Below are 57671 nucleotides of genomic sequence, written 5' to 3'. Positions count from 1 at the left end.
TCGGCAAGGTCGTTTCATCGGCAAAGATCCGCTTCGCCTTCTTGATCTCGTTCAGGATGTAATCGGCAAGGATGTCGAGTTCGAACCCCAACTTGCCCATCCATTGGGCCATGAGCTTGCGGTCAAGTTCGACCTTGTCTCGCGCGTAGATCGCTTCCTGGCGATAGAGCGGAAGGCCATCGGCATATTTGGAAACCGCGATCTGGGCCAGAAGTGCTTCTGTTGGAATGCCGCCTTCGATGATGTGTGCGGGAGCCGCGGCCTGGATGACGCCGTCCTCGTTCCTAAAAGCGTACTTGGGACGACGCGTGACGATGACACGGAACCTGGCTGCGACGACATCGAGCCGTTCGGAGACGTCTTCGCCGATCAGGATCTTCCGCTTGCCCGCATGCACCGGCAACTCTTCCGGCTCGATCACGATTTCGACGCGCTCAAGATGCGGCGCGAAGCTCTTGCGCGGCCGTGGTGCACGCTTGCCGTCCGCATTCCCGCGGCCCTTCGTGACCCGGGCCTTTATCGCCGCAATGCCGGTCTCGATTTCCTCGAAGACAAAGGCATGCTGCTCGTCATCGACCGGGGATGCCAGCTTTTCCGAACGCCGTCCAAAGCGGGCCCGATCAAAAGCCTTCAGGATTTGCGTCAGCCGCTCGATGCGTTCGTCGGCGTCCGCGTTCCGGGCCTCGAGGTCATCAACCTGTTTTTCCAAAGCCTCGACGCGGGCTGCCTTTTCGGCCATGGCGAGAACCATAGCTTTCAGGGCCTCTACATCATCCGGGAGCTCGATCTCGGGTCGCGTCATGGGTCAGATCAGAGCATATTTTGCCGTGATCCGCCCGCGGTTTCAGGCACCTGATTCACTTCGCCGCAGTGGTTTTACCCAACAATCTCGGGAGGCTTGACGGGCGCCGATCGCACCCGCTTCCAGTCCATACCATCCACCAAAGCCAGAAGCTGGGCATGATTCAGCTGGACGCGGCTGTGGCCGATCCGCGGCCAGCAGAACTGAGCTTTCTCTAGCCGTTTGGCATAAAGGCAGACGCCCGAGCCATCCCACCATACGATCTTGATCCGGTCCGCTCGTTTCGCCCGAAAGACATAGAGCGCTCCGTTGAACGGATCACTGCCAGCGTCCCGCACCAGCGAAAGCAGGCTGTCCGGCCCCTTGCGGAAGTCGATCGGATGGCTCGCAAGGAAGACCTTCACGCCTGACGGGATCATGCCGAGCGTACCGCTCGGATAACGCGCTGCAAATGCGCTTCGCCGATCTCAGCACCGGCCCGGATTACAACGTCGCCGATTACCACCTCGACGACCGAGCTGACCCCGATCATCGATCTCTGTCCACTTTCAGCCGACGCCACATGGTCCGGCTCGCTCTCGTTCAGAAGGTCTCGCCGCCACCGGTAGAGTTGAGAGGGCGTAATGCCGATCCGTCGTGCGATCGCCGAGATATTCACTCCAGGCCGGCAAGCTTCCTCAACGGCCTCGACCTTAAATTCGTCAGACCAGAAACGTCGCAACTGGCGGGGAGAACCCTCAAGTCGATCCGTTACCGCCTCAATCATATGGATCATTCTAGGGCTAGCCGTAGGCGTAGACATAGATCCTCACAGTCAGAGAAATCATATGCCTGCCATAGCGTGATGTCCATCAGCCCTGCCAGATGGGGTCTGCTTGTCGCTTACGATCTTCACCCGCATAAGGCATTAGGATATCAATCACCCCGCGAGTTCATCAGCTCGCAATCTCAAACCTGAGCACGTCCGGTCTTTTGGGGGCAACTCCACCGCCTGCGGCGGACATCTCCCGTCAGCAATTCAACATGTCGATACTCGTTAGACATAAGCCTGTCCTCAAGCCTGTGCTTGAGCCTTTCTGCTTATGCCGACTGTCCGGTCGAAAGGGGGGGCAGTTCAACGGTAAAGCCGAACGCTTCATCCAGGCCTCGCTCAGAGAATGGGCCTGCGCCAAGCTATATCCCTCCTCGACCGCACGCAACACGCAACGGAGCCATCGAACCATGGATCGACGCCTACAACTCACCAGACACCACTCAGAGGTTTGACGCCACTCCAAAGACTGAACAACATTCTTGGAAATTAACTAAGCTGGGTTACTAAAGACTCTTCGCTGGGCCAGGAAGACTTCAGTGTATTCTCCGAGAATACCGTGCTTATGATCGTTGAAACGGTAAACGCGAACATCGAAATGCGCCCACAGTGCGATGGCCTGATGAATGTCATATCCATAGTCGACGGTGACTAGGGCGCCCTTCGCGTCCACTGGGTTGCCGTGCCACTCTTCCGGTTTCAGGTACTCTTTGATGGTGCCGTCCTCATTGAAAGCAACGCGGTGGTCGATCGCCTCCACCTGATACTTACGAACGGGCCACGTGCAGAGCATATAGCCCCCGGGCTTCAGGTGCCGCCAGATTTCGTAAATGGCCGCCTTTGGATCGGGGATGTGTTCCATCACGTCGAGGGAGATGAACAGATCGAAAGTGTTGGCCGGGAACGTGAGTTTCTGAAGATCCTCGTTTCGGAATTTCCTTGTGGTCGAGCCACGCGGCAGATCGGGGTAGAATTGCGTCTGAATGAGGTCCTTGGCTTCCCGCTTAAGCTTCACAGAAATACCGCGGTCAATTGGCGAACACTCATGAATTTTGAGGTCGCGCCAATTCGGCAGCGCTTCCTCTAGAACAAGCGCCAGAGCCCTCTCGCGTGGAACCGATCCGTTAGGGCAAGACATACATGTCAAAGTTCCGCGGAACCAATTGTTCGTGGCCTGATACGTCGTCTTCGTTTGGCAAATAGGGCAAAAACCCTCATAACTTTTGAAGAGCTTGGTCACGAACTACTCCCACTTAAACGCGTTTAAGATGCTTTCGCGAACGTCCGATAGGCGCCCCGATATCTTCCTGACAGTTGGTGGAGCCATGAACCGACGGACGGTTCTATCTGCTCGCCGGCGACGAGGAGCGGAGACCGCAGTCCGCATGAGTGCAATAAATGCGACTCTTGGTTGAGAATTTCTCTTGCTCTCGCTATTTGTTTGCTTCCGTAGTAGTGACCCAATTTAGCGAAATTGTAAAGAATCGGGTCATCATCTATGTTTCGCGCCACCAAACGAAAGACATATCGAAGTTCCTCGGTATCGTCGTGCAAGCCGCTTGCAGGTGGCAAAACACCGGCGCAAGTGCCACGCATCGAGCCTCCGATATGAACGACTAGCCTAAAGTAGGGCCATCGGTTGCTCCTTTGAGAGGAAGGCGCGCTAGAATGATTTCGGGAATGGGCCCAGCATTGGTTAAAATTGATGCGCCGCCGCCTGCATTTCGCTTTGTACGGCCTTGTGCTGTTGCTGAAACTCAGTGGCGCGCAAAAAACAACTATGTAATACAAACTCACCCGAACGAAGGGGCAGTATCAATGCGGGATGACTTAAGCGCCAGTAATTCTGATCTGCTTCAGATGACTTTGCAGGCGGCGGTGCAAGATCAGCGAACTGTCGACGAACAAAGGCGGAGCACAGCGCCTCTGTTGGATGGCATGTCGTTCCACGAGAGTATCAGGCATGATGACGATCGAGGAAGCGTGACGGAGATCTACGACCCTCGATGGGGTTGGCATCCTGATCCACTTGTTTTTTCCTACGTGTTCACAATCCGTTCCGGGATGGTGAAGGGGTGGGGGCTGCACAAGCGGCACGAGGACCGCTATTTCGTTCTGAGTGGCGAATTGGAACTCGTACTGTACGATCCGCGGCCAGAGTCGAGCACGTGCGGCAAAATCTGCAAGGTCTACCTGTCAGGTAGCCGACCTCGACTCGTAAACGTACCCAAGTTTGTTTGGCATGCGGACCGAAACATCGGAACGTCCGATGTGGTAGTGGTGAATTTTCCAACCATCCAATATGACCATTCGAACCCTGATAAGTATAGGCTTCCAATAGATACCGACTTGATCCCGTATAGCTTTGGAAACGCCAAGGGATGGTGAGCCGGCCTCTAGTCTCCATTCTGATGCCGACCCATACGCGGGTCGATGTCATCGGGATCGCGATAGAATCTGTCTTGAAGCAAACCGTTGATGATTTCGAGCTCCTTGTTATTGGGGACGGCTGCGCCCCTGGGACGGCGGATGTAGTTGCCGGTTTCAACGACGATCGAATCCGTTTCTTCGACTTACCTAAGGCGCCTTACTTCGGCTATGCGAACCGGAACATCGCTCTTCGCGAGGCACGGGGGAGGTTCATAGGCTTTGCCGCGGATGATGACATTGTATTGCGGGACCATTTTGAACTGCTGATAAAGGCTCTCGGACACGGCGCCGCAATTGCTCACAGTCAGGCCTTATGGGTTTCGACCGACGGCATAGCTGCTCCATTCCTAACGAACCTTGAAATGCCGGACGAACTCTCGCATTTTATGGAGCGCAAGAATACGATCCCGGCGAGCTGCTTTCTTTATCGAGCTGATAGCCTGCCTTCACTGGATGCTTGGCCGGAAGACCTTCCGGCTGCTGCCGATTGGCGCCTATGGCAGCGCATAGTCCGTGAAAACCCCGAGCCCGCCGTGGCCCATTGTCGGCAGCCCACGGTGTTGCACTTCTCTGCCAAATGGAAGCGCTCTCGAGAATCTGGGATGGGGCAATTGGGGAGTATGCTCTCTATCGCAGATGTTGCTGATTGGTGGCCCGCAGCACTACGGGTACCAATCCCCTCGGGGCAACCGGAGCAGCAAGCGTACGCGGACCTCCTAAACGCCAACCCAGAGGAGTGGACTGCCGCAATCCGGCAGGCGGGGCGAGATCTTACTGCTCGCTTGGCCTGGGACGACCTGCAAATTATTCGCCCAGCATTGAAGGCTGCGAACGAAAAGTCCGCGACTATGCAGAATGAGCTTGCAGCAGCGCGCACGGAAACTGCGACCTATCAAGCCCACGCGCGAGTAGCGGAAGACGGGCGGGCAACGTCGGACATGGAAATAGAAGCGTGCCGAAAGAAAATTCAGTCTTTGGACAATCGCCTCAACGAAGCGTTAAACGAATCCGGGCGTCTGGCGGCCGAAGTCGAACGGTTGGCAGGCGAACTTAAGCGGATGCGGGCATCTCTGGCTTGGCGTGTGCACGAAAAAATTGAGCGACTCCGATGGGGTCGCAACAAAGCGTCCTAATCGGCCTCCGCAGCGGGTGTCGGGGCTCACGACTGACGCAGTTTTGGTGGTGATAGATTTATCCCGTTCCGATGACGCGGGCTTGGAGCAGGTCAATCTTTGTGCTTGATACATCTGGCGTTTAACAAGTTTGAGCTTGGTGATCTTGCCTCTCCGTCAGGCCGTTCGGCCATGGTGAAGTGATTGCGGCGCTGACGGCTGCACGATCTTTGACGACGCCGTTGGCGAATGAGGCGATCAACCCCATTTTGTCTCTCTCCAACTATTATCGAGATCAGCGAGGGATTTCTTGCGGATCATCGCCTGGAAGTCGGCGATGGCTTCCCCCGCCTCAACGAGCAGCAGAACGGCGCCCTCAATCGCCACAACAGTTACGGTCTCAGATTTGGAGAGGTCGTCGCGACGGATGGACATACGACGCGCAATGGTCGTGGCCGAGGGCGCTCGGTTCAAGGCGCCGTCATCGACCTTTCTGCTTTTCGACCGCGTGTGGCCCGCTCGGTGATACTTCGGTTTGGCCAAGCTTTTTGAACACGTCGAGACGAACGTGGCCGTCGAGCAAATGAAAGACGGCCGGGTCCTCGCGATCGCGGCCCCGACGGATGGCACCTCATTTTTCTGGCCAGAAACTCTGATGAAGTGTTGCAGGTAGTGCTTGCAATGGCACACCGCGATATTCTGTCTGTCACACTCGAACTGCGCGCAGCCGAAGTGGCGTTGGCCCGAGCAAGTGCAATTCTCAAAGCATTGCGGTGATATTGATGCGATGAGGCCTTACATCTAACGTTCTGCGTGGAAGGCGCGTCACCACTGAGTGAAACGGCAGTACTGCCGACCAAATCACTCCGGGATTGCATAGGTTCGCGTTCCAAACCCCCTTGCCTTAACGGCCTTGACGTGGCTAGTCTACCAGCGTCTGTGAAGTCGAACGCTCAGACGGAAGGCTCCTTATGCTCTTGAGGCAAAAGGGGCCTTTTTCTGTTTGTATCCTTTAAGGGCCTCCTTCGCCCGCATCGAACCGGCTTACATACGCGCCTGCTGAACTCAAGCAATTGACATCCCCTCCCACGCTCCCATAGCATTCATGCCTGCCGAGGGGCGCACCTGACGGTGCTGAGATGGCGGTGAGCCAGACCCTTGAACCTGATCCGGATCATACCGGCGTAGGAACGGCAAGGGCCTCTCTGGCACCCCCGCGTCTTCGCCGTTCATCTGGATCTCCATCATTTTGGTTTCGGGAGATCGTTGGTGCCAATACGCCGTTCAGAATGTAGCGACGAAGAACTCCGGGGGGCGGGGCGTCCAACCCAAGGGCTCGATCTGTCGGATTCCTCCAGATTGCTTGGAAGACCCACCTCAGTTCGTGCGTGCTTGAGCCGGTGGCTTGAGAGCGCGTTCGCAATCTTTGGAGCTGCTTCTACATTTCAGCGGAACCAGGCATGACCGCTATCGCCGTTACCATCGCAGGCTCAGATTCCGGTGGCGGTGCCGGTATCCAGGCGGATCTGAAGACGTTTTCGGCGCTCGGCGTCTATGGTGCCAGCGTGATCACGGCCATCACCGCGCAAAACAGCCGCGGGGTCGCGGCCGTCGAGGATATCTCTCCGGCTGTTGTTACAGCTCAGATCGATGCCGTGTTTTCGGATCTCGCGGTTGGCGCTGCGAAGGTCGGAATGTTGTCCCGCCAGGAGACCATTGCTGCGATCGCGTCCGGCCTGAAGCGATACGGGCATTTAGCAGTCATCGATCCGGTGATGGTCGCCACTTCAGGTGACATTTTGTTACGTCCGGATGCGATCGCGACGCTCAAGGAGGAATTGCTGCCGCTTGGGCTTATCGTGACGCCCAACCTGCCCGAAGCGGCTCTGTTGACGGGCCGCGCGATTGCCGAGAACGAGACGGAAATGGCCCGCCAAGCGGAGATGCTCCTGAAGCTTGGTGCGCGCGCCGTGCTGATGAAAGGCGGGCATGCCAAGGGCGACGAAGCGGTTGATATCCTCTTTAACGGGGACACCCCCTTGCGCCTGTCGCGCCCGCGGGTTGAAACGAGGAACGATCATGGCACCGGCTGCACGCTGTCTGCCGCGATCGCCGCTGGTCTTGCCCGTAGGCAGACACTTGAAGACGCGGTTATCGCTGCCAAGACCTATCTGCATGACGCGCTTGTTGCCGCAGCAGCGCTCAAAATCGGGCAGGGGCGGGGACCAGTTGATCACTTCCATCGATGGTGGGGCCCAAGCGGCGATTGATTCGATTACGGAGCCGTACACGGCTCGATCGTTCCGCTTCATGTTCAAAAAGCCAGGTCATTCCACTGTTTAATATCGGTTGGAATGATAACGCTGAAAGTTCGTTGCCTGTGGGCTGCAGGGGCGTGACGGGGAGCGTGCGTGCGTTCGGTCTAGGCCACCGCGGTGTTCAGGTGAGCCGGCTGCTCCTCCTTGAGCAGTTTCCGGTAGAGCGCGACATGCTCGCGGCCGCAGTCGACATGGCTCATCGGGCGCCTGAGTGTTGCCCGAAGGTTGTCCCAGGATCGGGGTGTGCTCAGCACGTCGATCAGGCGGTCGGCAAGGTCTTGTGCGCTGCCGGCGCGGAAGTGATAGCCATCCAGTCGGTCGCGGACCTTTTCGGCCATGCCGCCGATGTCGGAGCAAATGATCGGCCGGCCATGGTGCAGGGCTTCCTGGATGACGATCGGTGAGTTTTCCCACCAGACGGAAGGCATGACCACCCAATCGACCGAGCGCATCAGCCTGGGCATGTCCTGGTTATGGTAGGCGCCGTAAAAGCGAACCCGACGGCCGGCGTCCTCGATCAGTTTCGCCACGCGGTCCTGATACTCAGTCGGCTGCCGCTCAAGGTTGCCGCCGAAGATCATTAGCGTGGAATCGTCACCCCAGATATCCTCCGGCACGCGGGACACAGCGTCGATCAGCACGTGAACGCCCTTGAAAGGCGTCATTTGCCCGAAATAGGCAAAGCGGTTGCGCCGCGCTGCCGGAGAAGGCAATTCCCGAGCCGGCGTCTTTTCACCCATGACGATGCCGTTTTCGATCACGAAGATCTTCTCGGCCGCGATGCCCCACTCGACATAGCGATTGGCAAGAAAGGCGCTCGGGGCGATGAAGGCGTCGGCAAGGTTCAGCATGCCTCGCACGAACTGCTCGCGCCGTACGAAGCGCGACACCGGAATTTCGGGAAAGCATGTGTGGCAGCTGATCGGGGAGGCGCTGTTGCAAGGCTGGCCGGAGGGCCGCTTCACCATTTGCCCGTGGTTGTGGCAGATGGAGAGGTATTCGTGGAAGGTCACAACGATGCGCGCTTTCGGCAGGGCGTCGCGCACGGCGTACAGCGCTTCCAGTCCGAAGCCGATGAAATGGTGGAAGTGGACAATGTCTGGCTTGATGTCCCCCACGAAGCGCAAGAGGTCGCGGCCGATCGCGTCGGTATCCCCATTCGACAGAAAGAAATGATCAAAGTCCTCGGCGTGGTAGAGCACCTCGTCCATCGCCAGGCGAAGGCTCATCAGCGCGGAAGCGCCATGGCGCGGCACGGGATTGCCGACTCGGGCGAGGTAGATCGACTCAACACCGGGCAAGCCGTTCAATGCCTTGTGCAAGCCATGGGAGGCGATTTCGGCGCCACCCAGCGAATGGGTCGGGTGGCCGTGGGAGACGACCAGCACGCGGAGTTTTTCGCTCATGCCGAAACCTCGTTGTAGGTAGGATTTTCCGTTTCGACAGTCTGCATCCAGCGGCTACGAAAGAGCGTCTGATCGACACGCTCCACGTATCTCGCTGTAGCCGGTGAAACAGCTCCGGACGGCTCATCGGAGCCAAGCATCTGCAGGGCGGGCAGCCAATAGGATTCGTAGCCGCGGCGGCTCAGCCTCAAGGCGAGATCGAGCCCATTGAGAGAAGCACCGAGATAGGTCGGTGATGCGCCGATCTCGTCGAGAAGCGCCTTGCGAGGCATGATGCAGCATTCAAGGGACGCGGTCGCAACCCGTGTCAGCTTCAAGCGGTTCACGGCGCCGACCGGATAGCCGGCATACCGGCTCGACTGCAGATGATCAGCGCGATCGAGAGCGGCGCTTCCGGCCCAACGGATCGAATGGTCCTCATAGGCAAGGGTTGGCGAGATGATGCTCCCGATCTTGGTTTCATAGTTCGAAATGAGCGTCTGGTACCACCCGGGATTGGCCGGCGTCAGAGATGCGGAAAGCAGGATGACGGTTTCACTGTCGATTGCCTTAGCCGCAGTCCGGGCAAGATCGCTGGCATCGCCTGAACCCTCGACGGACACCAGACGCAGCGGCAAGCGATAGAATTCCGCAAGTCGCCGGATGCCGGCGGCGCGCCGGCGAAACTGTTCCGATTGCAGGACGAGCACGATCGGTGCCTGCCGCGTATGCGGATCGAGCGCCAGAAGGCCCAATAGCGCGGAAAAATCCTCCTCGGCCTCTCCCACGGCGACAAGGATTGCTGCCCCCACAGCCTCACCGAAGCGGCCAATGTCTATGACGGTCTCGATGGTCGGAGCATCAGCGCGAGCCGCACTGATGAACGGAACGATCTGGCGATCGACGATATCGGGCAAGGCCCAACTGGTGGGATCGATCGCGTTCAGCAGCCGCAGCGCCGAATGCCTTGCCGACAGCCGTGTCGGGTGAAGCGGCATATAGGCGCGACGAGAATCGCGAAGGGTGACTTCGAGGTGAAGCGGCGCTGCCGGATCGCCCACGAGGCCATCCGCGAAAGCGATGAAACCGTGTGAACGGCGATGTCCGGATATCGCGCCCTTGAACTCCGGCCGGTCCACGAAGGCATCTTCCACGTCCAGCCGCTCGGTGCGGGTCCAGGCGCCATCAAGACGCGCTTCGGCGCGCCCCCGACGCAGCCGAACGCTCTGCACATGATCGTCCGGATCGAGCATCCAGCCCGAGATCAGAAAAGTGCCTTCATCGCCCTGGTAGAGCGCGTCGATGCCGAGCCGGACCGGAACGGGGAGACTTGAGATCGTTTCGGTGCCATCGAAACCGTTGGCCGCTTCGCGCAGGCGCAGCAGAACCTGCGGTGAACTCTGGCTTTGAAGCAGCATCGTACGGATATGACCGGGTGTTTCTAGGGGGCCGGCGATGACCTTGCGTTCATGGACCGCTGCGTAGCGCCAGGCGCCCCGGCCGCGATAGAAAACCCCCTGGATGTCGCGCGCGCGCGGTAGGCCCTCGGCGGCTAAGAGGCCGAGAAAGCCGACGGCATCTTCCGGTGCGTCGTTGCGCGGGAAGACCGCGATGCTGCATTCGGCAACCGATGTGTTTTCTGCCTTGATGATGGCCCGGCAAGGGCCGGCGGTGATGTCGTGGGCCCAGCCCTTGAGCGCGATCGCATCTTCATGGCTCTCTCCGAGCAATTCGATATAGCCGTCCCTTGCGGTTCCCGCCTTGAGCAGGGTTGTAATCGCCGGGAGTTTTCGTGGATCGAGCGGCGGCTTCAACAAAACATCGACTAGGCGGCCGAGTACGTGGACGACCTGCGGGCCGGCGAGGTCCTTGAGCCTCGCGGCGACATCGTTTGTAGAGACGGTCCGTGGTGCAACGATATAGCGTTTGCCGCTGCCATCCCTTCCGAAGCGCAGGGTCGCAGGCATGCTGCGCGCGCGATCGATAGGGACGAGCGCCGCGAAACCATGGGTGGCGGATGCCTGCGGTGCGGAAAGCCGCCAGCCGATGATGGCGGCGATCGCTTGGGTCCCGGGGTCTTCGTCGATCTCGACCGGCAGTTGATCTGCCAACGGGCCGCCGGCGCCGATTACCAATAGCAGCGCTTCGTCGATCGGGCACACCACGACCCGTCCGCTGCGCATGATCCGGGCAAGCGGTGCGGGGCTCAGTGAAAGGGAAAGCTCTGAATTGGGCATGAGACGCCCTCAGGTCCGCAGTAGAACTGTCAGGATCGCACCCGCGGTAAAGCCCGCAAGCACGAAGAGAAGCAGAAAGGCTGGCTTCAGGTCCCCGTTCGAGCGCTGCTTCAGCGCATTGAGGCTCTTTTCCATGCCCGCCACAACCCCATCGAGACGCATCAGGTGCACGTCGAGATCGGTCAATCGTTGGGTGATTTCCGCGCGCAGGCTTGCAACATCATCACTAACCGCCGCAAGGCCGGCCGTTTCGCCTTCATCGCCATCGTCGAGCTTTTGGCGGATGGCCGAGCGTTGCGAGACCTGAAGCTGGCGCTGTGCCGCCATTAACATGTCGAGCTTGTCGAGGACCTTTGCCAGTGGCGCGGCGATCAAGGCTTCGGCCGCCTGCTCGTCCGGCTTCGGAACACGGAGCGGCAGCTCGCCGCCTTTTTCCGTCGAGGCCATGACGACCAGTTCGGCGGCGCGGGCGCTTGCCATGTCAGGCAGCGCGATCTCGAAGGCGTGGTTGCCGTCGCCGATTCCGTTGCGCTTGAGGTCGGACCGGTTGCGGTCCGCGAGCGCCTCGGCAATCACCTTGCCATCCAGAAGCACGCGAATGGCGAGCCGCTTTTCGGGCGTCTCGGGATCGAATGCCCAGCCGAAGACCCGGCCCTGGTCGATCGCGTCCACGCGGCCCTTCAGGGGCTTTGCATTGTTTTGTTCCGGTGCGACATCGGGTTTGTCGGCTGCTACAGACATGGTCTTTCCTCTAGGCCGCGGCGGTTCGTGCCGGCTCTATCGTGTCGATGAGCGCGAGATAGCGGCGGGCAGTGGCGTCGATATCATCGGGTTTGCGGGCGTTCGCCGAAAGGCGTCGCCTGAGATCCGGGTTTTCCGCGATGCGGCGCATGGCGGCAGCAAGGGCTCGCGGGTCGTTGGGCGTGACGGTCAGCCCGCTCACGCCGTCCTGAACCATCTCGGCCATGCCGCCGATATTGCTGGCGATCAGCGGTTTGCGCTGCGATTGTGCTTCGCCGATGACGAGCGGCGCGTTCTCCCACCAGATGGAAGGCACGATGGTGCAGTCGACCGCGGCAATGAGGTCGGCAATGTCGTCGCGCCGGTAGGCGCCGCGCTGTTGAACGGTGGGTGCCGTCTTTTTAAAGAGGCGGGCGATCTCATCCTTGAAACCATCGCTCTGGAACGGTGCGCCGCCATGGACACGGAGTTCAAAGCGAAGGCCCTCGTCAATCAGTTGTCGCGCCGCCTCGAGCAGGACCGTGGTGCCCTTCCAGGGATTGAGGTTGCCGAAATAGCCGAAGATCGGGCGGTCGTTCTCCTGTCGATCCTTGCGCGCCGGAACGTCACGCCGCGGCAAGCCATTGGCGATGACCTCGATCTGTTCGCCGTCAAGGCCCCAGTCGATGTATCGCTGCCTTAAGAACTGGCTCGGCGATACGAAACGGTCGACTGTGCTCAGAAGGGCTTTCAGATGCTGTTCGCGCAGCACGAAGCGGTCGAGCGGAATATCCTTGAAACAGGCGTGGCACCGGTCGGGCGTCGACTTGTGGCAAAGCTCCTTGCCGGTGGTGCGCACCATCAGTCCGTCATGGTGGCAAAGTGGATAGTAGTCGTGCAGCGTCATCACGATGCGACACTCCGGCAAGGTCCGCCGCACAATGTGCGGAAACTCGGCGCCAAGTAGCAGCAGGTGATGAATGTGGACCACGTCCGGCTTGAAATCGCGCAAGAGCTCCGTGAGGTCAGGGACGACGCCATAAAGGTCGACCTGGCTCATGAAGAAGCGGTCGAAATGACCGGACCACAACAGCACTTCGTCGCCTTCCGAGCCAATTGCCTGGAAGCTCGTTCCCGGACGCACCTGCCGATGGGTCTGGTTGGTGGCGCCGAGAAACAACACCTCGTGGCCGGCGCGTTGATAGGCGCGGAAGAGGTCGTGCGCGAAAATCTCCGTGCCACCGGGGTGGAGTGCGGGGTGATTGTGCGCTGCGACCAGGATGCGCTTCTTCATCCGATTGCACCCCGGCGTTCGGCAACGAAGACATCCTGATAGTGCCCGGCATGCTGCCCGCGCCAATGGCCGAGTGATTTCAGGACGGATGAAAAGCCCGCCCGTTCGAGAGCGCGATCGAGAAATCCATCATCGAAACCAACGGCGGCAAGCGGCGGCAGGCCCGGTACGAACCAGCAGGGACCATCGCCACTGCGATTAAAACCGAGGCGTGGATCCCGCCTCCCATTTTCGTTCTTCGCGGCGACGCGATCGACCACGAATGCCGTCACGAACAGCCGGCCGCCTGGCTTCAGCATCCGGTTGATCTCGCTGAAGTAGACGAGCACCTCGTCCGGCGGCAGATGGGTGACGATCGACGTCATGATGGCAAAATCGAACGTCCGGTCCGGATAGGGAAGCTTCAGAGCCTTGCCGTTGATCTTGCCCATCGGATTGTAGAGTTCGTGGGCAATGTCGACGTGCTCGAAAGTGAAGTTCGTGTAGACCGGCGTCACGGACTTCCGGCACCACGCGACACCGCCTTCGACAGGATCGACGCCGACGTAGCGGGCGCGCTCGGTGTCGAGATATTGGGTGAGCGGAACCGCCATCCGGCCGATGCCGCTACCGATATCGAGCACGCTGCTTTCCGGCCGCAATCCACCCATGCGGATGAAGTGGCCTAAAAATTCGGCGCCGACCGCCCGGTAGTTGCCGTCTCCGACGAACACGCTGTTGCTATCGGGCTGTGGCAGGAAACGATTGTTAAGGACCGTTTGAAGCATCCCGTCGATACGGTCCTCGTTCGGCTGCGATGCCGTTTGCAGGCTGTCTGCGTGGCGAAGTGCGGATTGGTTCATGCGGCGCTCCCGGCGGCAGTCTTGTGACCGCTCGGCGCAGCCGCCGCTTCGACGCCGAGGTAGGCTGGCATCAGCGTACTGATGTCGTCGTTCCAGCGTTCGGTGTGCAGCCATGCATTGTACTGGCTCGCGACACCGCGCGTGTAATCCTGGCTGCGGCTGATCGACCGTCGCTCCAGGTGGTAAAGGCAGGCAGCCGGCTCGTAGACGATGTCGAAGCCGGCCTGCCTGATCTTGAGGCAGAGATCGCTATCCTCGTAGTCGCCGATCACGAAGTCCTCGGCATAGCCGCCGACGAGCTCCCAGACTTCCCGACGCATCACCTGACATGCGCCGGTGATGCCGGGCACGATGCGGGCCTGTTGTGCAGGCGCGTAGGCACCGGGCATGCCCTTGTAGAAATGATGGTTCAGCCAGATGTCCTGCTTGTTGCGGGCAAAATAGAGACCTGCATGCTGCAGCGATCCATCCTCGAAGAGGAGTTTAGGGCCGATCGCGCCGAGCGAACTTTCTTTGAGTACGGGCAGCGCCAGCGTCTCCAGCCACCCGGGCCCGCAGGGCACCACATCCGAGTTGAGCATGACGACGACGGAACCGCGCGCATAGCGCGCGCCGGCATTGCATGCGCGGGCATAACCACCGTTTCGGTTCATCACCACGAGCTTCATCGAAAGCCCGTGCAGCAGATGAAAGCCGCCGAGCAGGTGCTCGGTCTCATCGTGGATTTCGGGAGAATCCAGCACGTAGATGATCTCGGCATTGGCGGCGACGAAGGGGTCGGTGGCAAGGCCCGAGAGCTGGAAGCGCAGGAAATCGAGAACGCGGTAGAGTGGCACGACGATCGAGACTAAAGGCGCCTCCAGCATCGGGCCGAAGTCCTTCGTCTGATCGACCCTGATCGTCTTTCCCAGTCTTTGCTCCACGTCCTTGAGCGCGGGCGCAAGGATCGTGCGGAACGCCGCATCGATTGCGTGCTGAGGCGGAACGGCCCTGAGGATGCGGTTGCGTTGTGTCGCTGGATCGAAGGGCTGCGGCTTCGGCACGAGCGGTTTGACGGCGCCGGAAGCAAGCCGCATCTGGAAGCGGGGCTGCAGCAAGGCACCGAGCGGTTCGCGCATCGGCAGCCAGCTGACAAAGCCCGTTACATCGGTCTTCGAGCCTTCTTCCGCGCCACGAGCCCAGCCGGGAAACTCATACCAGTTGCCATCCAGCGGCAGGGCCGTACCGTCTTCCTGAAGATAGTCGATCCCTGAGAGCACACCGCTTGTGTCGCGCGTCCAACCGCCGACCAGCAGCCCATCAGGCAACGCGAGCGCGAGATCGATCTCCGCCCCCGGGTGGAGAGGAGATTTTCCAGCCTGGCGCGCCGGCAACGGCGAACGAAGCTGCAGGTCGGTCGCAAGCGCCATACCGTTTTCAGGGATGGAAGAAAGGCAACGTACGACGAACTCGCGCAGGCCCGCAGCCGCGCCGTGCTCGGGCCACCATTCCTGGACGCTCGGGTAGCGCGAGCCACGATGGGCGATCTCGCGGATAGCAATCCCGCGCTTGCCCATGATCATCAGCGAAAGCGCCCGCGGGGCGCGCGGCGTTTCGAGCACGAAGTGGCAACGGCGCCAGCCTCGCTCTGCCCGACCGGTGATGGCAAATAGCTGCGGCAGTGGCAGGACGGCATCGGCGCTCAGCGCATAGATCGCACTGATCTCGCCGAACTCGGCGCTGACGGTCGACTCTGCCAGGTATCGGCCATGGGCAAGCCGGCACGAAATCGTCGCTGCGCGCTGACCAAGGTTTAAGGCATGGATCGCGTCGTCGACCAGGCCAGTAAAAAACTCGTCTCGGGAAAGCCGGAATGCACTTCGCCAGACAGTGAGCAGGTTGTTGAGAAACTTGAAGCGTGCCTCCGCCACGAGTGCGGCGAACTGCGCGGCCATGTCCAGAAACGGAAGCCGGCCAGCGGGCTCAAGGACAACCGTCTGAAGGACGTGGTGATCTACGGCAATTTCTGCCAGTTCCCGCTCGTTTCCGGGGCGCATCGCCCAGAAGACACGCTGCCCGCCATCGGCGCGCGGAAGCGCCATGCTGACGAGTGGAACGAGGGACCGCGATGCTGAAAGCGCGTATTTGGTTTTCGCCGGCAGGTCTGCAGGTGCGTCCCATATTAGCACAGCAACATCGAGGCTGAGCCTGAATGCCGCAGCACTTGCGAATTCTTGGGCCAGGCTCCTGATACGGTCGTCTGCCGTCACGCGTTACTCCTGAAGGACGAAAAGGGAGGGCGCCCCACATGGGAGGAAGTGGGGCGCGCCGGTCAATCTCAATGGATCGTGAAGTAGTGGTTCGGGTTCGCCTGGATGTCGTCGGCGTCCGCATTGACGAGCGTCAGCGTATCGCCATGACCGAAGTCGATGATCACGTTGCCACCAACCTGGGTGACGCGCGATGCCAGATCTTCCGGAGACGAAATGTCGAGGCCGTTGATGTCCTTCGAAATCTGCAGCAGGTCTTCGCCGGGCGTGAAGTCGAGGATGACGTCGTTGCCGCCACCGCCGTCAAAGACGAACACGTCGCTGCCTTCGCCGCCGGTCATGATGTCGTCACCGTGACCGCCGTTGATGATGTCGTTGCCGGCACCACCAAACAGGATGTCGCTGCCGCGGCCACCCATCAACAGGTCATTGCCGTCGCCGCCAATGAGAATGTCGTTCCCGTTGTCACCGTAGAGCAGGTCGTCGCCATGGCCGCCGAACAGGACATCGTTCCCGTTGTCGCCATGGAGAACATCATCTCCCCAGCCGCCGAACAGCGTATCGCTACCGTTACCGCCGAACAGCATGTCATCACCTTCGTCACCGAAAATGGTGTCGTCGCCATTGCCTCCGTTCACGAAGTCATCGCCACCACGGGCGTGAATGAAGTCGTCGAAGCGTGAGCCAAAAAGGGCGTCATCATACGCGCCGCCTTCCAACGTGGCCATATGCTACTCCTCTTAGTTGTTGCTTACGCCCATCTCTGGCCTCAAACCTTGGATGAGCGCCGGGACATTGCACTGCAAAAAAACATATGGCAACAGCAAAAACAAAATAAAGACAGCTGTACTGTATTATTATCTTCTACCTGAGATGTATATTGTGTGTCGTTTTGATGATTATCCCTGGGATATAAGGGGTAAGTATCTTTGGTATTACTTGGAATTCAATTCAAATTTAGAAATAAATTGCCGGCGAAATCGAATTTCGCCGGCTTTGGTCGTTGTTTGAAGTTCGCGTTCAGTCTTCGCGGAATGCGCGGTTCAGGCTGTCCGCAATCGGTGAAACCATGTATTCGATCGCCGAGCGTGGCTTGTGGACGATCAGCACCTCGGCGGGCATGCCGGGATAGAGCCGAATGTCGGGGTTGGCGCTGAGCGATGAGGCCACAATGCGGGCGCGCGCGACATAGTAGGAGACGTTGGATTTTTCATCCACCGACTGGTCGGCCGCGACATAGGTGATCTCGCCGTCGAGGGGCAGATGCGTGCGTTGGTTGTAGGCCGTCAGCCGGATCTGCGTCTTCGAGCCGATGTCGATGCTGTCGATGTCGCGGGTGCCGACATGCATTTCGACGAGAAGCGGTTCGTCCTCAGGCACGATGTCGAGCAAGGGCTGGCCGGCCGACACGGCGCTACCTGGTGTGCGTAGCTGAATGTTCGTGACGATACCCGCCTGCGGCGAGCGGATGTCGAGGCGCGTCAGGACGTCTTTGGCGGCGACCAGTCGCTCTTCCACATCGGACAGCTCAAGTCGGGCCGTGGTGATTTCCCCGGCAATCTCCGACTGGAATTCATTCTCGATTCCCGTCAGGCCAAGTTCAGCGCCGGCTTCCGCCTTTTCCGCCTGGGCCTTGTTGCCCGCAAGCTCGCCGCGGGTGGCGGCCAGTTCGCTGAGCTTGGCGTCGATCTCGATCAGCTTGGAGCGCTGCGCGTATTCCTTTTCGACCAGAGTTGCGATCGATGTGCGCTGTTCGGTAATCAGTTCTATCTGGCGATCGGTTGCGCGGATCTGCTCCGCCAGCGATTTCGCCTTTTCGGAAAACTCCTCGATCGTCTTGCCCTGAACCTCCAGGCGACCGGTTTTGGCCTCGCGGCGCCTGTCGAAGAAGTTCGTTTCCGCCTTGATCGCGTCCTCGGCCGTCGCATCGGATGTTGCGATCAGGTCGTTTGGAAAGGCGATTGATTGCAGTCCGGTCTGCTCCGCGCGCAGGCGCGCAAGTTTTGCGATCAGGCCGATGCGGCGGCTTTGCAACGCCTGAAGATCAGAGCGGGCGCGTGTGTCCTCCAGCTTGAGCAACGGTTGGCCCGCCGCGACCCGGTCGCCCTCCTGAACCAGGAGCCGGTTCAAGATGCCACCTTCGAAATGGCTGACGGTCTTGCGCTTCGAATCAACCACGATCGTGCCACTTGCGACCGACGCGCTGCTGAGTTCCGTTGAGAACGCCCAGCCGAAAAAGCCGCCAAAGGCGACGAGAATGGTCGTGAGGCCGGCAAGGACCACGCCGCGCAAAGGGGCAGTGGCGCTGCCCTCGACTTCGGACTGAAGCGCGTGCAGCGGATGCGGCCTGTCGACGATGGCCGGCAGGTTCTCCCGGCCACCGGTCGTCACCACGGTCTGCGCTTCCCGCGCGATCGGCAGTTTTGGCTTGTTTGTCATGCAGAAGCGCCTTCCCGTCTCGGTTCGCCGGGGGTCATGGAGGCAACCACGTCGGTGCGTGGTCCAAACTGGGTGATCCGGCCGTTTTCAAGGACGAGCAGCTTGTCTGCCGCCTGCATGATGGTTGGCCGGTGGGCAATCATGATGACGATTGCGCCGTCGTTGCGGGCGCGCTCGATTGCTCGGATCAGCGCCCGTTCACCGATTGCGTCGAGGTTGGCGTTCGGCTCGTCGAGAACAATGAGGCGAGGGCGGTCATATAGGCAGCGGGCAAGTGCGATGCGCTGTCTCTGGCCGCCGGAAAGCGTGAGATGGCCATCCCCGACAGGAGTGTCGTAGCCGAGTGGCAGGCGGCCGATCATGTCGTGCACGTCGGCAAGGCGAGCGGCGTCGAGCACCTTTTGTGGTTCACCTTCCTCCATGCGCGAAATATTATCGCGGATGGTCCCCTCGAGCAGCGATACGGATTGCGGCAGGTAGCCTGTCATCTGCCCGAACGAGGAGCGCTCCCAAAGATAAACGTTGTTGCCGTCGAGAAAGACGCCGCCGGTGGTCGGTTTCAAGATCCCGACGAGCAGGCGTGCAAGCGTCGACTTTCCAGCAGCCGACGGGCCGACGATGCCGAGCACCTCGCCTGGCGAAAGGGTAAATCCGATTCCCTTGATGATCGGCACATCGAGACCGGGTGCGGCATAGACCAGCTTGTCGACGACGAGATCGCCCTGCGAACGTGGCTGGGGCATCGTCTGGCGTACGGCGAGGTCTTCCTTGAGTGCGGCCTCGATCCGGCGCCAGCTGGCGATCGCCAAAACCCATTGGCGCCAGTTTTCGATCATCGAATCAAATGGGGCAAGAAGGCGGCCAACCAGGATTGTTGTCGCCATCATCGCGCCGGGAGAGATCTCCTGCTTCATCACAAGGATGGAGCCTGTCGCCAATGCCGCCGCCTGAATCATGAAGCGCAGCGAACGCGTGATGGACGCCATCGCCTTGCTTCGGCTGCCGCTGACCTCAAGCGAATCCAGCGCATGCATCTGTGCCGCGCGCCAGCGCCGGGCTAGCGCAGGGAGCATCCCCATTGCTTCGATTGCTTCGGCATGGCGCAAGCTCGCACCAATTTTCGAAACGGCCTCGATATTGGCTTGATTGGCCTCTTTCATCAGCCGGCGAGTCAGCAAATCAGTCAGCAATCCACAACACACGAGCAGGGCAATTGAGATGGCGCCGAGAAGGCCGAACATCGGGTGCAGCGCAAAGAGCACGCCGAGAAAGATTGGCGACCAGGCGGCATCGAGTGGCGCACTGACGGCGGAGGTCGTGAGAAAGCTGCGCAGCTCCGCCAGGTCACGTAGCGACTGGGTCGCCCGGGTCAGCCCTTGATCAGCTGCAGCCTGCACCGCAGCCGTCAGCACCGGCAAATTCAGCCAACGCACGACCGCACTGCCCATCGCCTGGAACGTCAGCGCCCGGATGTATTCGAGTACGCCGTAGATGATGAGCGCGCCGACCACCAGAATCGTCAGCATGGTGAGCGTGTCCATGCTCTGGCTGTTCAGGACCCGGTCGTGAACCTGCATCATGTAAAGCGGCGTGGAGAGCTGCAAGATGCCGATGCAAGCGCTCAGCAGCGCTGCATAAATAAGTGCCAAAACGAACACGCGGCGCGCCTTCAAAATAAGCAGCCGTGGATCGTTTGCTCCATTTTGCGCCGTCTTTGGCCCAATTTGGTTCTTGCTAATCATATTGCCTCGTTTGCTGTCACGCGTGGCGATTTTCTGGATAAGTTCGGTGGGGTCTTGAGGAAGCTATTTTGTTTGTTATCACTTAAATCACAGTGTTGCCGTGATAAGTGTGACACAATAATGGTGGAATGCTCAAGATAGTCGTATTCGGGGGGAGTAAAGGGGGCGAAAAATTGCTTCAAAATTTGAAGTAATTTTTGAATATCGTAGTAATGCTTAGTTGGAGAGAGGGATGAATCAAAGGATTCTCTATCCGTTCGCAGATTTTGGCGGCGCTGTTACCATCCGGCCCGGGGATGACGCCGTTGGTAGTGCCCCTGAACACGAAAGTATTGACCAGGAAAGCGAAGCGTCCGTGGTCAGTTATTTCGAGCTGGCGCGGATGATGGAACGAGCAAGCAGGCGGTTTACCGGCCTGTTGCGCGCCGAACTGACGAAGCTTGGTGTCGATGATATTGGCCCGGCGCAAGCCATGGTCTTGCTCGCGATCGGTGATGCCGAAGTGTCGGTGGCCGAACTGTTGGATCGTGGCCACTATGTCGGCTCCAACGTTTCCTACTACCTGAAGCAGCTGGGCGACGGGGAGTATATCGACCGGGCTGCATCGCAGCGCGACCGGCGTTCGGCTCGCATCCGGCTTTCGGAAAAAGGCAGGCAGCTCTGCGAATCGCTCCGGAAAGCGGCCGGCGCCTATGAGCGGGTCCTCAGCCACGGCGAGCAGGACCGGCGCAATCTCGAAACCGCATTTCAAACGCTGCACCGGCTTGAGCTGGTTTGGGGGAATGCGACGCGCTACGGCATTTGAGCCGCGGCGCGAACGCTGTCCTTTCATCGGTAAAAGGCTAGGAACATGCACGTAGCATTTGTACACCGGCGCGGGTTCTGCCAGTTCGCCGCTCTCGCGGCGCATCTGGCGCAGACGGGAAATGAAGTGACCCTCGTGACGGAAACCGTGGATCAGCGGATTCCGTCCACGCGGGTCATTCGCCACAGGGCGGAACCGGGGCCGCAGGCCAATGCGCAAATGGCAAGGCATTTGGGCGTTCCGGACCATCATGTCCGGATTGGTCACCGGGTGGCCGAGACCTTCGAGGCGATGGCGAAGCAGGGCCAGGTGCCCGACGTCATCGTCGGGCACACCGGCTGGGGCAGCATGATGTTCGCCAAGGACGTGCTGCCTGAGGTTCCAGCACTCGGCTATTGTGAATTCTTCTATCGCGCCGAAGGGGCCGACATTGGTTTTGCCCCTGACGACCAACCCGATCTGGATACACGAAAGCGGCTGCGCCTGCGCAACATGGCGCAGCTCTTGTCGCTGGAAGCATTGGATGGCGGTATCAGTCCCACCCATTGGCAACGAAGCCTCTATCCGACCGAGCATCGCGGTCGCATTGCGGTTTGCCATGAGGGTGTCGACACGCGCGTCTTCCGTCCGGATGCGTCGGCCTCGCTCAAGCTTCCTGATGGACGGGTGTTGAGAGCCGGCGATCCGCCGATCGTCACTTTCGTCGCGCGCGATCTCGAGCCCTATAGAGGCTTTCCACAGGCGCTTGCAGCGGCTGCGAAAGTCGCTCGGGAGCATCCCAGCGCGCTCTTCGTGTTTGTCGGGGGTGATGGCGTCAGCTACGGCGCGCCTCCGCCGGGCGGCGGCGCCTGGAAGGATCACCTCCTTCAGTCCCTGGACGTGCCGGCAGACAGGTTCCTGTTCCCGGGCGTCGTGCCGCATGCCGTGTTGCGACAACTGTTCCAGATTTCCGCGGCTCATATCTACCTGACCTATCCCTTCGTGCTTTCCTGGTCGGTGTTGGAGGCGATGGCTTGCGGCGCACTTGTCATTGGGTCGGATACCGCCCCCATGCAGGAAGTGGTGAGTTCCGGTCGCAACGGCGTGCTCGTGCCCTTCTTCGATACGGATGCGCTGGCGGGGGCTCTTTCGGAAGCGCTCCGTCATCCGGAAAGGCATACCGAGATGCGCGCGGCCGCTCGACGGACGATCGAGCAGCGCTTCCGGTTGGGGGACTGCATCGCGCGACAGATGACGTTGCTCGATAAGGCAATAAGCGGCGCCTCTACCCCCAATATTTCATTGGTGGCATCTGTATAATACTTCAAAAACCGAAGTATTATTTCATGAGAAACTCAAATATCACTTATTGTGCACTGCAAATAACCTTGATATGCTTTTCTTAGAAGCTTGAATTCGCCGATTTATTTCGTTTTGGCGAATTCAACCTCAGAGGGAAGTTGTTCATTTTTTGAAGGTGGCGCGTGCAAGAGTTGATGTCTTCTGGCGTGAGGTATTCGCAGGCGAAGCGAAAGCTGGTGGTGGCATCGGATCACGATAGGGCTGATGTCGCCGGTAGTGGTATCGAGCACCTGGTTCATTTTCTTCCCAAGGGCGACCGGGCCCAGGCCACTCTCGAAAATGTATTCCCGCTGATCGGGGTTGCCTTCTCGAAAGAAGGAGAGGAGGACCTTGCAGAGCAGCTCGTGTCCTTGCGTGCGCTTGGCACCGTGCCGGATTTTCCGGTCAAGCGCTTGAGCGTCCATACTGCGACAGAAAGTGCAGCGCTCATTCAAGCGCTCGTGGATGGCGGTGTCGGCCGCCTTGCGCGGTTCTCAAGCGCAATCACCTCTGAGCTTGCGCTGCTGCGCCGGGAGCGTGAAACGCTGCTCGAAAACTACCGTGCGCTCGAAGACGCATTTCAGGCACGCAACTGGGAGCCGGTCACCGAAGTCTTTGCGCACGACCCCTATGTCGACCCAAAGGACGAAGGAGTCGGCCACCTGATCGCCAATGCCTTCGTCGAACAACTCCTGCCGGTTTCCAGCCACGGAGTGGCAGGCATCGCGCTCCATTTCAATTCCGTGCCGCGAGATGGTGGCGAACTGGTCGTCGTCCTGAGTTATGTCGAAAGCGGTGAAGGCGTGGCCGAATGGGCCGTGCCGTTTTCGCAACTGGTCCCGACCTGGAACTTCTTTGCATTGCCGCGCACCTGTGGGGGCGGCGCGAGAACCTTGCGGGTGAGAGTGTCCACGACGGGCTCGGAAACTATCGGACTTTCGCTCGGCTACCCCATTGCCAGCGAGCACTACACGGCACGCTCAGAAACCCGTCATGCCGATCTCGATCTGCGTCCACTCGCGTTCCGCATCTATACGGGCCTTCCCGGCGTCAAGCCGACACGCATGCCCAACATGATCGCGCCGACGGCACTGCTCGACGGCCACTTCATCGAGGATTACCGGCTGTCGGTGGATCTGCTCAGCCAAATCGTTGACGTCTCCGTCACGCCGGTCGTTCCAGAGTTTCAGACGGTACGCTTCCTGGAGCACGAACACGCCGTCGTCTGCCATCCGCTACCGAGCGGTGTCTCGGCCGGCGCCGTCGGCCGTGCGGTCGAGCCGGGGACCATATCGTTTTCCGCAAGCGCTATCGTCGATCACCCAAAGGGGGCGCCGGCCGCCGTCAGCTTCCTGCTTGCGCCCGCGAATTCGAACCCACGCTCGGAGGTCGCCGAACTTGCCCGCAAGGGCTCGGTGAAGCCTTCGGCCTTCTTCAGCGGCTGGCGCGAGGTCACGAACCAGCAACCGATCAACATCAACTTCCAATTGGACGAGCCGGTACGTCAGCCCATGGATCTGATGATCCTCAGCCGGGCCGTGACCGACTCGGTCGATTTTTCCTGGCTCAAGGTGTCGGGCTTCCGGATGGTGAAGCAGTCGGGGGGGGCGTCTCATGTCAAGTAGCAGCGATCCACACGACCTCATTGCGATAACCATGCCGCTCTATGGGCACGCGGCGCTGGCGCTCGAAGCAATCGAGTCCGCATTGGCCTCGACGCTTTCAGATTGCCGGATCGCCATTGTCGTCTCCGTCGACGGCGATCCGCGGCACGAAACCTTCGATCAGCTACTGTTGTTTTCTGCGGCCCATCCCGACATTCATGTGGTCTTCGGTCGCAATGCGGGGCCTGGTGGCGCACGCAACCGCGCCATCGACTACGTGCTCGAAAACCTGGCCGAAGCGAAGGCCGTCTATTTTCTCGACGCCGACAATCGCGTTCTGCCGGGCACCATCGAGACCCTTTACCGGCAGTTGCGTGAGAGCGGCGCGGGCTGGGTCTACACCAATATCGACACCTTCTCCGTGAGCTGGCGGGCGCACTACGGAAACCACTATTCCAGGTTGGTTCACTGCATTACCGACAACATCTGCGATACCGGCTCGATGATCTCGATCGACGTCTTCCGGGAGGGCATTCGTTTCAACGACGACCGGCAGAACGGTTTCGAGGACTGGGAATTCTGGCTTTCCTGCGTCGAACATGGCTTCGTCGGCACGCCTTGCCACGAGACGACGTTCGAATACCGCCTTCGGGCGGAAAGCCGGTTCAAGGAAGCAAACCGCGACCGCGCGACATCCGTAAGCTTCCTCAGGAAGCGTCACCGGGCTCTTTTCCAGCGACCGATGCTCGTCGACTTCGAACACGAGGAATGCCCGCGCTATCTCTTCGCTCGTACCGAAGACGCGGCGATCTCGTTCTTCACAGACCCGACCAAGCAACCGAAGCGGCTGCGCCTCGACGACATCATTCCAGCCTTCTGGGCAAATGCCGGCGAGCCGGACAATGTGCACTTCCCGCCGTTCGTGATGGCAGGAAGCGGGGCGACAATCGACCTGCTCTTGCGCTCGCGCATGCTGCCGAACGTGCTTTGCCATCTTGAGCGATTGAGCGAAAAGGCCAACGTCGTATTCGTCCACCTCGGCAACGACGCCACGCAGCGCAAGATCGAGCCGACGTTCCTCGATGCTGGGGCCGAGCACGTCGGACAGCCGGACCTCATCTTCATATCGACGGCGCTTTTGCGCGACGTCATTCGCAACAACGCGCTCGACTGGTTCGCCTCGATCGGCAGCCAGCAGGTCTGGCCGACGTCGGCGGTCCTCAATGTGCGGTTCCCGTTCCCAAGAGCCCTGCCGCGCCGGACACTCATCACACCGCAGCAGGTCATGATCAACTGCGTCAACGCGATCGCCACGAGCCCGCTGCGCCGAACCGCCGGTCGCCGCTGGACCTGGCGCCCGCCACGGCTGATGCCCTATTCCGATCTGCATAAAGCCTTGCGCACCGAAATCGGTGGCTCGCCTGTACTGCCTCTCGGGCACAGCGAGGCCGGAAAGAAGACGGCAGCACTACTGGTGCCGAATGCCTCCTTCGGCGGCGCGGAAAAAGTTATCTATGCCGCGTCCCGCGAACTGCGCGCCGCCGGCTATGAGACGCACCTGTTCGCGCTCGGCACCAGCCGGATGGATGTGATCGACGAATTCGATGCGAGCTTCGACTACGTTCATTTCTGGGATCAGGGTATTCCTGCCTGGGGCGGCTCCGGCTCGTTCCTCGGACAGGACTTCATTGCCGAACATCACGAGGTCGACTGGGGCGCGTTGAAGGGCCAGCTTTCGGGCTTCGATCTCGTCATCAACAACCACGTCATGGCGATGCACCCGCTGATCGCGCGCCTGCGTTCCGAAGGGACGCGCACGGCCTGCTATCTGCACGTCGTTGACAACACGCCGTTCAAGCGCCCGGCCGGCCAGCCTTTCGCCGCGATTGCGCATGAGCATTGCTACGATGCCTTCCTGACCTGCTCCGAGCAGCTCAAGTTCTATCTGCACAGCTTCGGCGTGCCGCTTGAGAAAATCTTCGCGGTTCCGAACGGTGCGAGTTTCTCCGTGCCGCCCAAGGTGCTTGCGGAAGTGCTCCAGGTGCGGCGGATCGAGCGCAAGGACGATCGGTTGAGGATCCTCTACATGGGCCGCCTCGACCAGCAGAAGGGCATTGACCGGCTCGCCGCGACGATCTCGGAACTGCGCGCGGCGCATGTGCCGTTTGACGCCCGGGCGATTGGTGGCGAGATCCTGGCCGACGCCAGCTTCTCCTGGACGGATCGGCTCAAGGAGCTTGGTGTGGACGTGCGTCCGCCTGTCTTTGCCAGCCGGGATCTGATCAAGGCGCTCGGCTGGGCCGACGTGTTGGTCATGCCGTCACGCTGGGAAGGTGCGCCGTTGATGATCGCGGAAGCGCAGCAGCTTGGCTGTGTCCCTATTGCGACGGCAGTCGGGGCAGTCGACGAGCTTATCGTTGATCGCGAAGACGGAATCCTGATCTGCGCGCCATCCGACCCTCAAGTCGTGCGGGATATGGTCAAGGCGATCGCCGAGGTTGCTCGTGACCGGAACCTGCTCGCTCCCATCATGGAAGGCTGCCTCAGGACTGCGGCGCGCCGCGCCTGGCCCAACTCTTTCGCGGAGTTCCTTGGTTGGTGCGACACCTCCGTGAGCAACTCATCTCTTTCGCGCGCCAAGGTCATTCGTGCGCGTGAAGCATCCAATACCGGCGTTGCAGCAGCAGTTTGAGCGCGCCGGGCGACTTTTCAACTAGAAGGGACATACGCATGCGTCCAAGAATCCTCCTGACGGGAATTCCTGGTCATTACACGCGCCTCGCCAATGGCGCGAATGGCCTGTCGGTTTCCTATTCGGAACGGCAAAAGCAGCCCGAATCGAAGGACGAGTTTCTTCAGGAGCTTCGCAATATCAGCAATACCGGAAACTATCTGATCGGTGAGGGGGCGCTGCGCGCCATTGCCCCCCATGCCAAGCAGATTCCGTTCTGGCACCTCTACAATTGCCACAAGAACGGCACCGGTTTCGAAGAGTTCAACAACAACTTCGATATCTGCGTCTTCACCTGCGCGAACCTCCTGCGCAAGGGACTCTCTGCGGATGCGGAGGCTGATGTCCTGAGCAAGCTCAACATGCCGATCGTGATGCTCGGCATCGGCCACCAGAACCGCAAGGATCTGGAAACCGGCCTGCCGGAGGGAACGAAGCGGCTGCTCGATGTGCTCAAGGACCGCGAACATTATTTCCTGACCCGCGGTTATGAGACGGCCGGCTATCTGAAGGACCAGGGCTTCAAGTTTGTACGACCGACCGGTTGCCCATCGGTCTACTTCGCGCCGAACAACATGCGTGCGTCGATGCGCAAGCTCCCTAACGTCAAGATCGGCCAGGCAAAGACGATCTTCTCGGGCTATCTCGGCGCCAATCACGACTGCATCGTTGATGCTCTTGCGTTGAACCCCGAAGGCGCGAAGCCGCAATATGTCATTCAGGACGAGTTCCTGCATTTCGACATGAAAGTCGAGCCGGATGCCGACGGCAGGGTCTTCGACTCCTGCTCTGGCAAAATGCTCGGCGATCTGACTTTCCCGGGCGCAGACCGACAGAAGGTGCCGTTCGATGTGCGCACCTTCTTCGATACCAACCAGTGGCGCGCCTGGGCCTCGCACATGGACTTCAACTTCGGCCGGCGGTTCCACGGTTCGATCATCGCCATGCAGGCTGGTGTGCCGAGCCTGATGGTGGCGGTCGACGATCGCATGCGCGAAATGCTGGGCTTTACCGGCCTGCCGGCCGTCGACGTCCAGGATCTCGAAAAGGCGGAGAACCGCGCGCAATTCGTTGCCGAGCATCTGGCCGGCCTGAACGCGTCCGAACTGGTTGACCGCTACTCCGACCGCGAACGCAATTTCCGAACGGTGCTGCGCGAGATCGGCATCGGCCAGTAAATCGCATGCATGCCTCGGGTACGTTCGACCCGGGGCATGCATGCGACCGGTTTCATAAATTTCGGGCGGGATGGGGAAGACTGCACATACGTCTCCTCATGCCGCTCTCGTCCTTCGTCAACAATGTCGGCCAGCCCACAAATCAGGTGTATCGATGCGTATCCTGCTCACCGGAATTCCTTCTTATCTCCAGCGTACCGTCGCGCGCGTTTCCGGTGCGACGGTCCATCACAAGCCCTACTTCGACGATATCCGAAGCAAGAAGGAACTGGTTGATCAGGTCAAAAAGATCGCCAACACCGGCAACTACCTGATCGGCGAGGGCGCAGCCTACGCCCTGCGCGGCCATGACGTGACCTATGTACCGTTCTGGCACCTGGTCAACAGCCGTGGAGCCAACGACGTCTACGAAGCCCTGAACAAGGAATTCGACATGTGCGTGTTCGCCTCGGCGAACCTGCTGCGCCCGGGCTATTCGGCCGATCTCGAGGCCGATGTCTTCGAGAAACTGAAAATGCCGGTGCTGGTGATGGGTATCGGCATCCAGAAACGTGAAGGGCTCAAGGAGAACCTGCCGGCCGGTACTTTGCGGTTCCTCGAGGTGTTGAAGCAGAAAGAGAGCTTCTTCCTGACCCGCGGCTATTTCACCGCGGAGTTCCTGAGGGCCGAGGGCATGAAGTTCGTCAAGCCGACCGGCTGCCCGTCGCTCTTCTTCGCACCGAACGAGATGCGACGCTCGCTGACGTCGCTTGCCAATGCGGATCTCGCATCGGCGCAGAAGCTTGCTCTCGGCGGTTATCTCGGCAGCGTGGCCGACACGATCGTCGATGCCCACGCGCTGCTGAAGCCCGATAGCGTCGCAAGCTACGTCATCCAGGACGAGATCGTCGCCTACAACCTTACGCTTCCCGTCGACGACAACGCCCCGGTCTACGACCGATCGAGCGGACGCATCACCGGCAAGACCGAGTACAAGCACCAGGAGAAATGGCAGCGAGAGAACGAGCTCATGGTGTTCTTCGACACCAACCAGTGGCGCGCTTGGTCGTCGTCGAGGGACCTCTGCATCGGGCGGCGCTTCCACGGTTGCGTCATCGGCATGCAGGCGGGTACGCCGTCGCTGATGATCGCCGTCGACGACCGCATGCGCGAGATGCTCGAATTCATCGGCTTTCCCTATATCGAGGCTGGCGTGTGGAACCGCGAAGGCGATAAGCGCGCCCACCTTGCCAACTTCCTGTCCAAGATCGATGTGCAGGCTGTCACCGAGCGGTATTCGGCCTGCGAGGCGAACTTCCAAAGTGCGCTCAAACAGGTTGGCATTTAATCGCCATATGACGAGAGCAGCGCCAAGGGCGCAGCTCCTTGCCGCCTGGCTTTCCCTGGTGGTGATCGCCTGTGCCCCGCCAGTGTTGGCCGAGGACGGCGCTGCGGCGCGCTATGGGGTCAATCGGCTCAATCTCGCCTGGCTCGACCGTGCCGACCAGGAGCGGGTGCTGAAGGAGATCGCTGATAGTGGCGTCACGCACGTGCGCCTTTCTCTGTCGCGGCCGGTCGACAAGAGCATCGAGGCGGTCGGCATCGCGAGCCGGTTGGGATTGCACATCCTGCTCGAAATCCAGCTTTCGAACAAAAGCTACTACGGCGATGCGGTACGGCCCAGGAGCGGCCAGGAGCGCATCTGGGATATCAATCGCCTGTCGGATCTGGATCTCGACCGATATCGCCTGGGCCTTCGCGATGCGCTCGCGCGGTTGGATGCCCTTGGTGTTCGTCTCGATGCGGTCGAGCCTGGAAACGAGATCAACCTTGCCGGTTACAATGGCGACCTTGCGGTCTATCGGAAGCCCGGCCTGCAGACGCCGCGAACCGTTGCCGATCTCAAAGATCGTGCCGCATTCGAAGAGGGCCTGGATCGCTACATCAAGGCGCTCAAGATCACCCGTGACGAAATGCGCAAAAGTGCGAGCAGCAGTAGCGCCGCCATCGTCTCCGCCGGGCTCTCCGACATGGGTGCCAAGGAGGCGGACAGGCAAGGCATGGAACGGCTCGATCCGGCTGAGGTTATAGCGCTTCTGCGCGCCCGAGGAATGGACGAGCTTGTCGATGCCTACGGCATCCACATCTATCCCGCCCGCAAAGATCCGGAAGCAATTAAGCCCATCGTCACGAGGCTCCTCGATTTTTGCAAGCCTTCGGCGAGCGGTCGGCCATGCTGGGTGACGGAGTGGGGGATTGCCAACACAGCGCGTAGCTGCCCCGTTGACGATCGGCAGCGCGAGGGAGCGATGACCGCCATGCGAACCGTCTTTTCCGAGTTCGCCAAGGCGAAACGGTTGGATGCGGCCTACTATTACGACTGGGATACGCAGCAGTCCTATCGGCTGTGGCGCTGCGGCACGCTTAGCCCTGCCGGTGCATTGGCGATCGCGCCGGAGGGCAACTGAACCTCCTGGCGCGAGGCGCTGCCCGCGGCCAGATCAGCTTCGGGCTGCATTCCTCAACGCCGCGCCGTTCTGCTTGGCGCGGGCTCCAGGCCCTTGCCGCGATAGGTGACGGGGATGCCGAGTTCCTCGTGGGTCCGCGCCAGCGTCTCGAGCCATGTCGCGAGTTCCTCCGGCACCTTCTCCTCGCCAGTCTCCATCGCCTCGATCCATGCCAGGTTGCAATGCAGGGCGCTCGCCAGATTGATCGGCGTCCAGCGAAGAACGAGAAGGCATTGGGTGAAGCGGGCGGGGGTCATCGGTCTAGCTCAAAGGTTGTATGTGGAATGGATGAAGCAGGCTTTACACGCAGAAATAAGTCAAGGTGATGACTTGTCGCGCCCGAAAGCCCTGATCTTTTCGTGAGTTAGAATTGATTGGGCAAAATGCCGCAGAACGGCTGTGGAAAGTGCAGTGCATTGACCTATTCGCGCATTCGCGCGCCCCAACGACAGCGATGAAACGACGGGATTACAAGATCGAAAACTGGTTCTTGGTCTCGGCCCGACGAGGCTGCCAGCCGCAGCGGGTGCGAATCGCGCGTCTTTCAGATTGAATGGCCGCCTATCCCAACAGCCGATTCGGGCTTTCGGGCAACCGCGCTGAGGCCATCGACCCTTGCATGCACCGCTCTACCAGTCCGCGATCAACATCGCCGCCAAGGCAGCCTTCTACCTGTCGTTGGCGATGCTTCTTCCTGCGGCGGTCGACCTGTTTTACGGGCATCCGGACTGGCGGATCTTTGCGGTGTCGGCCTTCATCACCGGGGGCATCTCGCTCCTGACGATGGCGGCGACCCAGGGTGGCCCGCCGCCCTTCAGTCGCAAGATGGGCTTCCTCGTCGTCAACCTTCTCTGGCTCGTCATCTCGCTGGTTGGAGCGGTGCCTTTCTGGCTGTCGTCGCTCAAGCTTGATTTCGCAAAGGCCCTCTTCGAATCCGTCTCCGGCATCACCACGACCGGTTCGACTGTCATCACCGGTCTCGACTTCGCCCCGCCGGGCATTCTTCTATGGCGTTCGCTATTGCATTGGCTCGGCGGCATCGGGATCGTGGCGCTCGGTCTCTTCGTCATGCCCTATTTGCGTGTCGGCGGCATGTCCTTCTTCAAGATGGAATCCTCGGATACGACCGAGAAGCCTTTCGCCAGGATCGTCACCTTCACGCGCGCGTTCATTCTCATCTACGTGGTGCTGACGGTCGCCTGTACGATCATCTACTCCTATCTCGGCATGAGCCGCTTCGACGCGCTGAACCATGCGATGTCGACGATTGCGACCGGAGGTTTCTCCACGCATGACGCCTCGCTCGGGTATTTCAAAAGCCTACCGATCCTCTGGGTCGCCACGTTCTTCATGACCTTGAGCAGCCTGCCGTTTTCGGTACTCATTCTCTTCATCGTGCGTGGTCGCCTCGACACGCTGAAGGATCCGCAGATCATCGTTTTCCTGTCCTATCTGACCGTGCTTGCGCTTGCCGCCAGCCTTTATCAGCGGGTTGCCAACGGCGTTGCCGCAAACGATGCGCTTGCGCATGGGTTCTTCACGGTCTCGTCGATCCTCTCGACGACCGGCTTTGCCAGCGATGACTACATGCTGTGGGGGGAGTTCATTGTCGCGCTCGCCTTTGCCGCCACCTTCATGGGCGGCTGTTCCGGCTCGACAGCCGGCGGCATGAAGGCCTACCGGTTCATCATCATCTTCAATTCCATTCGGGCAGGACTCTTCAAGCTGATCTACCCGAATGCGGTGCATACGGTGCGTTACGGCAAGGGCCTCGTCGATATCGATGTCCAGCGCACGGTGTTCATGTTCTTCACGGCATACATGTTCATCTGGGCGTTCGGCAGCCTGGCGATGGGCGCCATGGGCTATGATCTCGTCACAGGGGCCTCCGCCGTTGCTACGGCGCTCTCCAATGTCGGCGCTGGGCTCGGGCCGATCATCGGGCCGGCCGGCAACTTCTCGACCTTGTCAGATCCCGCCCTTTATCTGCTGTCGGTCATGATGCTGCTTGGCCGTCTCGAAATCCTGACGGTGCTGGTCATCCTGACCCCGCTCTTCTGGAAGGATTGAGCTCGGCCATCAATAGCAACTGGGGATGCTCGCTCGCAACACCCCTGATTTCGTTATGTCATCTACGATCTGATCGCTCTGTTGGCCTCTTGCCACGGCGGCAAAGGCGTGAAATTGCTGCGGCGTCTGTGAAATCGAACGCTCAGACTGGGGGCTTCTTGGGTCCTAAGACTCGCGAATAGCCTTCCTCATCAGCCTCCGAAGGAGAGAACGCTTGAAGCGCATTGGTGTCCTGTTTCTCGTTTCTGCACTGGCATCTTGTCAGTCGGCAGTTCCAGGAGAGGGGCCGCTAACCGGCGATATTCTCTCCGACGCAGGTAAATCGCCGCAGGAATTGCGCCGCGAGAGCGCTACGGTCTATGAGGTCGTAGACGTGGATAGCCGATCCGCAGCCACGATTTCCTCGTATTCAAAATCAACGCTCTCCAAGCGCCTCGGATTCGGTGGTCGTCCAGCGCGTGCGACAATCGGAATAGGCGATCGCCTCTTAATCTCTATATTCGAAGCTGGGACCGATGGACTTTTCTCCACCTCGAAATCTAAGGTATCCAACCTGGAGGTCGTGGTCCAGCCGAACGGAAAGGGTGCCATTCCATATGTCGGCGAAGTGAGGCTTGCAGGTCTCACCCTTGAGATGGCGAGGCAGGGCATTGGCGAGGCGCTGAAGGGCAAAGCTGTTGAGCCCGACGTCATCGTCACTTCGCTGGACACCGCGTCTCGGAATGTAACGGTCACGGGTGCCGTCAACATCGCGGCTGTCGTCCCGCTGAACCTGTCCGGTGAGCAACTCACTGATGTGATCACGAAGGCCGGCGGGGTGCGGGGCGAAACCTATGACACCTTTGTCACCGTCACCCGCGGGAACAAATCTGGTACCATTTTGATGAGTACTCTCATCAACAATCCAGCTGAAAATATCTGGGTTCGGCCCGGTGACGAGATAACGCTTGTCAATGACCCCAGGCAGTTCACCGTTCTCGGAGCGGTCAAAGCAAACAGCCGACAGCCCTTCGGCTCCCGCGATCTCAGCTTGATAGAGGCGGTGGGGATGAACGGCGGCGCCAAGGATTTCGCGACAGACGCCGAGGGGTTCTTCGTTTTCCGCTATGAGGAGGCCGAGATCGCGGCAAGTCTATTGGGCAGGGCGCGGTACGACGCAATGCTTCAAAAGGGGATGCGCCCGGATAGGTATGGGCGAGTGCCCCTCGTCTATCGCTTCGACATGAGCCGCCCAGATAGCCTCCTCGCTGGGCAGACGTTCCCGGTGAACAACCGCGACGTCATCTATGTCTCGCGTCATCTAACGACCGACATCGCCAAGTTCCTTGGCATCGTAGGGAAGCCGCTCCGAATAGCCAACACTGGTGTGGTTGCTGCGCATCGCGCAATGGATATGTCCAACTAGAACGATCCATTCAGCTGGGAGTATGTCCTCTCAACTTCCTGAAACGTATGCGTTTACGCCTCCCGGGCATCACCCTTTGGGCTGCCTTGCTTCAGGTTAATACACACCTATTCTCTCCGGCGGATCGTCTCTCACAGCTAGCCGGCCGCGAATGTTGCCGAGGCGATCTTGCATACCACCTGAGCTTCTGCCGTTGGACGGCAGGGGCTCTTCTTTTCAGGACTGGAAAGCAAAACCCGAGAGGGTAGCCTCGGGTTCTTGGGGATGGTCTAGCGAAGACCCTCGCAACGAAGCCGATGTGTACCAGCCTGATAACGCCGAAGGTTGCCGAGCTTCATGTTGTGATGTCTCGCACAGGCGCCATTCGCTTTATGCGGCTTGCACAGAAGGCAGCCCGATCGCGCGTGCTTTGGTTTCCGTCGCTTGTGATGCATTTCCAACTCCGATCAATGTCGGTGCGCCCTTCTGGCGCCCGAGTATGATCGGCGGGAATTCAACCTTGAATCTGCGACTTCTCATTTCTTCAATCCTTGTCCTTTGGGGCAATGAAACCTAAAAATCGTTGACATGACAAGTCTCCCTCTCCGGGGCCATGGAAATGCCCATACGCAACGCGAAATAGCCCGCCGCACCACTGATGAATGAAGTGACCGCCCTGAACTGCATCCATGGCGTGGCAGCGTCGACGTCTCCGTTGAAGTAGGTGAGGGCGATTTTGATCGCCACCGCGGCGGCGAGTACTGAGCTATCGCGGCTACAATGATCGTTATCAAGACGGCGCGGATGAACGGCATGATCTTGCGCGCGCCCACTGGAATGCGTGAAGAGATTGGATCAGAGCTCGATTAGGTTGTTGAGGTGTAAAATTCCTCGTTCACAGGGGGGGAAGCCAAGTGCACCGGATTACCGAGCCTTTCAGCCGCGGAAGAACCGCCACAATGCGCTCGGCGGTCAAGGCGATTGTCGAGCCCGATTTGGCCGGTCGGACTCTCCTCAATCCTCGCGGCTGTTTGCCGTAATCGTCTTGCATCAAGTGCTTGCACTCGGCATAGTGGAGCAATGCGGCACATACTGCGAAAAGTGGTCGACTACGTCATGTTCGGTTGGTCCGAGCCAGACGAATTGCCGCAACTGACCGCAGAGCAACAGTTCCTTCTTCGGGAGTTCCGCCTCGGGCTTATATCCGAACATGACTGGCGAGATCTACTCGACCGCGAGCCCAACTTATATGCTCACTTCAAAATAAAGGGCGTGCTGGAACATCTGGACGATGACCTTCGGTAGGCCCAATGCGAGTACCGGTCGACTGCAAGCATCGAGGTTCATATTTATGGAGCAAGCTAAAACATTGCAGCGCCGAAGTTCTTGGTAGTCTTGGCTTCCGGCTCGGTCAGGCTATGTCAACCTTTCTCCCTCAGGTTCGGCGCACGGACTTCTAACCAGTAGCGGCGGGCGCCTGATCGACCCTTTCCAGCCGTTGCCTTGTATTTTTCTGACTACGTCGCCGTTGTCTGCGTGGGCTCGGGTGGAAATATCCGGACAGGTTCGCCGCTCCTCGACAATCGCTGTGGCGTAGGATCGCGCGCAGGTCATATGGAGCGCTCATACTTGATGCATGCGCGGCAGATTCTAATGGAAAAACAATAAGCCTCTATTCAACAGCGCGTAATGGCACTTGCTTTCGGTAACCGAGTCCGTGACGCCAAATCGCTTGGATCGACGTTCTCGCACCAAGCCCCATTATTCGCGCTGCCGCCGGTTATGCCTCGTTGCAGGGACATCGTCGCCGTCACATCCTTTTGTTGGATAATTTTCCGCTGGCGCTCCTCAAGGCACCGGGCGGTCGTCAACTGGAGGAGACAACCTATCACGAGCATGGCTATCTGGATCGATAGTGGAGTGTTCGCAGTCGTGCTCAGCAGCATCTTCGCAACCCAGACGAGGAGTACTCCGAGGGAGAAAACAGGTAGGCTGTGTTTGCCGGCTGCACAGATCAGCCGAAAGGCTGGCAGATTGGCTGCAACGAGCACGAAACGGATGTTCCACGCGAGATAGAGAATTGCTACAGCATTTAGGACGCGCAGCGGGCCACTGTTCGTTTTGGAAACGAGTTGATGGTACAGCTCTCCCAGAGGAGGGCCCGTGAGGCCAAGATACACGGCAAGATTTATCGGGATGGCAGCGACTGCAAACGCGGCGGCTGCGATGAACACCAAGCGATCGTACCGCAGTACCGGTCTCGATTGTTTCAGACCGATTCCAATTACGATCCCGATGATGAATAAAAACTGCCAAGAAAACGGATCGAAATACCAATCATGATCATCCAGCGCCCAGTTCCGAAGGTTGATGTGGCCAATGCCTGAAGCCAGCCACACCAAGCAAGAAAGGCCTAGCAGCAGCATTTGAGAACGATGGTGAAGCCAGAAAACTATTGGAACTACGCCTAGCAGCACAACATACAATGGCAGGATGTCGAGATTCCCAGGCATATACGTAAGGAGCAGAGCTTCTGTCCCGTGCTGAGAAGGGGCGTGCCAAAACGATATCATATCGGTCCAAGCTGTTACACCATCGCCTAGCATTAGGGCAGCCGCGATGGCAGCAAGCACTGAAAACAACAGTATATGGACGAGGTAAAGAGTAAGGGCCCGTTTCCACGGTCGTAGCCACTGTATCGATCCATCGGTGCGATAGTAGGCTAGGGCGGCGGATACGCCTGCCAAAAGGACGAAAATGTCCGATGCATCTGCGAAACCGCGAGAATGTTGAACGAAACCGGAAAAGCTGAACTCTGAATGACCGACAAAGATCAGCAGAAGTGCGAGACCACGCAGTAGATCAATCCTGCTCTCTCGTTGCTTCTCCATTCATCTCCCCGTCCGGTTATCGCCGTCGACACTGATGCCGAAGTGATCCATACGAGAAGTTCGTTATTTTCTCGTGTTCGGTGTGGGGATCATTTTTACTGAAACTACGAGGCTGTGCGCCAACCATAGTCACTTACCTTCCCGTCGCACTTTTCGTGCACCCGACGATCAGGCCCGATTTGATAGAGGCGGCGAGTTGGCAGGCGGGTAAGTGATTCGTCCTCGACTTGCGTTCTTCTATATGACGGCAAACAGCAAAGCGCTCGCGACCAGAAGCAGCGTTCCGAGCGTCACTAGAATGATCGAAAGCAGTTCCCTGTCGTATTTCGGCATAGCGGGGTCGCAGAAACATCCTAACGGTACGGCGCACGTAGCATCAAAACCTGATGATAGCTATCGTATTTTATGGGTCTTCTGGCCTCAGGATCACCCACGACCCGGAGGCTACTCTTCAGGCAAGGCTAGGCCGCCTCAGACTTGCGGTAGGTCTCGGTGTTTTCGACGTAGTACTTCTCGAAACGATGGCGGTAATGCTCGGCTCCACCGAAGTCGCTGTACTTCGCCAGTTCGTTCATATCCGTCTTGTTGAGGATCACGCCGAGGATCTTACCGTTGATCTGTGGCTCGGAGTTGAGAAGGTCGCGCACCAGGCGCGACGGCGTGCGGCCCCACTCAGCGACATAGATGAAGCCATCGGCAAGCGGCGAGAACGCCTTGGCATCGACGACGGGAGCAAGTGCCGCAAGATCGACAATCACGTAGTCGAACGATTTGCGGGCGTTGTCGATGAGGTCAGCCATGGCCGGCGAGGCGAGCAGTTCGTGGCTGTCATACGGTTCGCTCTTTGTGCCCGCTTCCCCGCCAACCGGGAAGATCGCCAGCTTCGTCTTCTGGTCGATCTTGATCCCGGCGGGCCAGGAGGCTTCGCCGATCAGTGCCTCGACAAGGCCGGTCTTCGGCGGCGGGTTGACCATCTGGCTGAGGCCGGGCTTGCGGATGTCGGCATCGATCAGCAACGTCTTCTTGCCGCTTGCGGCGAGCAATGCTGCAAAGTTCGCTGCAATGATCGACTTTCCCTCGTCCGGCACCGCCGAAACGATGCCGATCACCCGCGAGCCGTTGCCATGAAGCATCCGGTCGCAAGCAAGCTTGGCGTTGCGAAAGGTCTCGGCAAAAGACGAGCGTGGCGCGTCGAGCACGATGCGGCTGACCCGTTCGAATGGCACGGAGGCCGGCGTCGTCGGCAAGGGCACCTTGCCCTTCATCAGTCTTGCGCGAACCCGGTCGGTCGTTGACGGTTGGCGCGGGCCGATCAGCGGAACATAACCGAAGGACCTGTGTCCAAGGATCGAGCGCACGTCGCTTTCAAGACGGAAGGTCCGCTCGCGAAACTCCTGGAACGCGGCAAACGCGCCGCCTGCCATCATGCCGAGCACCGCCGAAAGTGCCAGCACCAGGGTCTTCTTCGGGCTTGAGGCCGAAGTCGGTACGCCGGCCGTGGAAATGACACGGGCCTTGGCGATCGGGAAGGACCGCTGTTGTGAAGCCTGCTCGTAGCGATTAAGGTAAGTCTCGTAGAGCGTCTTCAGTGCCGCCGACTTCTGCTCGAGCTCGCGCAGATGTACGAGCGACAGGTTTGCATCCGAGTTGCGACCCGTGGTGCCTTCGATATTTTCCCGAAGGGATGCCTCACGCGAGCGGGCGACCTCATATTCGTTGCGGTAGCTTGCCGTCAGTTGCTGCAGTTCCTGGAAGATCTGCCGTCCGATGTCGGACTTTTCCTTGCGCAGCGATACTGCCTGAGGATGATCGACGCTGAAACTCTGTGACACTTCCTGTTCACGCTTGCTGACGGCGAGATAGCGCGTACGCAGCTCGCGAATGACGGAGTTGTCGCCCTCTTTTGCGGAAATCGTTGCGTTCTTGACCGCGTTTTCCGGCCCCTGATCGACGATCGCCTGGAACTGCTTGAACCGCGCAGACGCGCTTGCCGTATCTGCTTGAGCGATGATGAGCTGGCTGTTGAGGTCTGCCAGTTGCTGTTCGGACATGAGTTCGCCGCGCGCGAGTGTCAGGCCATTCTCGCTGCGGTACTTCTCGACCTCAAGGGAAGCTGCCTGCGAGCGTTGCCTCAGATCGGCAAGGCGCTCCTGCAGCCAGACCGAGGCGCGTTCCGTCGCATCAAAATTGGCGTTGAGTTGGTCGTTGAGATAGGCGTCGGCATAGCCACGTACGATGGCTGCTGCGAGTTGCGGATCACTGGAGCGATAGGCAAGGGACACGACTGAGCTTCTGGTGACGCGCTCGACGGACAGCCCCTGCTGGATGAGTGCGGCCGCCTTCTGCCGTCTGCCGTTGCGCGCAGCCTCTTCGGAGATATCGGACCCAAAGGAGAAGACGCCGGTCACCGATCTCAGCCAGTCCTTGGCGACGCCGAAAGGAGAGCGCGGCGGATTGAGAACCGTGTCGTTGTCGTCGAGCTTCATCTTGTCGACGACCCGCAAGGCGAGTTCACCGGACTTCAGGATCTCGACGGCGCTCGCCATCTGGGTGTCGAGCAGCTGGCTGTTTTGCGGTGTAGCCTGTTCCTCTGCGTATTTCGAGAGGTTCTCGTCGAGCAGGATCTGCGTCATCGACGTATAGAACGGTGTCGCGAACATGAGATAGACCGCTCCAAGTACCAGGAACAGCACGACGAACGCGCCAACCAGCCTGGCGCGGCGCACGATGACCGAGAAGAGCCGATCAAGGTCGATGAACTTGTCGGGTTCCTCCATTTCCCTCGGCACGACGCTATTGAAGGGGAGACTTCTTTGGTTCATTGGGTCGCTCTGTCCGTTTCCCTTTGGGTGCAAAGGCTGACGCCTCGAAAAGAGGCGCCAAACAAGCTTTATGCCGCGCGGATGCGGCCTTCATGAGACAGGACCATGTCCTTGACCGATGCATAGACCATGTCGCCGAGGTCCGAGCGCGCGAGCGCGAAGGCGACATTGGCGGCGATGAAGCCTTCCTTGGACCCGCAGTCGAAGGTGCGCCCCTCATAGGGATGGGCGTGAAACGTTTGATTTTGCGAGAGTTTCAGCATTCCGTCGGTCAACTGGATTTCGTTGCCGGCGCCACGTTGCTGGTGTGCGAGAATGTCGAAGATCTCGGGCTGAAGAATGTAGCGCCCATTCAGATAAAAATTCGACGGTGCCTCGCCGGCGCGCGGCTTTTCGACCATTTTCGTGACTTGGAAACCATAGGGAACGGTCGCACCCTTGCCGACGATGCCATATTTCGACGCATCTTCCGGAGCGCATTGTTCGACGCCGACGACGTTGCCGCCGGTCTGGTGATAGAGGTCGACGAGGCCGGCCATGCAGCCGCGCGTACCGTGACACAGCATATCCGGCAGGAGCAGCGCGAACGGCTCGTCGCCGATTACGTCGCGAGCACACCAGACGGCGTGACCGAGACCGAGTGGGGCCTGCTGTCGCGTGAAGCTGACCGAGCCGGCACGCGGCAGCATCTCCTCGAGCTCTGAAACCTGGGCATTCTTGCCGGAACGGGTCAGAGACGAGATGAGCTCCGGCGTATCGTCGAAGTGGTCCTCGATTGCCTGCTTGTTGCGGCTGGTGACGAAAACGATGTGCTCGATGCCCGCCTGGCGGGCTTCATCAACCGCATATTGCACGACCGGACGATCGACGATCGTCAGCATCTCCTTGGGTATCGCCTTGGTCGCGGGGAGGAACCGCGTTCCATTGCCGGCGACCGGGATCACAGCTTTCCTGACGGTCCTGATACGGTCCATGGCTTTATCCTTTGCGTACGTGAGGGCTATTGCCCGAGGTGGATCGTTCAGCCGCCACCGTCGGTGTGGCGGACTTCAAGCGTGCGAGCGGCGCAAGCAAACGGCGCAGGCGCACGGCGATCGGCATTCTGAGGTGCCGAAGCGCTCGGGGGTCGGAGAAGGCCACCCGGGCGGCCCCCACCAACGATCTGGATTTCAGATGATCGACGAGCCGCAGGAAGGCGTGCGCCTCGCGCAGGCTCCTGTCGCGGCGCCGCTGCATTGTCATCGCCGTGGTATCGATCGAGTGGTTTGCGAGGAAATCCCTGTCGGCCGCGATCATCGCCTCGATATGGCCAAGCTCAAGCACCCGGGAGATCGAGCCCTCGCGGATGTGATAGCAATAGCCCGCTGAAGGATCGACGATGCAACGTCCGCCGGACGCGAGCGCAGACGCCAGCAGGATGTAGTCTTCACCAATTCGGATGGTCTCCTTGAAGCGCAAAGCATGCTCGTTCAGGAAACGGCGCTCGAAGATCGGCTTCATATAGCCGAAATTGTAGGTTGAGCGGAAAAGCACGTTGGATTGAATGAAAGCCGAAAGCGTCAACATGCTGTGTTGCTCAAGCAAGGCCTCGGGAAACATGCGCTCGACACGCCCGTCGAGGTTCGCGACCTCGATGTTGTCGACGGCAATCTGGGCGCCAGCCTTTAACGCCAGCTCGATCATGCGGGAAAGCCGTCGTGGGCTGATGGTGTCGTCCGCATCGAGAACGGCGATCCAACTGCCACGTGCCGCCTCAAGCCCGGAATTGCGCGCGCCGCCAGGCCCCCGGTTCGTCGCAAGCCGCAACAGCCGCACGCGGGGATCAGCGATCTCTTCGACCACGGCACAGGTGTTATCGGCGGAGGAATCGTCAACGACGATCACTTCCACATCGACAGCTTCCTGTGCCAGCGCGCTCTCAATGGCGCGGCCAATCGTATCTGCGGCGTTGTAGGCCGCTACGACAAAACTGACCTCTGGTGCGGGGGGCGTCATCAAGCGGTCGCAGCTCCATACTGCTGGAGTTCACGAACGCCGAGAAGCCCACTGACGACGCCTGCATGCATGATGGCGCGCAGCGCGTAGCGCGACCGGGCGACCGGCGAGCCGAGAAGGAGCAGGCTGGCCGTAGCGCAATAGCCGGACTTGGCCATCGCCCGGGCGATTTCTACAATTTGCCTGCTGGCTTGGCCCGGCTCACTTAACAGGCGCCCGTGGGTCTGGCCGGAGCGGAAGCGGCGCTTGGCAAGCCAGGCAAGGCGCGCGCGCTTTTCCGGAACCGGCTCGAAGACCAATGCATCTGGGGCATAGGCGAGACGGCCGCCGGCCGCATGCATATGGCGGAAGAACTCCGTGTCCTCGCCGCCGGTCCGCCCGAGCGCCAGATTGAACCGCCTGTCGAAAAGGACCGGCCGCGTGAGGTCGAGCAGGACATTGCAGGTGTAACCGGTGCGGATTTCGCCTTCGACCCATACGGGCCGGGTCGAATGAAAGTCGCCGCGGCGCATCCAGTTCGGAGCGGACAACGCGTATTCTGCGCGAACCGGCCCCAGCACGACGTCGGCACCGGTTGCCACCGCCGTGTCGAGCAATTGCAGGAGCCAGGTTCGTGACACGGTCTCGTCGTCATCGATGAAGGCGAGATAGTGCCCGGTGCTGTTGTCGAGGCAGGCATTTCGGGCGATCGAAATGTTTGACACCGGGCAATGCACGTAAAGGATCTCGAAGGGCATGGTCGGGCGCATCTGGTTGACCAGCGGCTCGGCACTTGGTGTCGCGTCGTTGTCGGCGACAATGATGCGGATGTCGACGTCGGCGGGCACCGTGATGAGCGCCAGCGAATGCAGCGTTTCCGCAAGCTCGGGACGGCGGAAGGTGCAGACCGCAATATCGATCCTTGTTCTGGCGAGCGTTCCGGTCATGGCGCCACCTTTCTGTTTCGCGAAGTGAGCAACTCGCGCCAGAAGCCGGCCGACCAGGCAAAATGCATCACCATGGCCGAAAGGGCTGCAAGGGGGCCGTAGGGGTTCTTCTGGCCGAGCGCCATCCACATGCCGTAGCCGATGCAGGCGGCGGCCCACAGGATGACCGGCACGACGGCGAGCCAGTTGATGACGGCAAGCAAAGCGCCGATGGCGACGGGGGCCACGGCAAGTGGCAGCAACTGCCTGAGGTTCGGCCATGCCCGGTGCTTCAGGACATTGCGCGCGCGCCCCCGTCCATAGGCGAAGTACTGACGGAAGAGCGGGCCGACCTCGGCGCGTGGATAGTAGATCATGCTCGTCCGGTCGGTCATCCAGATGCGATAGCCCGCCTGACAGAAGCGGTAGTCGAACTCCGCATCTTCGTTATGGCTGAAAATCTCGTCATACCCGCCGATCGCTCGGAAAGCGGAGATCCGCATCAGAGCATGGTGGCCGTGATCGGCCCAATCGCTGGTTGCGCCCAGTCGATGCTTGGCGCCGCCATTGCCGAGCTTGGAGTTCTGGGCGTAGGCCGTTGCTTTCTGGAAGGGCGTGAAGCCGACTGTCTGCATCGCGACGACGACGGAGTCCGCTCCGGTCTCGAGCGCCTCTTCGACAAGGCGCTCGCAGTAGTCGTCGGGATAGGTCCCGTGGGCATCGATGCGGATCAGGTAGTCGAAGGACGTCCCGTATTCTGCGACGGCAAGGTTGATCGCCGAGCTCTGGATGCGCTTGGGATTGTCGAGGGCAAGGACCATGGCATCCACCTCAGCAAGGCGGGCGGCAATCTCGCGCGTGCCATCCGTGCTGCCACCGTCGACGATCAGGATGGCGCCGTTGAGGCGCGCCGCGGCAGGACGCAGTCCCTCAACGAGACCTTCGAGATGTTCGGCTTCGTTGAGACAGGGAATGACGATAAGCGTCCGTGTCGAAGCCAGCGTGTTGTTGCTCATGACAATCCGCTTTCGTTCTGGGGTGTTGGGGAAAGGGTTGGCGCGATCCGCGGCGGCGCCGCGGAGACGACAACAGAAAGTCGGCGCACAAGGCCCTCGCAGTCGCTGCGGTTGAATATCCAGGTTTCGGCCGCGCAGGTCGCAATCCGGCCAGATGCCTCGGCGTAGCGCTCGGGGTCGATCGAGCCGAGAAGGCCGACAAGCGCCTCCGGTTCGGCTTCGTCGAGCAGCATGCCGAGGCCGCGGATGGCTAGGAACCGCGACGTCTCGGTACCGCGCAGCGCAATTGGCACGCGGCCAAAGCGGCACCCCTCATAGAGCCGGTTCGGCAACAGCCATTTCGAGTTCTGGCCTTCTTCGAAGAAATCAATCGCCCAGGTGAAGTGTACGTCGGAGTAGATCGCGCCCAGTTCCTCCGGGCTGCGGTAGGGCCCATGGAACTGCATGAAGGGTTCGTTGCGCACGAAACCGTCGAAGTCGTCAAACTCCGAATGGGCCGGCCGGCCGCGCAGCACGATCTCGAAGCGTCCTTCCATTCTGCGGGAAAACGCCGAAAGCAATGCCAGCGACTTGCGGCAGCGCAGAGCGCCAAACCAGGCGATCCGCCAGGGCCTATCCTTCGGCGGTGTCGCTGCTGCCGCCACCGGTCGCGCTGTCGCATCGTTAAGTTCGAGCACCTTGTTTTCCAGCATCATGGTCGGTGCGGAGATGCCGGAAAGCGGACGGAAGTAGTGTTCGACAAAGGCAGGAGAACTGGTGATCAGCAGTCGGGCTTTGCGCCCGAGAAACGCTTCGCTTGCCCGCATCGCCTTGCCGGCCAGGTCGCGGCGCAAAAGCAGGCGATGAATGTCGAGGCACTCGTAGACGATCGGCACGTCGCCGCCAAAGACGCCGACAGCCTTCCTGGCAACGGCCAGCATGTCGAGATTGCGCGCGATAATCACGTCGGGGCGCTCGACGTTGCGCAGAGCGTGCCTCAGCGAGAAGCAGCTCTTGGCGATTGCCCCGATCCTTTGCACGAAACGCCCGTCATGGGTTGTTCCAAGCTCGATGGGCTCGATGCCTGAGATCGTAGCCAGTGGGTTGGCGTCGCGCCTGAACCCGGCAAGCTTGACCCTTGCGCCTCCGGCGAGAAGCATCAGGACACGCCGGCGAACGGCAGGGTCGGCAAGATCCTGAGCGAAATAAAGTACCTTCAGCATGAACACCCGGTTTTCTGCTCGACCGTCGGCGAGCATGGTTTGTAAGGTCGCGCTTTGTGGTCTGAACGCGTTGCCTATGGATGCGGTTCCTGGTCGCCGGCTAGTTCGTCCGGCAGGCGACCGATTCGGCAAACTGGCATTTGTCGCCCGGTGCGGTGAACGCGATCCGGTCGATCTGCATGGTTGACGGCCCCTTGTAGGAGAAGGCACCCATCCAATCCGAAAGCGTGTCGGTGCCCCAAAGGCTGAAGAAAATCTTCTGCGGGTTGGTGGGAATTTTCGCGGGATCTGTCACCTCGTGCACCAGTTCGCCGTTCACGTAGTAGCGGATACGCTCTTTCTCCCAGACGAAGGCGTAATCGTTAAAGCCCTGGTTGGCGCCGCCCGGCACGTCGACCAGTTTTTCGTTGCCGCCCTTGGCAGCGACATATTGGTTGATCTGAACCTTTGCGGAGTTCTTCCCGAGAACCTCGAAATCGATCTCGTCGTGCGGCTTCTTGTCGGCTGGACCGATATAGGTGAAGAACGCCGAGTTCAGTCCGGAGCCATCGGCCGTTTTGATGCGAGCCTCATAGGTCCCGTAGCTGAACCGCTTGCGCGTCTGGATCTCGCCGCAGGAGTAGTTTCGCTCGCCAAGTTTTCCTTCGGTGAAGGAGAGTTCGGCGACGCCATTCTCGACCTTCACCTGCTTCTTGGACCAGGTGCAGTTCTGGTGGGCACCGTTGTTCCAGCCGTCGGAGACGTACCAGATGCTCGTGTCGAGGCTGTCGAAGTTGTCGATGAAGGACTTTGCCTCTCCTGTGCCTTCGGCATTTGCAGGGCCGGCAAGGCCGACGGCGACAAGGCTCAACAGGGCGAGGCGGTGAGGTCCAGAAGATCTCATGGTCAGGTCCTTTGCTGTGGAGAAAGTTCGCCGCGTTGCTCTGCCGGCCGCGCATTGGCGCGGCTGCCGGTCAGGGTTGCGGTCAGGTTTGGAAGCCAACGGCCGGCAAGGCCGTAGGCGACGACAAGGATTGCGATCGTGATGAACGGAACCGTGTAGTAGAACGCCGGGTAATATCCAAAGCCGGTGCGGTTCCAGATCATCCAGAAGAGAACGAGCAGCGGATAGTGCGTACAGAAGATCCAGAAGCTGAGCCCGCTCCCGCGTCCAAGTCGCGACCCGAGGCTTGTGCGGACCAACCGTTCCGAAACGGCCCAGGAACCCAGGATGCCGGAGAGGGCGGTCAGGCTGCGCAGCATGTCGACCCAGACCGGAAATTCAGGACCGTACTGGAAAAGCACCACCGAAAGCAGTAGCGAAGCACCAAGGACGGCGATGGTGATCGGCCAGGAGAAGCGATCGAGACCGCGAACGTCAACGCGATGCAGGCTCATGTAGATGCCGGTGCTGAAGCCGAAGAGGATCGACTTCTTCAGGAAGATCCCGTTTGGCAAGGGCAGCACGGCATAGGCGAACAGCACGGCGAGCGTCTGCATCGGATAACGCTTGATCAGCCATGCCAGTACCGGCGACAATACGATGCAAAGCAGCAGATCTCGCAGGAAGTAGAGCGGCACATCGATCGGCAGACCTTGGAGCGCCACGGCAAGGTTCAACCATTCCCGTGCGCTTGCACCCACGACCTCCGGCAGGTAGCCGAAGCTGATACCCTTGCTTTGCGCAACGAAGACGAGCGCAAGAAAAGCTATGTTCCAAAGCAGGAAGGGCAACAGGACGGTTCTTGCCTTGGTCTTGAGGGTCTTGCCATAATCGAAGCTGTCGAGGCCACGCCGAAACAGGAGATAGCCGGAGATTGCACTGAGGCACGGGACACCGACACGAAACAGGCTGTCGCCAAGAAAGACGCGCAAGAAATCGAGGACGCCATACGTGCCGAGATACGGGCTCGTCGCCGGATCATGCGGCACATGCACGAAGACGATGCCGGAGATCAGCACGATCCGCATCAGATTGATCCGCGATGAGATGTTCGCGTTCACATCCACGATGTCCGTCACCCCTATCTGCCAGCGCCATTCAGGCGACGGTTTCAACAGAGCAGACCAGAGCCCGCATTCACTCAGTTAAAGGCTAGGCTTGAGCGCGGCTAAAAATATGGCGCCGCAACAAACGAATCGACCGTATTCTGCTGCGTCGCAGCATGAGAAGACGTTACGTTGATAGGAGTATATGCCTATCAGGGGGCGGGTGGCCGGGAAAAAGCCTATTGCGGCGGCGGTTGCGAAATATTATCAGGCGCTTATTTGTTGATGCTTGTGCTTGTGATTGATGATGTTGCACATGATAAAATTGTGCTGTTTTTCTCATTTATCACGCTTCAAAACGGCCGGGTCGGCGCCAGCCAAGCCGAAATGCGGCGAGGGTGAGGCAGTTTTCAGCCGTTGAAATCGGTTATTCCGCCGCCGCGGGCGCGGTCGGCGAGACATTGCGTCTGCGGATCATACCGTAGAGTTTCAGCAACAATGGACGCTCCATCAGAAGCATCAGCACGAGATAGATCAGTCCGCCGACCGCGGTTCCGATAACCACCTGCACGACCGCGTTCGGGACAATTGCACCATAGAAATCCAGCAAAAGCCTGACGGCAACCGCCATCGCGGATGCCGCGATCATCGGCCTGATCGAGACCAGGAGGTTGCGGAAGAAGGGCAGGCGGTCTGCCCGGAATACCACCCAGGAATAGGCGACCAGCGTTGCCAGATTGACGACGCAGAGCGCAATCATCGCCTCAACCAGCGAGCCGCCGATGGCGCCATAGGCGACGGCTGCTGTCGTCACTATAGCGCGGATCACTGCCCACCAGAAGAGAACTGTGCCCTGGCCGATGCCCTTGAGATAGGGGACGTAGGTGCTGCAGGGCGTCAACAGTCCCTTGGACAGCGCAAGCAGGCCGAGGACCGGCCAGGCGGCAGCCCACTGCCGGCCGAAAAGCACCAACATCGCCGGTTCGGCAAGCGCCCAAAGACCGAACATCATCGGCGCCAACAGCACGGTGGTGACCTGCGTGCTCAGCATCAGCGCCTGTGATCGACGCTCGCGATCCTCGCCCATATGGCTGAAAGCGGGAAAGAGCACGCCCATGACCGCCGAAAGGACGATCTGGTTGGGAATACTGGAAAAGCGGTTCGCCGCCGAATAGGCGCCGGCGTCCGAGAGGCCAAGGTAGCGGCTGATCACCACCATCGGCGACTGGAAGGTAATGAAGTTGGCGATCTCGGACCCCATCATGCCGAAACTGAACCGGCTGAGCGTCAGAACGCGACGCACGGAAAAGACCAGCCGGGGCACATAGCCCGAGACTGCATAGAGCCCGGCAAGGCGGATGAATGCGGAAACGAAAAGCTGCGCCAGCAGCGACCAGACGCCGAAGCCAAAAAGGGCTGCGCCGACGGCGACAAGCGCCCCGACGGTCTCGGATAGCATGGTCCAGACGGCGTCCTTGCTGAAATTCATCCGTCGAGCGAGGAGAGAATAGGCGACGTCTCCGCCAAGTTGCAGCGGGATCAGCACGCTCATGATCCGAAGTAGGTAACCGGCTTCGGGTGCTCCAAGCAGGCTTGCCAGCGGATCGGCGAAGACGAAAAGCCCAAGCGCCATCAGGAGCGCGACGGCAAGATTGGCCCAAAACGCCGAGTGGATGAGCTCCATATCTTCCTCGCGCTGGATGATGAGCGCGGAGGCAAGACCGGCGCCGCCGATCATCGCCAGGAACTGCACGACGGTGAGCGCAACGGCCACCGTGCCGAACTCTTCCGGCGTCAGGATGCGCGCCAGAATCGGCACCGTGACAAACTTCAGCCCGAAAGTACCTGTCTTTGAAAGGACGCTCCAGCCGACGTTCCGCGTCACAGACATGGCATTTACGGTTGAGGGCATAAAGAGCATCCTTGATGCCTTTGAAGGATTTCCGACAAAGGACCTGGGCTAAATATAAGGCCGCGACCCGGTGGGAGGAGACCACGCAAGACTCTATTAGAGAAACCGCAGGGGCGAAAAGATGGCGAAGCTGACTGTTATTATTCCGTACTATCAGAAGGAATCGGGTATTCTCCGGCGGGCACTTGCCTCCGTCTTTGCCCAGTCATTTCAGGACTTCCATGTCCTGGTGATAGACGATCGTTCTCCCTATTCGATTGAGGCGGAGTTGGGGCCGTTAAGTGATCAGGAGCGCGCACGCGTGACCGTGATTCGGCAGCCCAATCAGGGACCTGGCGGCGCTCGAAACACTGGGTTGGACCATGTTCCCGAGGATGCCGAGTTCGTGGCATTCCTCGATTCCGACGATGAATGGACCCCGGATCATCTGAAGAATGCCTATGAATGCATGAGCCGCTTCGGCGCCGACTGCTATTGGGCGTCGATCACCGGCGGGGATGCGTTCTACTATCATTTCGATGTTGCCGAGCTAACGCAAACCAACAGCGTCATCAGGCTGCAGGAGGCGCCGCTGGTCGTCGAAATTCCTGATCTGACCAACGTGATGCTCGAGAACTGGAGCTTCCTGCACCTCTCCTGCATGGTGATCGGGCGCAGCCTTTTCGAGAAGATCCGCTTCGATGCGGCGCTGAGGCTGGCGGCTGAGGACGTCCTGTTTTTCTGCGACTGCATTCTTGCCGCCGAACGGGTCGTGCTTTGTGACGAAGCGGGCGCCGAGCGCGGTGAGGGCATCAACATCTTCCACTCGATCGACAACGATTCGCCACAGTTCCTGCAGCAGCAGTTCAACACCTTTGTTGCTCTGGAAACGCTCGAGGGGCGCTTCTCGCGCAAACCCGCGGCAATCGCGTCGATCCGCTCCTATCAGCATACAGCACGCCGTCAGGCGCTGTGGAGCCAGGCCCGTCGGCTCAAGCGACGCAAATCTCCCCAATTCCGACTGCTGGCGCGTTGGGTCCTGCGTGATCCGAGGCTCCTGCGAAGCGCGCTGGAACTCGCCGTCGGCAAGTTTTCGCGATCAAATTGATCAAAACAACGCTCCTTCGAGGAGGAACACCAAGGCCGCTTAGCGCGGTATCCGGACACATGAAGCATCTTGAAAGAAGGGACTGCCCATGAAGCCCTATTACTGGGAATCTCAGCATGGCAATTTCGGCGACGACCTCAATCTTTGGCTATGGGATTTCCTGCTGCCGGGGTTCCGTGACGTTCACGAGGAAATCCTGCTGGTGGGCGTCGGCACCGTGCTCAACCGGGCGCTTTTACCCGACGGCATCCGAAAGCTCGTTATCGGCAGCGGCTTCGGCTACGGCACCCTGCCGGACATGCGCGATCCGAAGGAGTGGGACATCCGCTGCGTCCGAGGGCCGTTGACCGCCGAGAAGATCGGCGTTTCGCCGGACCTTGGCATCGTCGATCCCGCCGTGATGGTCGCGGAAATGCCGGAGTTCAAGACCTTGCCGAAGCTCCACAAGCGCAGCTTCGTGCCACATTGGGAAAGCGCCATTGCCGGCATGTGGCCGGTGACCTGTGGTACTGTCGGCCTGCATTATATCGATCCGCGCGGCGAAGCCAAAAGTGTGATCCGCGAGATTGCGCAGTCGGAACTCATCGTCGCCGAATCGATGCATGGCGCGATCCTTGCAGACGCCTTTCGCGTGCCGTGGGTGGCCGTGACGACATCGGAAAGCATCAACAGCTTCAAGTGGAACGACTGGGCAAGCACCGTCGGCGTCCACTACCGACCCCGCCACGTGCCGGTGTCGAGCCGCGCCGAAGCCATGATCAAGGGCGAACGCTTCTGGGGCATGGACTTCGAGGCGCAGACGGTGGCTGAGGCGCCGAACCTTCGACCGATCGATCATGACGTGATGGTGGCAACGACCGAGCCGAGGCAGACTTTTTTGCGCAGCGCAGCCAAGCAGGTTCTCGCCGCACCTTCCACGCTTGCGCTTTGGCAGGCGATCCGCACGACACCGCAATTGAGCCGCGACGAAAGACTTGCCGAACGGAAGGAACGTTTTCAGGAGGCCCTTGCAGCCGTGCGTCAATCATACTTCTGATGGTCCTGCCACGGCACCTCGAAAGTGCCGTGGCCGGCATGATGACTACCTCTGCCCGTCGGCCGTGGCGGGCAGCAGATAGCGCAGCCCCCCGGCGCCGCCGAGGGCCGCTTGAGCATCCGAATGCGGCTGTCTGAAGCGCTCGGTCTTGTCGGCAAGGATACCGATGGTCACAGCAGGTACCGCATCGGGTTGCTGAATGAGGTAGCCGACGGCAGCCATCGCGCCGCGTTCTCGTTTCAGGTCGAGAAAGTGTCGATGCTGATAGCGGTCCTTGATATGTCGCTCGTGCCTTCGGATCGCGACCGCGGCTTCGCTTTCCAGCGTGCTTCCCGCCAGGATCATCCGATCCGCCTCATAGAGCCGCTTGAGATCCTCGGTGCGGTGGCTGCCGCTCAACGAGTTGCTGCGCACGATGGCGGCATAGCCACAGCTCCGGATGATCTTGTAGCGCGCGCCGTTGGCGAGCGCGCGTAGATAAAGATCATAGTCTTCCCCGAGCCGAAGCGGCTCCCGGTAGCGGATCGAATGCCGCTCCAGGAAGTCGCGTCGCATCAATGGCTTCAGAAACCCCACCTCGCCACGCTTCACGCCACGCCGAGAGATATTGCCCTCAACGAACTCGATCAGGCCGATGAGGCGGGGTTGCGGTTGGAAGGGTTCGATTTTCTCTGCGATATCGGTCGCTGCCGCCTCGTCGATGAAGGCGATATTGTCGGCGATCAGGTCCCAATCGCTCTCCACAAGCAAACGGCCGAGACGACCTGGCAGGAAGAAGTCATCAGCATCCAGGATTGCAAGCACCGGCGAGCGGCTGATCGATAGGGCGTGATTGCGGGCAGCCGATGGCCCGCGATTGCTTTCCAAGCGCACGATCGTCAGGCGGCCGCTGTGGTCGTCGGCGCCGTGCGCCGCGCCTTCGGTGTCATCGCTCGAGCCGTCGTCAATGACGATCACTTCGGCGCATTCTGGTTCTGCAAGGGCCGATGCGACGGCTCGGGCAATGGTACTTTCGGCATTCTTTGCGGCGATGATGACGCAGACGTCTGTGGTCATGAGGGCCTCCAGCATCGTGTCTCACGGGCAGCGCGCGGATCTGCGGGCGCTGCGGCACTTCGGTTCCTGCGTAGCTTTGCTTTTGGGCTAGCCGTGGCCACGCGACGCCGCCAAGGGTGGCGACGACCGGACCATGCATGGCGATCTTGTCGCAAACGCGTCAACTATGAGATTTTCTGGGGCCGTCTCGCGGGCCGCGGATCGGAAAGGGAGGGCCTGTTCAGCGATTGAAGTGGCCAGGACGATCGAGGCGTTGCGGCGCCGCACTGCCGGCTGTCTTGTCGTCGCCGGCCAATCGCGCCATCTCGGCGGCCTGTCTTTCCTTTTCGCGCGCCTTCTTCCACACCAGGTAAAGCACGGCGATGAAATAACCGACCTGCATCAGTACGGCGCATAGGATGGTCTGGATTAGCGTCGACGCCAGCGAGCCGTTTAGGAAATAGGTAACGATCGCAAATACGGCGAGGGCGCCGAGCATGCTCACAAGAACGCGCGGTGCGTACATGGCGCTACCTCGCACTCGGTTCTGTCGACGTTGTGGTCATCGGAGTTCGGCCTTTCCTCCTCAGAGTTCCAATATATTGGCAGCGCCCTTTCGCTTCAACCGTCAAAACCGCGCTGCCCCGCCGCCACTCTGCCTCCAAAGTCTTTATGTCGTGTTTAGGCTACCAACATGCGAATCAAATTGGCCATTTTTCGATCTCGCCACGATTCGCTCCTTGCTACTCCATGGCAATCTCAAGGCAATTTCTCCACCTCCCGGCGCTTTGTGATGGCGGTACCGTCTTTTGGTTGCTGCCTGGGTAACGATTGAGATCACCTTTTGTTACGAAATTAACTTTCGGTGTCTCGTTACGCGTGCAGCGCAAAACCTTGCTGCAATGCACCATTTCCGCGGAAAGACTGATGCCTGTCAATTTCTATCAGCGCCGAACCCGGCTCTTGCAGGTCAAGGCAAACATAACAGATACCAAGATATATTGGCTTTACGGCGACGCCATTGCACGCCGCCAATACAATACACGAAAGTTCCGTACGTAAGACTTCGCCGCCTGATAATATAACGGGTGCCAGGATGGAAATATTACATATTCGAAATCAGTGATATTCGTGATTGGGGTGCCGTTTGGGCACCCGCCATTATTTCGCCCTCAAAAGACAAATTCTCACCACACACTCTTTCTTGAATAGGAGTGCGCCCTTTCGAGGGACCGACCATTCGCCAACGTAAATGGAGTTATCTCTATGAAGTCTGCGACTCGATCGGCAAATCCGCCGTTTTTCAGTGCCGCAGAGACTGCGGCGCTCCCGCCTGTGGGTGGTGTTGCCAAGCGTGGCTTCGACATCTTTGCCGCTTCACTGGCGCTCGTCTTTTTGAGCCCGCTCTTCTTGATGCTGGTTGCGCTCGTCAAGTTCTCTGACGGTGGCAGCATTTTCTATGGCCATCGCCGTATCGGTCACAACGGGAAGTCGTTCCGTTGTCTGAAGTTCCGCACCATGCGGGCGGATGGTGACCGGATCTTGCAGGAGTATCTCAAAAACAATCCCACCGCCTATGAGGAGTGGCGCGCATCGCGCAAGCTGCAGGATGACCCCAGGGTCACCGTTGTCGGCAGCGTCTTGCGAAAGCTGAGCCTCGACGAGCTGCCGCAGCTCATCAACATCGTGCGCGGTGAAATGAGCATCGTCGGCCCGCGGCCGGTGGTGCAGGACGAGCTGGAGCTCTACGACCAGGCCGCCGTATACTACCTGCAATCGCGCCCCGGTCTCACCGGCCTTTGGCAGATCAGCGGACGTAACGACGTTTCCTACGCGGCTCGCGTCGCGTTCGATACCCATTATGTCCAGAACTGGTCCATGCTGAGCGACTTCTCCATCGTCGTGAAGACCATTCCAGCCGTTTGCTTCTCGCGCGGCAGCTACTGACGATCCACGCCTTTGCGCCCGCGCGACCAAAAGGTCGATCGCGGGATCGGCGTTTTTAACGGAAGCCCCTATGAAAAAACACGCTCCGTCAGGGAAATCCCGGATTTCCCGCAAGGTGTCTCGTTTCCTTCACCACACGGTCCTGGTAGCCGCAGTGGTCCTCGGCGCCGCTCAAGCCGGCGCCGAGGACTATCAGCTTGGCACCATGGACAAGCTCAAGATTCGCGTCGCCGAGTGGCAGACCGCCGAAGGTGCGGTACGCGACTGGTCGGTTGTCACCGGGGAGTACACGGTCGGACCGTCCGGCGCCGTATCGTTGCCGTTCATCGGCGATCTGCCGGCGGCCGGCAAGACGACCACAGAGGTCGGGGAGGCGATCGGCGAGAAAATGCAGACCCTGTTCGGTCTGCGTGATCGCCCGTCCGCCTCCGTCGAACTCGCACAATATCGCCCGCTTTATCTTTCCGGCGAGGTCGAAAAGCCTGGCGAGTATCCATTCGCACCCAATCTGACGGTACTGAAGGCCATCAGCCTTGGCGGCGGACTGCGTCGATCTGACAGCGGCCAGCGTTTCGCCCGCGACTACATCAACGCCCATGGCGATTCGAGCGTGCAATCGGCTGAACGCAACAGGCTGCTGATCCGGCGCGCCAGGCTTCAGGCCGAGATTGCGGACAAGCAGGGCATCGAGTTGCCGAAGGACCTGCAGGGCGTACCGGGTATCGACAAGCTTCTTGCAAACGAGACGGCTTTGATGAACTCCCGCGACAGGAAGCAGAAGCTGCAATTGAAGTCGCTCGCCGACTTGAAGGCATTGCTGGAAAGCGAAATCCAGTCGCTGGCAAAGAAGTCGGATACGCAGAAGCGTCAGATGGAGCTGGCTGCTGAAGATCGCGAGAAGGTGGAGAGCCTGGCCGAAAAGGGGCTGGCGCTCAGCCAGCGCAAGTTGTCGCTGGAACAACGGGTGGCCGAGCTGCAGTCTGCTTTGCTCGACATCGACACGGCTTCGCTGAAGGCAAAGCAGGATGTCAGCAAGGCGGCGCAGGACGAGACCAACCTTCGCAACGATTGGGACGCGCAATTGGCGCAGGATCTCCAGAACACCGAGGCAGAACTCGACACGCTGCAGATCAAGCTCGGCACCAGCCGCGACCTCATGGCGGAAGCCCTGCTGCAATCGGCAGAAGCGGCTCAGTCGAAGGACAATACGAAAGATGCCGTCATCGCCTATTCGATCATCCGCGAGCGTGACGGCAAGCCGGCCGAGATCGCTGCCGACGAAAACACGCCAGTGTTGCCGGGTGACGTGATCAAGGTTCAAGCGAACCTCGCGACACAGTAGGACCGACCGTGAGGATTGCGAAGTCGAGCTTGATATCGCCTGACAGCAATGGTTCCTATGGCACCGTTGCGATCGCGCTGTCGTTCTTCGTCTTTGCCTATTCCTCGCGTTTCGGGCAGGCATCGATCCTGCTCTATTACGCCCTTTGGCTGCCCCTCGTCCTTGTCGACTACCGTCGCGTGCTCGGCAACTACGGCAGGCGTCTTTGGATCCTGGGCTTTGCAGTCTTTTCCTGCCTGTCAGTCTTCTGGTCGGAGGCGCCTTCGATGACGGCACGCACAGGCATCCAGTATCTGTCGCATGTGGTGTGCGCGCTGATCGCCATGCGTCTGATCGACATCAGAACGCTGACGCGCGGTGCGATCGCAGGGATCGGGATCGTGCTTGTCTATTCCCTGCTTTTCGGCGTCTACCATCTCGATCCGCTTGACGGCACCTACAGCTTCGTCGGCGCTTTCTCGTCGAAAAACCAGCTCGGTTTCTACGCTTCGCTGGGCATCTATTTCGCCTTCATTGCGCCTGTGGCATTAGGCGAGCGACGTACCTGGCTGCTGGCGTCCGGCGCGGTCGGGCTGCTTGCGGCCTATTCGCTGCTGGCGTCGCAATCGGCCACTTCCGTATTGACCACGGCGGTGATCATCGGGCTGTGGCTTGGCATGCGCGTCGTCGGAATGCTCTCTCCCGGCCACCGAAAGGGGCTGTTCCTGGCCGCCGTCATCTGCGGTGCGCTGGTCGCAGTCGCCGGCGTCTATGGCGGCGGCGTCGATCTGGTGCTTGGCCTTTTCGGCAAGGATTCGACGCTGACTGGGCGCACCTATCTGTGGCAGCAGGGTATTGAGGCGGCCATGGCCTCGCCAATGGTGGGTGTGGGCTATCAGGCCTATTGGGTTCAGGGCTTCTCGGAGGCTGAGCGCCTCTGGGAAGAGTTCTACATTTCGACGCGCTCGGGGTTCCATTTCCACAACACCTACATCGAGGCAATCGTCGAAACAGGCGTTATCGGGCTCGTTTTGCTCTCGGGCATCCTGCTGACCACCGTTCTCGGTCACATCAAGCGCCTCCTCACGGAGGATCACGATATCCAGTCCTCGGTCCTCTTTGGCATCACGATGTTGCTGCTGGTGCGGTCTTTCGTGGAGATCGACATCATGAACCCCTACCACGTCGGTTCGTTCCTGCTCTATTTCGCCGCCGGCAAGCTGACCTTGCCGCAAATCCGCCCGAACGCGCGCTCGGCTGAGATCCAAAGGGCGCGGATCGTGCCGCAGGGCGGGGCACAGCTGAGGTATTGATGGATCGGACCAGCGGGGGCTCGATGAGCACAATCTACGGGATCCAGTACCTGCGCGCTGTTGCGGCGCTGGGCGTGGTCGTTTTTCATGCGGCCGAGCGCACTGGCCATCATTTCGCGATCGGCGCAGCCGGCGTCGACATATTCTTTGTCATCAGCGGTTTCATCATGTGGGTGATCAGCGAGCGCCGGCCGATGTCGCCGTTCTCTTTTTTGCGTGACCGCGTTCAAAGGATCGCGCCGGTTTATTGGCTGGCAACCGCAGTGATGGTCGTTGGCGGCCTTGCCGGGCTCTTTCCCAATCTCGTCCTCAGCCCAACGCACGTCGTGGCATCGCTATTGTTCGTACCGATAGCATCTCCGAGCACCGGGGAGGTCTGGCCGGTTCTCGTCCAGGGCTGGACATTGAACTATGAGATGTTCTTCTATGCCGTCTTCGCTTTGACGTTGTTGCTGCCGCGATCGCGACGATTGTTGGCGATCAGCACCTGTTTCGTGCTGCTGGTGGGCTTGGGCTTTGCCATCGACACCGATAATGCGCTGTTTTCGACCTATACCCGGCCGATCATTCTTGAATTCGTGGCCGGCATGATCATTGCCGAACTGTGGCTGCGGGACAGGGTGCAGGGCGGCAATGCCGGCCTGGCGCTCGTCGCGATAGGGGTCTCAGGTTTTGCGGCGCTCGCCGTGTTTCGTCTGCCTTTCGACGAATTCGTGCTTGGGCCTTTGGCCGTCCTGCTTGTCGTCGGCACCCTGGCGCTCGAAAGCCGGGGCTGGTTTCGCCCTCGTAGGTTGCCGACGCTCCTCGGCGATGCGTCCTATTCCATCTATCTCTGGCACACCTTCGCCATATCGGTCGTGGTGAAGGTATGCGCCAGGGCAGGTTTGGATTTAGCGCTGTCGGCATTTCTGGCCGTCTTGTCCAGGACGGCATTGGGCGTCGCGGCCTACGTCCTACTCGAAAAGCCATTGACGCGGCGTCTGCGCCCGCGGATGACGCCTAAGCCATTGCAGCAGGCAGCTTAAATCTTTTGGTGCGGCGCCTGAAACGCCGCACCAATCAGCTATCAGCAGATTGTCAGGCGCCCTGGTTGCGGCGCGAATGCCAGTTCCAGGCGGTGCGGGTGATGTCCGCCAGGTCGTATTGCGGAACCCAGCCGAGAATGTCGCGCGCCTTGTCGTTGTTGGCGACCAGGGTCGTGGAATCGCCTTCGCGGCGCTCGACCAGATCGACATTGAACTCGCGGCCGGAGACATCGGCGA

General features: G+C 59.8%; 47 protein-coding genes and 1 riboswitch (2 of these 48 only partly in view). Of the genes, 19 read left to right on the top strand and 28 right to left on the bottom strand.

Features of this window, described 5'->3' with window-relative positions; genetic code table 11:
* The 4 genes from tnpC to LAC81_RS34125 all read right to left on the bottom strand — a co-directional run.
* A protein-coding gene (gene tnpC, locus LAC81_RS34140; RefSeq protein WP_223725997.1) for an IS66 family transposase crosses the window boundary here: on the bottom strand, positions 1-802 show its 5' portion. Its footprint begins 788 nt before the window's first position; only the first 802 of its 1590 coding nucleotides appear in the window; the start codon lies at positions 800-802; its stop codon lies beyond the left edge, outside the window.
* A gap of 74 nt (positions 803-876) precedes the next feature.
* Entirely contained in the window at positions 877-1221 is a 345-nt protein-coding gene (gene tnpB, locus LAC81_RS34135) for an IS66 family insertion sequence element accessory protein TnpB (protein WP_223725996.1), read from the bottom strand.
* On the bottom strand, positions 1218-1577 hold the full coding sequence (locus tag LAC81_RS34130) for a transposase (protein WP_223725995.1): 360 nt from the start codon (positions 1575-1577) through the stop codon (positions 1218-1220). The genes tnpB and LAC81_RS34130 overlap by 4 nt, the downstream gene beginning before the upstream one ends.
* 529 nt (positions 1578-2106) lie before the next feature.
* The gene (locus tag LAC81_RS34125; RefSeq protein ID WP_223728996.1) at positions 2107-2853 is read right to left on the bottom strand and encodes a methyltransferase domain-containing protein; all 747 of its coding nucleotides are present in this window, start codon (positions 2851-2853) and stop codon (positions 2107-2109) included.
* 428 nt (positions 2854-3281) lie between these two features.
* Here LAC81_RS34125 and LAC81_RS34120 point away from each other — a divergent pair, with 428 nt between their 5' ends.
* Both LAC81_RS34120 and LAC81_RS34115 read left to right on the top strand, forming a co-directional pair.
* Entirely contained in the window at positions 3282-4001 is a 720-nt protein-coding gene (locus LAC81_RS34120) for a dTDP-4-dehydrorhamnose 3,5-epimerase family protein (protein ID WP_223728995.1), read from the top strand.
* Positions 3995-5176 (top strand): glycosyltransferase family A protein, encoded by a 1182-nt coding sequence (locus LAC81_RS34115; protein WP_223728994.1) that lies wholly within the window; start codon positions 3995-3997, stop codon positions 5174-5176. The genes LAC81_RS34120 and LAC81_RS34115 overlap by 7 nt, the downstream gene beginning before the upstream one ends.
* Positions 5177-5413: 237 nt before the next feature.
* Here LAC81_RS34115 and LAC81_RS34110 read toward each other — a convergent pair whose 3' ends face one another.
* Positions 5414-5629, bottom strand: a complete 216-nt coding sequence (locus tag LAC81_RS34110; protein ID WP_223728993.1) for a hypothetical protein — start codon at positions 5627-5629, stop codon at positions 5414-5416.
* A 631-nt stretch (positions 5630-6260) separates the two neighbouring features.
* Positions 6261-6363, top strand: a riboswitch (TPP riboswitch).
* A gap of 252 nt (positions 6364-6615) precedes the next feature.
* Between LAC81_RS34110 and thiD the strand changes: the two genes are divergently transcribed.
* Positions 6616-7425 (top strand): bifunctional hydroxymethylpyrimidine kinase/phosphomethylpyrimidine kinase, encoded by an 810-nt coding sequence (thiD, locus tag LAC81_RS34105; RefSeq protein ID WP_223728992.1) that lies wholly within the window; start codon positions 6616-6618, stop codon positions 7423-7425.
* A 152-nt stretch (positions 7426-7577) separates the two neighbouring features.
* Here the strand turns inward: thiD and LAC81_RS34100 are convergent, their stop codons facing one another.
* The 9 genes from LAC81_RS34100 to LAC81_RS34060 all read right to left on the bottom strand — a co-directional run bounded on the left by LAC81_RS34100 (position 7578) and on the right by LAC81_RS34060 (position 20381).
* Positions 7578-8879 (bottom strand): glycosyltransferase family 4 protein, encoded by a 1302-nt coding sequence (locus LAC81_RS34100; protein WP_223728991.1) that lies wholly within the window; start codon positions 8877-8879, stop codon positions 7578-7580.
* Positions 8876-11095 carry a hypothetical protein gene (locus LAC81_RS34095; protein ID WP_223728990.1) on the bottom strand — a complete coding sequence of 740 codons (2220 nt, stop codon included), beginning with the start codon at positions 11093-11095 and terminating at the stop codon, positions 8876-8878. Before LAC81_RS34095 ends, LAC81_RS34100 begins: the two co-directional genes overlap by 4 nt.
* Positions 11096-11104: 9 nt before the next feature.
* Positions 11105-11836: a hypothetical protein gene (locus LAC81_RS34090; RefSeq protein WP_223728989.1), complete on the bottom strand. Its 732-nt coding sequence runs from the start codon at positions 11834-11836 to the stop codon at positions 11105-11107.
* Between the two features lie 10 nt (positions 11837-11846).
* Positions 11847-13109: a glycosyltransferase family 4 protein gene (locus LAC81_RS34085; RefSeq protein WP_223728988.1), complete on the bottom strand. Its 1263-nt coding sequence runs from the start codon at positions 13107-13109 to the stop codon at positions 11847-11849.
* Entirely contained in the window at positions 13106-13951 is an 846-nt protein-coding gene (locus LAC81_RS34080; RefSeq protein ID WP_223728987.1) for a class I SAM-dependent methyltransferase, read from the bottom strand. Before LAC81_RS34080 ends, LAC81_RS34085 begins: the two co-directional genes overlap by 4 nt.
* On the bottom strand, positions 13948-16200 hold the full coding sequence (locus tag LAC81_RS34075; protein WP_223728986.1) for a glycosyltransferase family 2 protein: 2253 nt from the start codon (positions 16198-16200) through the stop codon (positions 13948-13950). The genes LAC81_RS34080 and LAC81_RS34075 overlap by 4 nt, the downstream gene beginning before the upstream one ends.
* A gap of 68 nt (positions 16201-16268) precedes the next feature.
* Positions 16269-16928 (bottom strand): calcium-binding protein, encoded by a 660-nt coding sequence (locus tag LAC81_RS34070; protein WP_223728985.1) that lies wholly within the window; start codon positions 16926-16928, stop codon positions 16269-16271.
* 292 nt (positions 16929-17220) lie between these two features.
* A complete protein-coding gene (locus LAC81_RS34065) occupies positions 17221-18639 on the bottom strand; it encodes an HlyD family type I secretion periplasmic adaptor subunit (RefSeq protein ID WP_223728984.1) in 1419 nt (472 codons plus the stop codon).
* A complete protein-coding gene (locus LAC81_RS34060) occupies positions 18636-20381 on the bottom strand; it encodes a type I secretion system permease/ATPase (RefSeq protein WP_223728983.1) in 1746 nt (581 codons plus the stop codon). Before LAC81_RS34060 ends, LAC81_RS34065 begins: the two co-directional genes overlap by 4 nt.
* A gap of 220 nt (positions 20382-20601) precedes the next feature.
* On the opposite strand from LAC81_RS34060, the gene LAC81_RS34055 reads away from it, so the two are divergent.
* The 7 genes from LAC81_RS34055 to LAC81_RS34025 all read left to right on the top strand — a co-directional run bounded on the left by LAC81_RS34055 (position 20602) and on the right by LAC81_RS34025 (position 30466).
* Positions 20602-21186, top strand: coding sequence for a MarR family transcriptional regulator (locus tag LAC81_RS34055; RefSeq protein WP_419196086.1), 585 nt, complete (start codon positions 20602-20604; stop codon positions 21184-21186).
* Between the two features lie 45 nt (positions 21187-21231).
* Complete coding sequence (locus tag LAC81_RS34050; RefSeq protein WP_223728982.1) at positions 21232-22485, top strand: glycosyltransferase family 4 protein; 1254 nt, start codon at positions 21232-21234, stop codon at positions 22483-22485.
* Between the two features lie 176 nt (positions 22486-22661).
* Complete coding sequence (locus tag LAC81_RS34045; protein WP_223728981.1) at positions 22662-24131, top strand: DUF6212 domain-containing protein; 1470 nt, start codon at positions 22662-22664, stop codon at positions 24129-24131.
* Positions 24121-26802, top strand: a complete 2682-nt coding sequence (locus tag LAC81_RS34040) for a glycosyltransferase (protein WP_223728980.1) — start codon at positions 24121-24123, stop codon at positions 26800-26802. The genes LAC81_RS34045 and LAC81_RS34040 overlap by 11 nt, the downstream gene beginning before the upstream one ends.
* Positions 26803-26840: 38 nt before the next feature.
* Positions 26841-28019, top strand: a complete 1179-nt coding sequence (locus LAC81_RS34035) for a polysaccharide pyruvyl transferase family protein (RefSeq protein WP_223728979.1) — start codon at positions 26841-26843, stop codon at positions 28017-28019.
* Between the two features lie 154 nt (positions 28020-28173).
* Positions 28174-29346, top strand: a complete 1173-nt coding sequence (locus LAC81_RS34030; RefSeq protein ID WP_223728978.1) for a polysaccharide pyruvyl transferase family protein — start codon at positions 28174-28176, stop codon at positions 29344-29346.
* A 7-nt stretch (positions 29347-29353) separates the two neighbouring features.
* A complete protein-coding gene (locus tag LAC81_RS34025) occupies positions 29354-30466 on the top strand; it encodes a glycoside hydrolase (protein ID WP_223728977.1) in 1113 nt (370 codons plus the stop codon).
* 53 nt (positions 30467-30519) lie between these two features.
* Here the strand turns inward: LAC81_RS34025 and LAC81_RS34020 are convergent, their stop codons facing one another.
* Positions 30520-30762 carry a hypothetical protein gene (locus LAC81_RS34020; RefSeq protein WP_223728976.1) on the bottom strand — a complete coding sequence of 81 codons (243 nt, stop codon included), beginning with the start codon at positions 30760-30762 and terminating at the stop codon, positions 30520-30522.
* Positions 30763-31120: 358 nt separating this feature from the next.
* Between LAC81_RS34020 and LAC81_RS34015 the strand changes: the two genes are divergently transcribed.
* Both LAC81_RS34015 and LAC81_RS34010 read left to right on the top strand, forming a co-directional pair.
* Complete coding sequence (locus LAC81_RS34015; protein WP_223728975.1) at positions 31121-32575, top strand: TrkH family potassium uptake protein; 1455 nt, start codon at positions 31121-31123, stop codon at positions 32573-32575.
* 214 nt (positions 32576-32789) lie between these two features.
* Positions 32790-33980, top strand: coding sequence for a polysaccharide biosynthesis/export family protein (locus LAC81_RS34010; protein WP_223728974.1), 1191 nt, complete (start codon positions 32790-32792; stop codon positions 33978-33980).
* Positions 33981-35635: 1655 nt separating this feature from the next.
* On the opposite strand, the gene opgC is transcribed toward LAC81_RS34010, so the two are convergent.
* The 9 genes from opgC to LAC81_RS33965 form a co-directional block, all read right to left on the bottom strand.
* Positions 35636-36850, bottom strand: coding sequence for an OpgC domain-containing protein (gene opgC, locus LAC81_RS34005; RefSeq protein WP_223728973.1), 1215 nt, complete (start codon positions 36848-36850; stop codon positions 35636-35638).
* Between the two features lie 461 nt (positions 36851-37311).
* Positions 37312-39672, bottom strand: coding sequence for a polysaccharide biosynthesis tyrosine autokinase (locus LAC81_RS34000; protein WP_223728972.1), 2361 nt, complete (start codon positions 39670-39672; stop codon positions 37312-37314).
* A 68-nt stretch (positions 39673-39740) separates the two neighbouring features.
* A complete protein-coding gene (locus LAC81_RS33995) occupies positions 39741-40646 on the bottom strand; it encodes a UTP--glucose-1-phosphate uridylyltransferase (protein WP_223728971.1) in 906 nt (301 codons plus the stop codon).
* 4 nt (positions 40647-40650) lie between these two features.
* Positions 40651-41667, bottom strand: coding sequence for a glycosyltransferase family 2 protein (locus LAC81_RS33990; RefSeq protein ID WP_223730404.1), 1017 nt, complete (start codon positions 41665-41667; stop codon positions 40651-40653).
* The gene (locus tag LAC81_RS33985) at positions 41667-42593 is read right to left on the bottom strand and encodes a glycosyltransferase (RefSeq protein ID WP_223728970.1); all 927 of its coding nucleotides are present in this window, start codon (positions 42591-42593) and stop codon (positions 41667-41669) included. Before LAC81_RS33985 ends, LAC81_RS33990 begins: the two co-directional genes overlap by 1 nt.
* A complete protein-coding gene (locus LAC81_RS33980; protein ID WP_223728969.1) occupies positions 42590-43588 on the bottom strand; it encodes a glycosyltransferase family 2 protein in 999 nt (332 codons plus the stop codon). Before LAC81_RS33980 ends, LAC81_RS33985 begins: the two co-directional genes overlap by 4 nt.
* A complete protein-coding gene (locus tag LAC81_RS33975) occupies positions 43585-44790 on the bottom strand; it encodes a glycosyl transferase family 1 (protein WP_273700232.1) in 1206 nt (401 codons plus the stop codon). The genes LAC81_RS33980 and LAC81_RS33975 overlap by 4 nt, the downstream gene beginning before the upstream one ends.
* Before the next feature lie 100 nt (positions 44791-44890).
* Entirely contained in the window at positions 44891-45673 is a 783-nt protein-coding gene (locus LAC81_RS33970) for a glycoside hydrolase family 16 protein (protein WP_223728968.1), read from the bottom strand.
* A gap of 2 nt (positions 45674-45675) precedes the next feature.
* Positions 45676-46791: an acyltransferase family protein gene (locus LAC81_RS33965; protein WP_273700231.1), complete on the bottom strand. Its 1116-nt coding sequence runs from the start codon at positions 46789-46791 to the stop codon at positions 45676-45678.
* Positions 46792-46950: 159 nt separating this feature from the next.
* Here LAC81_RS33965 and LAC81_RS33960 point away from each other — a divergent pair, with 159 nt between their 5' ends.
* Complete coding sequence (locus tag LAC81_RS33960; protein ID WP_223728967.1) at positions 46951-47160, top strand: hypothetical protein; 210 nt, start codon at positions 46951-46953, stop codon at positions 47158-47160.
* 25 nt (positions 47161-47185) lie between these two features.
* Here the strand turns inward: LAC81_RS33960 and LAC81_RS33955 are convergent, their stop codons facing one another.
* Positions 47186-48670, bottom strand: coding sequence for a lipopolysaccharide biosynthesis protein (locus tag LAC81_RS33955; RefSeq protein ID WP_223728966.1), 1485 nt, complete (start codon positions 48668-48670; stop codon positions 47186-47188).
* A gap of 121 nt (positions 48671-48791) precedes the next feature.
* On the opposite strand from LAC81_RS33955, the gene LAC81_RS33950 reads away from it, so the two are divergent.
* Entirely contained in the window at positions 48792-49757 is a 966-nt protein-coding gene (locus tag LAC81_RS33950) for a glycosyltransferase family 2 protein (protein ID WP_223728965.1), read from the top strand.
* An 88-nt stretch (positions 49758-49845) separates the two neighbouring features.
* Positions 49846-50793, top strand: a complete 948-nt coding sequence (locus tag LAC81_RS33945) for a polysaccharide pyruvyl transferase family protein (protein WP_223728964.1) — start codon at positions 49846-49848, stop codon at positions 50791-50793.
* A 45-nt stretch (positions 50794-50838) separates the two neighbouring features.
* Here the strand turns inward: LAC81_RS33945 and LAC81_RS33940 are convergent, their stop codons facing one another.
* A complete protein-coding gene (locus tag LAC81_RS33940) occupies positions 50839-51861 on the bottom strand; it encodes a glycosyltransferase family 2 protein (RefSeq protein ID WP_419195905.1) in 1023 nt (340 codons plus the stop codon).
* Positions 51862-52069: 208 nt separating this feature from the next.
* A complete protein-coding gene (locus LAC81_RS33935) occupies positions 52070-52354 on the bottom strand; it encodes an exopolysaccharide production repressor protein (protein ID WP_223728962.1) in 285 nt (94 codons plus the stop codon).
* Positions 52355-53094: 740 nt separating this feature from the next.
* Between LAC81_RS33935 and LAC81_RS33930 the strand changes: the two genes are divergently transcribed.
* The 4 genes from LAC81_RS33930 to LAC81_RS33915 all read left to right on the top strand — a co-directional run bounded on the left by LAC81_RS33930 (position 53095) and on the right by LAC81_RS33915 (position 57434).
* Positions 53095-53775, top strand: a complete 681-nt coding sequence (locus tag LAC81_RS33930; protein ID WP_223728961.1) for a sugar transferase — start codon at positions 53095-53097, stop codon at positions 53773-53775.
* A gap of 70 nt (positions 53776-53845) precedes the next feature.
* Positions 53846-55117, top strand: coding sequence for a polysaccharide biosynthesis/export family protein (locus LAC81_RS33925; protein ID WP_223728960.1), 1272 nt, complete (start codon positions 53846-53848; stop codon positions 55115-55117).
* An 8-nt stretch (positions 55118-55125) separates the two neighbouring features.
* Positions 55126-56409: an O-antigen ligase family protein gene (locus LAC81_RS33920; RefSeq protein WP_223728959.1), complete on the top strand. Its 1284-nt coding sequence runs from the start codon at positions 55126-55128 to the stop codon at positions 56407-56409.
* Positions 56410-56432: 23 nt separating this feature from the next.
* Positions 56433-57434, top strand: a complete 1002-nt coding sequence (locus tag LAC81_RS33915) for an acyltransferase family protein (protein WP_223728958.1) — start codon at positions 56433-56435, stop codon at positions 57432-57434.
* 52 nt (positions 57435-57486) lie between these two features.
* On the opposite strand, the gene galE is transcribed toward LAC81_RS33915, so the two are convergent.
* Positions 57487-57671 carry the end of a UDP-glucose 4-epimerase GalE gene (gene galE, locus LAC81_RS33910; protein ID WP_223728957.1) on the bottom strand. It continues 802 nt past the right edge of the window, so the window shows 185 of its 987 coding nt (coding positions 803-987); its start codon lies off the right edge, out of view; its stop codon occupies positions 57487-57489.

Origin of the sequence: Ensifer adhaerens (genome assembly GCF_020035535.1) — a bacterium.
Taxonomy (GTDB): domain Bacteria; phylum Pseudomonadota; class Alphaproteobacteria; order Rhizobiales; family Rhizobiaceae; genus Ensifer.
The sequence above is the reverse complement of the archived record's forward strand: the minus strand, read 5'-3'. Positions and strand labels throughout refer to the sequence as shown.

What these genes read in the sequence shown, in the direction of transcription:
- LAC81_RS34050 (WP_223728982.1), top strand. Translation starts at nt 21,232, where the DNA reads ATGCACGTAGCATTTGTACACCGGCGCGGGTTCTGCCAGTTCGCCGCT.
- LAC81_RS33925 (WP_223728960.1), top strand. Translation starts at nt 53,846, where the DNA reads ATGAAAAAACACGCTCCGTCAGGGAAATCCCGGATTTCCCGCAAGGTG.
- LAC81_RS34115 (WP_223728994.1), top strand. Translation starts at nt 3,995, where the DNA reads ATGGTGAGCCGGCCTCTAGTCTCCATTCTGATGCCGACCCATACGCGG.
- LAC81_RS34080 (WP_223728987.1), bottom strand. Translation starts at nt 13,951, where the DNA reads ATGAACCAATCCGCACTTCGCCACGCAGACAGCCTGCAAACGGCATCG.
- thiD (WP_223728992.1), top strand. Translation starts at nt 6,616, where the DNA reads ATGACCGCTATCGCCGTTACCATCGCAGGCTCAGATTCCGGTGGCGGT.
- LAC81_RS33975 (WP_273700232.1), bottom strand. Translation starts at nt 44,790, where the DNA reads ATGCTGAAGGTACTTTATTTCGCTCAGGATCTTGCCGACCCTGCCGTT.
- LAC81_RS33945 (WP_223728964.1), top strand. Translation starts at nt 49,846, where the DNA reads ATGAAGCCCTATTACTGGGAATCTCAGCATGGCAATTTCGGCGACGAC.
- LAC81_RS33980 (WP_223728969.1), bottom strand. Translation starts at nt 43,588, where the DNA reads ATGAGCAACAACACGCTGGCTTCGACACGGACGCTTATCGTCATTCCC.
- LAC81_RS34030 (WP_223728978.1), top strand. Translation starts at nt 28,174, where the DNA reads ATGCGTATCCTGCTCACCGGAATTCCTTCTTATCTCCAGCGTACCGTC.
- LAC81_RS34090 (WP_223728989.1), bottom strand. Translation starts at nt 11,836, where the DNA reads ATGTCTGTAGCAGCCGACAAACCCGATGTCGCACCGGAACAAAACAAT.
- LAC81_RS33970 (WP_223728968.1), bottom strand. Translation starts at nt 45,673, where the DNA reads ATGAGATCTTCTGGACCTCACCGCCTCGCCCTGTTGAGCCTTGTCGCC.
- LAC81_RS34025 (WP_223728977.1), top strand. Translation starts at nt 29,354, where the DNA reads ATGACGAGAGCAGCGCCAAGGGCGCAGCTCCTTGCCGCCTGGCTTTCC.
- LAC81_RS34120 (WP_223728995.1), top strand. Translation starts at nt 3,282, where the DNA reads ATGATTTCGGGAATGGGCCCAGCATTGGTTAAAATTGATGCGCCGCCG.
- LAC81_RS34130 (WP_223725995.1), bottom strand. Translation starts at nt 1,577, where the DNA reads ATGATCCATATGATTGAGGCGGTAACGGATCGACTTGAGGGTTCTCCC.
- LAC81_RS33955 (WP_223728966.1), bottom strand. Translation starts at nt 48,670, where the DNA reads ATGCCCTCAACCGTAAATGCCATGTCTGTGACGCGGAACGTCGGCTGG.
- LAC81_RS34060 (WP_223728983.1), bottom strand. Translation starts at nt 20,381, where the DNA reads ATGATTAGCAAGAACCAAATTGGGCCAAAGACGGCGCAAAATGGAGCA.
- LAC81_RS34000 (WP_223728972.1), bottom strand. Translation starts at nt 39,672, where the DNA reads ATGAACCAAAGAAGTCTCCCCTTCAATAGCGTCGTGCCGAGGGAAATG.
- LAC81_RS33995 (WP_223728971.1), bottom strand. Translation starts at nt 40,646, where the DNA reads ATGGACCGTATCAGGACCGTCAGGAAAGCTGTGATCCCGGTCGCCGGC.
- LAC81_RS33985 (WP_223728970.1), bottom strand. Translation starts at nt 42,593, where the DNA reads ATGACCGGAACGCTCGCCAGAACAAGGATCGATATTGCGGTCTGCACC.
- LAC81_RS33950 (WP_223728965.1), top strand. Translation starts at nt 48,792, where the DNA reads ATGGCGAAGCTGACTGTTATTATTCCGTACTATCAGAAGGAATCGGGT.
- LAC81_RS33930 (WP_223728961.1), top strand. Translation starts at nt 53,095, where the DNA reads ATGAAGTCTGCGACTCGATCGGCAAATCCGCCGTTTTTCAGTGCCGCA.
- LAC81_RS33935 (WP_223728962.1), bottom strand. Translation starts at nt 52,354, where the DNA reads ATGTACGCACCGCGCGTTCTTGTGAGCATGCTCGGCGCCCTCGCCGTA.
- opgC (WP_223728973.1), bottom strand. Translation starts at nt 36,850, where the DNA reads ATGGAGAAGCAACGAGAGAGCAGGATTGATCTACTGCGTGGTCTCGCA.
- LAC81_RS34070 (WP_223728985.1), bottom strand. Translation starts at nt 16,928, where the DNA reads ATGGCCACGTTGGAAGGCGGCGCGTATGATGACGCCCTTTTTGGCTCA.
- LAC81_RS33915 (WP_223728958.1), top strand. Translation starts at nt 56,433, where the DNA reads ATGAGCACAATCTACGGGATCCAGTACCTGCGCGCTGTTGCGGCGCTG.
- LAC81_RS34035 (WP_223728979.1), top strand. Translation starts at nt 26,841, where the DNA reads ATGCGTCCAAGAATCCTCCTGACGGGAATTCCTGGTCATTACACGCGC.
- LAC81_RS34020 (WP_223728976.1), bottom strand. Translation starts at nt 30,762, where the DNA reads ATGACCCCCGCCCGCTTCACCCAATGCCTTCTCGTTCTTCGCTGGACG.
- LAC81_RS34100 (WP_223728991.1), bottom strand. Translation starts at nt 8,879, where the DNA reads ATGAGCGAAAAACTCCGCGTGCTGGTCGTCTCCCACGGCCACCCGACC.
- LAC81_RS34045 (WP_223728981.1), top strand. Translation starts at nt 22,662, where the DNA reads ATGTCTTCTGGCGTGAGGTATTCGCAGGCGAAGCGAAAGCTGGTGGTG.
- LAC81_RS34085 (WP_223728988.1), bottom strand. Translation starts at nt 13,109, where the DNA reads ATGAAGAAGCGCATCCTGGTCGCAGCGCACAATCACCCCGCACTCCAC.
- LAC81_RS33990 (WP_223730404.1), bottom strand. Translation starts at nt 41,667, where the DNA reads ATGACGCCCCCCGCACCAGAGGTCAGTTTTGTCGTAGCGGCCTACAAC.
- LAC81_RS34065 (WP_223728984.1), bottom strand. Translation starts at nt 18,639, where the DNA reads ATGACAAACAAGCCAAAACTGCCGATCGCGCGGGAAGCGCAGACCGTG.
- LAC81_RS34095 (WP_223728990.1), bottom strand. Translation starts at nt 11,095, where the DNA reads ATGCCCAATTCAGAGCTTTCCCTTTCACTGAGCCCCGCACCGCTTGCC.
- LAC81_RS34040 (WP_223728980.1), top strand. Translation starts at nt 24,121, where the DNA reads ATGTCAAGTAGCAGCGATCCACACGACCTCATTGCGATAACCATGCCG.
- tnpB (WP_223725996.1), bottom strand. Translation starts at nt 1,221, where the DNA reads ATGATCCCGTCAGGCGTGAAGGTCTTCCTTGCGAGCCATCCGATCGAC.